This is a genomic window from Micromonospora desertarenae, from assembly GCF_056150265.1.
On sequence record NZ_JAXCFQ010000009.1, the window covers coordinates 57,672 to 115,342 of the forward strand.

General features: G+C 69.3%; 43 protein-coding genes (1 of these 43 only partly in view). 23 read left to right on the plus strand and 20 right to left on the minus strand.

Features of this window, described 5'->3' with window-relative positions; translation table 11 throughout:
• The 10 genes from SM577_RS19455 to SM577_RS19500 all read left to right on the plus strand — a co-directional run.
• On the plus strand, positions 1 to 264 hold the final stretch of the coding sequence (locus SM577_RS19455; RefSeq protein ID WP_474587605.1) for a hypothetical protein. It extends 264 nt beyond the left edge of the window; 264 of the gene's 528 nt are visible here — the last part of the coding sequence; its start codon lies off the left edge, out of view; its stop codon occupies positions 262 to 264.
• The gene (locus SM577_RS19460) at positions 257 to 1,099 is read left to right on the plus strand and encodes a TRM11 family SAM-dependent methyltransferase (protein WP_474587606.1); all 843 of its coding nucleotides are present in this window, start codon (positions 257 to 259) and stop codon (positions 1,097 to 1,099) included. The genes SM577_RS19455 and SM577_RS19460 overlap by 8 nt, the downstream gene beginning before the upstream one ends.
• An 867-nt stretch (positions 1,100 to 1,966) precedes the next feature.
• The gene (locus tag SM577_RS19465) at positions 1,967 to 3,148 is read left to right on the plus strand and encodes a hypothetical protein (protein ID WP_474587607.1); all 1,182 of its coding nucleotides are present in this window, start codon (positions 1,967 to 1,969) and stop codon (positions 3,146 to 3,148) included.
• A gap of 45 nt (positions 3,149 to 3,193) precedes the next feature.
• A complete protein-coding gene (locus tag SM577_RS19470; protein ID WP_474587608.1) occupies positions 3,194 to 4,204 on the plus strand; it encodes a DUF4192 domain-containing protein in 1,011 nt (336 codons plus the stop codon).
• Positions 4,205 to 4,255: 51 nt separating this feature from the next.
• Positions 4,256 to 4,687, plus strand: a complete 432-nt coding sequence (locus SM577_RS19475) for a hypothetical protein (protein ID WP_474587609.1) — start codon at positions 4,256 to 4,258, stop codon at positions 4,685 to 4,687.
• A 102-nt stretch (positions 4,688 to 4,789) separates the two neighbouring features.
• Positions 4,790 to 5,068, plus strand: coding sequence for a hypothetical protein (locus SM577_RS19480; RefSeq protein ID WP_474587610.1), 279 nt, complete (start codon positions 4,790 to 4,792; stop codon positions 5,066 to 5,068).
• A gap of 400 nt (positions 5,069 to 5,468) precedes the next feature.
• Positions 5,469 to 6,146 (plus strand): GGDEF domain-containing protein, encoded by a 678-nt coding sequence (locus tag SM577_RS19485; protein WP_474587611.1) that lies wholly within the window; start codon positions 5,469 to 5,471, stop codon positions 6,144 to 6,146.
• Positions 6,143 to 7,438: an AcrVA2 family anti-CRISPR protein gene (locus SM577_RS19490; protein ID WP_474587612.1), complete on the plus strand. Its 1,296-nt coding sequence runs from the start codon at positions 6,143 to 6,145 to the stop codon at positions 7,436 to 7,438. Before SM577_RS19485 ends, SM577_RS19490 begins: the two co-directional genes overlap by 4 nt.
• Positions 7,439 to 7,903: 465 nt before the next feature.
• Positions 7,904 to 8,140 (plus strand): hypothetical protein, encoded by a 237-nt coding sequence (locus SM577_RS19495; protein ID WP_474587613.1) that lies wholly within the window; start codon positions 7,904 to 7,906, stop codon positions 8,138 to 8,140.
• A gap of 194 nt (positions 8,141 to 8,334) precedes the next feature.
• Positions 8,335 to 8,628 carry a hypothetical protein gene (locus SM577_RS19500; RefSeq protein ID WP_474587614.1) on the plus strand — a complete coding sequence of 98 codons (294 nt, stop codon included), beginning with the start codon at positions 8,335 to 8,337 and terminating at the stop codon, positions 8,626 to 8,628.
• Positions 8,629 to 8,657: 29 nt separating this feature from the next.
• Here the strand turns inward: SM577_RS19500 and SM577_RS19505 are convergent, their stop codons facing one another.
• Positions 8,658 to 9,164 (minus strand): restriction endonuclease, encoded by a 507-nt coding sequence (locus SM577_RS19505; protein ID WP_474587615.1) that lies wholly within the window; start codon positions 9,162 to 9,164, stop codon positions 8,658 to 8,660.
• Positions 9,165 to 9,200: 36 nt separating this feature from the next.
• Positions 9,201 to 10,061 carry a restriction endonuclease gene (locus SM577_RS19510; protein ID WP_474587616.1) on the minus strand — a complete coding sequence of 287 codons (861 nt, stop codon included), beginning with the start codon at positions 10,059 to 10,061 and terminating at the stop codon, positions 9,201 to 9,203.
• 456 nt (positions 10,062 to 10,517) lie between these two features.
• Between SM577_RS19510 and SM577_RS19515 the strand changes: the two genes are divergently transcribed.
• The 4 genes from SM577_RS19515 (at position 10,518) to SM577_RS19530 (ending at position 14,113) form a co-directional block, all read left to right on the plus strand.
• On the plus strand, positions 10,518 to 11,498 hold the full coding sequence (locus SM577_RS19515) for a DUF4928 family protein (RefSeq protein ID WP_474587617.1): 981 nt from the start codon (positions 10,518 to 10,520) through the stop codon (positions 11,496 to 11,498).
• Positions 11,499 to 11,646: 148 nt separating this feature from the next.
• Positions 11,647 to 12,825 carry a DNA cytosine methyltransferase gene (locus SM577_RS19520; protein ID WP_474587618.1) on the plus strand — a complete coding sequence of 393 codons (1,179 nt, stop codon included), beginning with the start codon at positions 11,647 to 11,649 and terminating at the stop codon, positions 12,823 to 12,825.
• A 58-nt stretch (positions 12,826 to 12,883) separates the two neighbouring features.
• Entirely contained in the window at positions 12,884 to 13,597 is a 714-nt protein-coding gene (locus tag SM577_RS19525) for a GIY-YIG nuclease family protein (protein ID WP_474587619.1), read from the plus strand.
• A gap of 75 nt (positions 13,598 to 13,672) precedes the next feature.
• A complete protein-coding gene (locus tag SM577_RS19530; RefSeq protein WP_474587620.1) occupies positions 13,673 to 14,113 on the plus strand; it encodes a very short patch repair endonuclease in 441 nt (146 codons plus the stop codon).
• A 268-nt stretch (positions 14,114 to 14,381) separates the two neighbouring features.
• On the opposite strand, the gene SM577_RS19535 is transcribed toward SM577_RS19530, so the two are convergent.
• The 5 genes from SM577_RS19535 to SM577_RS19555 all read right to left on the minus strand — a co-directional run bounded on the left by SM577_RS19535 (position 14,382) and on the right by SM577_RS19555 (position 21,604).
• Positions 14,382 to 15,350, minus strand: a complete 969-nt coding sequence (locus tag SM577_RS19535) for a hypothetical protein (protein WP_474587621.1) — start codon at positions 15,348 to 15,350, stop codon at positions 14,382 to 14,384.
• A 706-nt stretch (positions 15,351 to 16,056) separates the two neighbouring features.
• Positions 16,057 to 17,706: a UvrD-helicase domain-containing protein gene (locus SM577_RS19540; RefSeq protein ID WP_474587622.1), complete on the minus strand. Its 1,650-nt coding sequence runs from the start codon at positions 17,704 to 17,706 to the stop codon at positions 16,057 to 16,059.
• Positions 17,703 to 19,655 carry an ATP-dependent nuclease gene (locus SM577_RS19545; RefSeq protein ID WP_474587623.1) on the minus strand — a complete coding sequence of 651 codons (1,953 nt, stop codon included), beginning with the start codon at positions 19,653 to 19,655 and terminating at the stop codon, positions 17,703 to 17,705. Before SM577_RS19545 ends, SM577_RS19540 begins: the two co-directional genes overlap by 4 nt.
• Before the next feature lie 1,278 nt (positions 19,656 to 20,933).
• Complete coding sequence (locus SM577_RS19550; protein ID WP_474587624.1) at positions 20,934 to 21,203, minus strand: helix-turn-helix domain-containing protein; 270 nt, start codon at positions 21,201 to 21,203, stop codon at positions 20,934 to 20,936.
• Positions 21,204 to 21,364: 161 nt separating this feature from the next.
• Positions 21,365 to 21,604 carry a hypothetical protein gene (locus SM577_RS19555; RefSeq protein ID WP_474587625.1) on the minus strand — a complete coding sequence of 80 codons (240 nt, stop codon included), beginning with the start codon at positions 21,602 to 21,604 and terminating at the stop codon, positions 21,365 to 21,367.
• A 27-nt stretch (positions 21,605 to 21,631) separates the two neighbouring features.
• On the opposite strand from SM577_RS19555, the gene SM577_RS19560 reads away from it, so the two are divergent.
• Positions 21,632 to 22,228: a hypothetical protein gene (locus tag SM577_RS19560; RefSeq protein WP_474587626.1), complete on the plus strand. Its 597-nt coding sequence runs from the start codon at positions 21,632 to 21,634 to the stop codon at positions 22,226 to 22,228.
• A 1,535-nt stretch (positions 22,229 to 23,763) separates the two neighbouring features.
• Here SM577_RS19560 and SM577_RS19565 read toward each other — a convergent pair.
• The 5 genes from SM577_RS19565 to SM577_RS19585 form a co-directional block, all read right to left on the minus strand.
• A complete protein-coding gene (locus tag SM577_RS19565; protein WP_474587627.1) occupies positions 23,764 to 24,603 on the minus strand; it encodes a hypothetical protein in 840 nt (279 codons plus the stop codon).
• The gene (locus tag SM577_RS19570) at positions 24,579 to 26,414 is read right to left on the minus strand and encodes a hypothetical protein (protein WP_474587628.1); all 1,836 of its coding nucleotides are present in this window, start codon (positions 26,412 to 26,414) and stop codon (positions 24,579 to 24,581) included. Before SM577_RS19570 ends, SM577_RS19565 begins: the two co-directional genes overlap by 25 nt.
• A gap of 57 nt (positions 26,415 to 26,471) precedes the next feature.
• Positions 26,472 to 29,888 (minus strand): hypothetical protein, encoded by a 3,417-nt coding sequence (locus SM577_RS19575; RefSeq protein WP_474587629.1) that lies wholly within the window; start codon positions 29,886 to 29,888, stop codon positions 26,472 to 26,474.
• A 286-nt stretch (positions 29,889 to 30,174) separates the two neighbouring features.
• On the minus strand, positions 30,175 to 32,346 hold the full coding sequence (locus SM577_RS19580; RefSeq protein ID WP_474587630.1) for an MBL fold metallo-hydrolase: 2,172 nt from the start codon (positions 32,344 to 32,346) through the stop codon (positions 30,175 to 30,177).
• Entirely contained in the window at positions 32,343 to 38,759 is a 6,417-nt protein-coding gene (locus SM577_RS19585) for a hypothetical protein (RefSeq protein WP_474587631.1), read from the minus strand. The genes SM577_RS19580 and SM577_RS19585 overlap by 4 nt, the downstream gene beginning before the upstream one ends.
• Positions 38,760 to 38,922: 163 nt before the next feature.
• Between SM577_RS19585 and SM577_RS19590 the strand changes: the two genes are divergently transcribed.
• A complete protein-coding gene (locus tag SM577_RS19590) occupies positions 38,923 to 41,286 on the plus strand; it encodes a DISARM anti-phage system protein DrmE domain-containing protein (protein ID WP_474587632.1) in 2,364 nt (787 codons plus the stop codon).
• Positions 41,287 to 41,498: 212 nt separating this feature from the next.
• Complete coding sequence (locus SM577_RS19595; RefSeq protein ID WP_474587738.1) at positions 41,499 to 41,708, plus strand: hypothetical protein; 210 nt, start codon at positions 41,499 to 41,501, stop codon at positions 41,706 to 41,708.
• Between the two features lie 197 nt (positions 41,709 to 41,905).
• Here SM577_RS19595 and SM577_RS19600 read toward each other — a convergent pair whose 3' ends face one another.
• The 6 genes from SM577_RS19600 to SM577_RS19625 all read right to left on the minus strand — a co-directional run bounded on the left by SM577_RS19600 (position 41,906) and on the right by SM577_RS19625 (position 48,703).
• The gene (locus tag SM577_RS19600; protein ID WP_474587633.1) at positions 41,906 to 42,562 is read right to left on the minus strand and encodes a GNAT family N-acetyltransferase; all 657 of its coding nucleotides are present in this window, start codon (positions 42,560 to 42,562) and stop codon (positions 41,906 to 41,908) included.
• Between the two features lie 26 nt (positions 42,563 to 42,588).
• The gene (locus SM577_RS19605) at positions 42,589 to 43,272 is read right to left on the minus strand and encodes a GOLPH3/VPS74 family protein (protein ID WP_474587634.1); all 684 of its coding nucleotides are present in this window, start codon (positions 43,270 to 43,272) and stop codon (positions 42,589 to 42,591) included.
• A complete protein-coding gene (locus SM577_RS19610) occupies positions 43,269 to 44,288 on the minus strand; it encodes an acetamidase/formamidase family protein (RefSeq protein WP_474587739.1) in 1,020 nt (339 codons plus the stop codon). Before SM577_RS19610 ends, SM577_RS19605 begins: the two co-directional genes overlap by 4 nt.
• A gap of 5 nt (positions 44,289 to 44,293) precedes the next feature.
• Positions 44,294 to 45,703: an APC family permease gene (locus SM577_RS19615; protein WP_474587635.1), complete on the minus strand. Its 1,410-nt coding sequence runs from the start codon at positions 45,701 to 45,703 to the stop codon at positions 44,294 to 44,296.
• Between the two features lie 967 nt (positions 45,704 to 46,670).
• Positions 46,671 to 47,555 carry a bifunctional diaminohydroxyphosphoribosylaminopyrimidine deaminase/5-amino-6-(5-phosphoribosylamino)uracil reductase RibD gene (gene ribD, locus SM577_RS19620; RefSeq protein ID WP_474587636.1) on the minus strand — a complete coding sequence of 295 codons (885 nt, stop codon included), beginning with the start codon at positions 47,553 to 47,555 and terminating at the stop codon, positions 46,671 to 46,673.
• On the minus strand, positions 47,555 to 48,703 hold the full coding sequence (locus SM577_RS19625) for a hypothetical protein (RefSeq protein ID WP_474587637.1): 1,149 nt from the start codon (positions 48,701 to 48,703) through the stop codon (positions 47,555 to 47,557). Before SM577_RS19625 ends, ribD begins: the two co-directional genes overlap by 1 nt.
• A 532-nt stretch (positions 48,704 to 49,235) precedes the next feature.
• On the opposite strand from SM577_RS19625, the gene fxlM reads away from it, so the two are divergent.
• The 6 genes from fxlM to SM577_RS19655 all read left to right on the plus strand — a co-directional run bounded on the left by fxlM (position 49,236) and on the right by SM577_RS19655 (position 55,909).
• Positions 49,236 to 50,435, plus strand: coding sequence for a methyltransferase, FxLD system (fxlM, locus tag SM577_RS19630; RefSeq protein WP_474587740.1), 1,200 nt, complete (start codon positions 49,236 to 49,238; stop codon positions 50,433 to 50,435).
• Between the two features lie 12 nt (positions 50,436 to 50,447).
• On the plus strand, positions 50,448 to 50,603 hold the full coding sequence (gene fxlA, locus SM577_RS19635) for an FxLD family lanthipeptide (RefSeq protein WP_474587638.1): 156 nt from the start codon (positions 50,448 to 50,450) through the stop codon (positions 50,601 to 50,603).
• Between the two features lie 68 nt (positions 50,604 to 50,671).
• A complete protein-coding gene (locus SM577_RS19640; protein ID WP_474587639.1) occupies positions 50,672 to 53,419 on the plus strand; it encodes a lantibiotic dehydratase in 2,748 nt (915 codons plus the stop codon).
• The gene (locus SM577_RS19645; RefSeq protein ID WP_474587640.1) at positions 53,416 to 54,486 is read left to right on the plus strand and encodes a lanthionine synthetase C family protein; all 1,071 of its coding nucleotides are present in this window, start codon (positions 53,416 to 53,418) and stop codon (positions 54,484 to 54,486) included. The genes SM577_RS19640 and SM577_RS19645 overlap by 4 nt, the downstream gene beginning before the upstream one ends.
• Before the next feature lie 12 nt (positions 54,487 to 54,498).
• On the plus strand, positions 54,499 to 55,281 hold the full coding sequence (locus tag SM577_RS19650; protein ID WP_474587641.1) for a thiopeptide-type bacteriocin biosynthesis protein: 783 nt from the start codon (positions 54,499 to 54,501) through the stop codon (positions 55,279 to 55,281).
• Positions 55,282 to 55,333: 52 nt separating this feature from the next.
• A complete protein-coding gene (locus tag SM577_RS19655) occupies positions 55,334 to 55,909 on the plus strand; it encodes an NUDIX hydrolase (protein WP_474587642.1) in 576 nt (191 codons plus the stop codon).
• Between the two features lie 169 nt (positions 55,910 to 56,078).
• On the opposite strand, the gene SM577_RS19660 is transcribed toward SM577_RS19655, so the two are convergent.
• Both SM577_RS19660 and SM577_RS19665 read right to left on the minus strand, forming a co-directional pair.
• Positions 56,079 to 57,146 carry an ATP-dependent DNA ligase gene (locus tag SM577_RS19660; RefSeq protein WP_474587643.1) on the minus strand — a complete coding sequence of 356 codons (1,068 nt, stop codon included), beginning with the start codon at positions 57,144 to 57,146 and terminating at the stop codon, positions 56,079 to 56,081.
• Between the two features lie 198 nt (positions 57,147 to 57,344).
• Positions 57,345 to 57,569, minus strand: coding sequence for a hypothetical protein (locus SM577_RS19665; RefSeq protein ID WP_474587644.1), 225 nt, complete (start codon positions 57,567 to 57,569; stop codon positions 57,345 to 57,347).
• Positions 57,570 to 57,671 lie beyond the last annotated feature (102 nt).

A 57,671-nucleotide genomic window follows, 5' to 3' on the forward strand; every position in this document is an offset into this window, starting at 1 on the left:
GCTGCTTCACCCGCCGACTTCTTCGCCCGATGCTGCGCCACCCTCGCGCCGGGCGGCTGCGTGGCAGTGCTGCTGCCGCACGGCGACGTCATCGCACCGGTCGACGTCGTCATCGCCGCGAAACGGGCCAGGCTGGCGTACCTGCAGCACATCGTGGCCGCCGACCGACTGCCTCGGCGTGGCCGGCGGGCGCAGCTGGACATCCACACCGACGTCCTGATCCTGACCCGCAGCGTGACGAAGACCGGCGCAGCCGATGGCTGACTCCCTGCCGGTCACCTCGGTGTGGCTGACCGGCCAGCAGCCCGCCCGGGACCAGCGGCGAGGCCGCTACGTCCCGCAGACCTCCAGTCATCCCGGGAAGATGCTGCCCCACCTGGCCATGCACGCGATCAGCTCGTACACCGCGCCGGGGGATCTGGTGTTCGACCCGATGTGCGGGTCCGGCACCACGCTGGTCGAGGCGATGCACCTTGGCCGGCAGGCGATCGGGATCGACGTCGAGCCCCGGTTCACGCAGCTGGCTGCCGCCAACGTTGCCCTCGCCGCGTCGCAGGGTGCCGCCGGCACGGCGCAGGTGCACACCGGCGATTCTCGGGGGCTGCTCGACATGGTGCCCGCGTCCGCGGTCGGTCGGGTGAGCCTCGTGCTCACCTCCCCGCCGTATGGACGCGGGACTCACGGCCTCGTGCACACGACGAGTACCGGGGTCCGCAAACGTGCCCATCACTATGGGGACCGGGAACGCGGCAACCTCGCCTATGCGGGATGGTCTCGCTTGCTCGAGGGGTTCGCCGTCATCCTGTCCGCCAGCTACCAACTCCTGCGTCCCGGCGGGACCGTGGTGATCACGTGCCGGCCGGTACGCCGCCAGCGGGACGACTTGATCGACCTACCGGGCGAACTGCTGGCCATCGCCCAGTCGGTCGGGTTGGTACCGGTGCAGCGATGCGCGGCGATGCTCGCCGCCGTCCGTGACGGGCAGATCGTGCACCGGGCCAACATGTTCGGACTCCTCGCCGTCCGCCGCGCCAGGGACGAGGGCATCCCCGCGCACCTGGTGGCGCACGAGGACGTGTTGGTCCTGCGCCGTTGTTGACAGATGCGCGGAACGATCAGGAATCCTGACGCCGCCGGGCACGTCCGCAGCCGGGCGGTTGCCGCCGAGCGGTAGCAGCCAGCGCTATGGCCGCCTGGCTCGAGGCATGAGGCGCTCACGACCGCCCTCCGCCACGCCCAATACCTGGATTGCTGCGGTGACGGCCAGACAGTGGGCGGCCCGGCTCGCCGGTCACCACCTGCCCGCCCCACGGCTGGAGGGCGAGTCCGATCCAGAGCACAACGGGACCGGGCACCTCGATCCGGGCGATGAGCTCCGCCGACCCGTGGGCGCCGGTCGTGGGGAGCGGTACCGGCAGCTGCCGCTATCCGCAACGTACTGCGGCCATCGGGTACCGGTGCGATGAGCAGACCTGACAGGAGCGCGGGCATCGCGGGCTGTCAGGTCCTGCCAGGAGGCCGAGCCTGACAGCCCAGCCGCCGGGACTCCCGGCGCGACTAGCCTGAACGCTCACCTTCCCATTTTCATGTGCTTCTGATCTGACGCCTCGCGCGACGGCATCGCGCCCACCATCTCCGGTCGGCAGCCGCCGCCAGCCTCGGATCCGGCACCCACACACCCACGCCCCTCGCGACCAGGGGCGCGGCATCCCCTATCCCGTCAGGCGGCCACCACCCCGGTGGCCGCCTTCGTCATGTCCGAAGGAGGACAGATGCGTCACCTGACACACGGCGACATCCGCGCCGGCCACCGCAACGCCACCCCGCCCGACCTCCTCAGCGGTGTCGCCGTACTCGCCGGCGAGAACAGCGGACCCCGTCCGGCTCACCCCACGGCACCGGCTTCGTGCGCCGAATCCGCCACGGACACCCACCGGGCCACCGCCAGGAATCGGGCAGAGCGGCGATGACCGACGAGAGCCTCGCACACCAGATCCGCACCCTGCACACCGAAACGATCGCCGCCATCGCGCAGCGGCACACCCTGGCCGTCGACGCCCGCTCCGCACTCATCACCGCGCTGCACAACAGGCTGATCTGCAGGCCAGGCTGCGAGGACGCCCTCGCCACCTGGGGTCTGGAACCTCTGCCGCAACGATGGACCATCACCGCCCACGCGCAGCTGTCGCACACGCGGTCGCACACCAACCACGACGAAGCCCGCGAGCAGGCCCGCTTCGGCGTACCAGACGACCTACGCCTGCTGCAGCCAGCGATAGCGGTCTACCCGCGACACCTCATCGACGTGACACCCGCGAACGGAAGCGACCAGCCGGGGCCGCAGCAGTACCGCATCACCACACAGGTCACCCTCCACACCTGGGTCACAGCGACCCGGGAAGCCGACGCCTACGAAGCCGCACGCGCGATCCTCGAGGGCCACCTGCGCGTGCTGGCAGACGCCGGCATCACCGTGACCGGGCTGACCTGGCAGACCGCCCACGGACCCGACGATCTCCCACACGACGACATCGACGCCGACGCGCGAGGCGTGGACGCCGCGGCACAGCTGCCCGAACTCGCAGGCGACCTCACCGCGGCGACGGCCGCACGTGACGCCGCGGTGCAGGCCCTCGCCGACCTGCGGCGCAGCATCCGCGCCCGCGCGATCCGCGCCCTGATCGACGACGAGATCGATGGCATCTATCAGCCCACCGCCGAGCGCGTCGACCGGTTCCTGGTCGACCTCGGGCTCGACGGGCTGCCGCGGGCACATCACGTCACGGTGGTCGCCGACCTGACGCTGCCGGTCGGCGCCGGCACCGCCCGGGAAGCCTGCGACGCGGCACGAGACGTGATGCGGGCGGCCACCACCAGCAGCCCGGACGAGACGCGGCCGTGGACCGCGTACGGCTGGACCATCCCCGAGTACGCCACGTGCGACCAGGACGGGTGGCGGATTCCGTGGCGGCACGAATACGAGATGCAGCTGCGCGGCCACGCCACCTCCGATGACGCGACGGCGGCCGCCGAAGCCCTCGCCCGGGCGGACCTGACCCGGGCGCTGCCCGGCATCGGCCTGGTCACGGTGACCGCCGCCGTCGAGAACGTCGGGATCGACCTCTACCTGCACCCGGACCGCGACTGAACCCTCCGTCACCTGCCCGAACCGAGACCCGCATTGGAGATCATCATGTCGTTTCCCGACAACAAGCTGACCGTGCGATCCCCAGCCGACCTGGTGACCGCGGTGCCGTACCTCCTCGGCTTCCACCCCGCCGACGGCAGCATCGCCGTGATCGCGAGCAGGGACCGCCGGATCGTCTTCGCCGCCCGCAGCGACCTGCCCGCCCCCGACGCCCCCGCAAGCCACCTTTCCGACCTCACCGCCAACCTGGTCCCGGTCGTGCGACGGCAGCAGCCGATCACCAACCTCATCCTCGTCGGATACGGGAACGCCGACCACCTTGACCCGGCACTGCACACCCTCGGCGAGGCGTTCACCGAAAGCGGCATGACCGTCCGGGACCTGCTACGGGTCACCGGCAGCCGAATCGTCAACCTCACCTGCGACAACCCGGCCTGCTGCCCACCGCAGGGAACCCCGTTCGACCCCACCGCCTCACTCGTGGCCGTGCAGGCAACCGCCGCCGGGCTGGTCGCACTACCGGACCGGGCAGCCGTGGCCGCCCGGTTCGCGCCCGTCGACGGTGCCGCCCGCGACCGCATGCGCGACGCCACCCGTGCGGCAGCCGACCGCCTGACAACATTGAACGCCGCCGTCGGCACGGGCATCGACGAAGCCGGCGCGCAAGCGGTCCGCGACGCGCTGCGACAGCACGACGGCGGCAACCGACTCACCGACGACGAGGTGGCCTGGCTCACCCTGCTCCTGACGCGGCCTTCGGTGCGGGACCTCGCCGTCGACCTCACCCAGCCGCACGACGGGCACGTCACGTTCTGGGCCGAGGTCACCCGCCGCGCCGACGAGCCGCTCGTTCCGGCACCAGCCACCCTGCTCGCCGTCACCGCGTGGCGGTGCGGTGACGGCGCTCTGGCCGCCATGGCAGCAGACCGCGCCCTGCAGGTCGACCCCACCTACCAGCCCGCCGACCTGCTGCGGCAGGCGCTGCACGCCGGACTCCCGCCATCGGTGTTCACGCAGGCATTCACCACCGCCCGAACCAACCCCGCAACCGAGTAGCCGAAACCGCTCACCAACAGGAGGAACACCACGATGGATTCCACTCGCAACATGCTGCTCGCCCTCGCCAGGCACGCTGAAGAAGCCCGGCTGCGCTGGAACGCCGAACGCGCCGCCGTGCGGGCTCGCGGCGCAACCCCGGCCCGCACCGAGGCCTACGCCTACCACGTCCAGGCCAACCTGTGCCTGATCACCGCCATCGGCGCGGCAAACCTTTCGAACTTCCGCATCTACGACACCACGCTGTCCCGCGACCCCCTCGCCGCAGCCGCGCAACTGCGTCAAGTCGCTGTCGCCTACGACCACAGCGGCCCGATCGAGGCCGCACACGAGGCAGCGCGCCTGGCCTACAAGACGGCACTCGCCGAACCCGTCACCGCACAGGAACAGCAGTACATCGACCTGCTCGCCGGCCTTCCCACCGCCCGCCGCGACAAGATCGTCGAACTGGCCGAGGAACGCGCCCGCCACCCCAAGGCATGAGGCGCCGACCACCGGCTCTCCGATGCCGCCCGCAAGGCCACCCGATCATGGCGCGACTCTCACCAGACGGGGTTCGGCCGCATACCCCTGCGAAAGGAACCGATGAGCGTCTACACCCTCACACCCAGACCCGGCTTCGAGCGCTACACCATCCAGGTCGGCTGGAACCCACACCGCACCTACTTCGCGACCGTCGTCGACGTCGCCTGGGACCCCGTCACCGATCACGACAACCCACCCGACACCCTTCGCATCGGCCTGGTCGAGACGATTCTCGACCCCACCGAGGTGCTCCTGGCCGTCGAACCCTACGCCGACATCCCGGCTGACCTGGCCACCACACTGCGCGCCGACCAAGCCGCGCACCCCGTGCGCCACTAACACGAACACCCCAGGCCCGCCGTCGCACCGACGCCAAGGGCCGCAGCGCACGCGCAGATAGCACCTTCTGGGTCACCGGCCGTCGTCCGGCGCTCCTCGCAACGCGGCGCTCGCGCTATCCGAGCACACGCAGGACGCCGCGCCCCGATTCCACCGACATCACGGCGCAACGGAGCCCCACGGCTCGCTGCGGCTGGCCACATCGCCTGAGTAAGCCATGCCGTGCCTCCAACGCGGAGACAGCCAGGGCCGTGCCGCGAACCAAGCGGCACAACAAGGAAGAACGGCCCGCCACACGGCGGGCCGTCGTCGCATCCAGGACCCGGGACGCCGCGCCTACGAAACGTCGCGTCCCGGGTTCTCCCTGAGATGGAGGACTCCAGTGTCCCTACCACTGATCATGATCGCCACCGAGTTGGCGGCGTTCACCCTCGGCGGCCTCACCATGTGGCCATTCATCCACCAACTCCGCAACCAACTCGACGACGTCACCTGGCAGCTGCAGCACGACCCGGTCACCGGCATGCTCAACCGCACCGGCCTGCTCGCCGCACACGCCACCCTGACCGGCGCCGACACCGCTGGCCCCATCATCGTCGTCCTGATCGACCTCGACGACTTCAAACCGGTCAACGACACACACGGCCACAACCGGGGCGACGACGTCCTGACCGAGATCGGCGACCGTATCGCTGACGTCGCCGCACTCCACGGCGGATTCGCCGCGCGGCTCTCCGGCGACGAGTTCGCGGCACTGCTGCCCGCCCGTACCGACGATCTGGCCCGCATCGGCGACACCCTCGTCAGCCTGATCTCCGAGCCCGTCGAACTTACCGCGGACGGCAAACCCGTCGCGGTCACCGTCACCGCCAGCGTCGGCCTGGCGCTCGCCGAAACCACCGACCCGTTCGAAGAGGTGGCCCTACGCCGCGCCGACATCGCGATGTATCACGCTAAGCACAACGGCCGGAACCGCCACGCCGTCTACGAGCGGGGCATGGGGATGTCCGCCGCCGGGCGTCGTCGAGGACGCCGCCTCCGCGACCGCCAGCAGTTCACCGACGAGGTGACGGCATGATGGCCGCGCCTGAGGAGATGGCCTGCCAGATCTGTCTCTCCCCACTGAACACCCTCGGTACACCACCCACCTACCTGCACCCGATCCAACTCGCCACAGACGGACACGAACCAGTGCCGGTCCCGGTCAGCCAGCTTGACACCGTCCAGCGAACCTGCGACTTCTGCGGGGATCCATACCCGACGTGGACGCTCGTCGGTGGCGACATCGCCGCCGTCGCGATCGGCGCCGCCGGGGGACTGGTGCAGAACTTCGGCCACGCATGGGCGGCGTGCGCGACGTGCCAGATGCACATCGACGACGGCAGAAACGACAAGGTTGTCGACCGAGCCGTGCAGGCACTCGGCCGAGGCAACCATCCCGAGGCACGAAAGCGCATCCAACAACTGCACAGCGCGTTCCTGAACGCCCGGGTCCCGGGACGAACGCTCATCACGACGACCGCCTGGCCGGTCACCGCCATCACCGCCCGCGACCTGCCAAAGGTGCGCGACCGGCTCACCCGCTTCTACCGCGCTGGCGACGACCTCCCCTTCGCGTGGGCCTCCACCGACCGACGTCGACAGATTGCCGACGGCCTGGACCGATCAGCCTTGTACTGGATCGACGGCGAATTCACCGACCTGGCCGAGTACGCCACCCAGAAGTTTCCTGGCGCCACCATCAGCCGTGACCTCATACCTTCCACAGATGGACTGCTCGTGTGGTCACGGCCGGTAACACGCCGACAGATCACCGCCGCATCCTGGACCACCAACAGCGACGGCTGGCAACTCATCAACTACCGCACAATCGGCGGGGGACTGGACGGCAAACCGCTCCAACGACTACGCGAACAGCTAGGTTGGCTTACCCCCATGAGCTCCGGCCAGATCCACGAACAGCACCCGCTGCCCGGCGACCACCCAGCCGCGCCGCTGGTCGCAACATGGCTCCTGATCGCACAACAAGCCGCCGAAATCACGACAGCAAACCTCGACAAAGGCGTACGCAAGACCTACGCCCGCACTAACCGCCCGGCACCAGAAGTCCGGATCGTGCGCATCCGCGCCAACCGCGGCACCACACCGCCGAGTGCCCGATCGGCGCCTGGCGACTCAGGACGCTCCCAGACCAACCGGTTCTGGGTGTCTGGCCACTGGCGCAACCAACCATACGGGCCGGGCCGAACACTACGCCGTCCCGTCTACATCAGCCCCTTCCTCAGAGGCCCAGAGGAGGCGCCGATCAAACTCAGCACCACAGTGCGCATGCTCAGCAACCACAAGCCGAAGCCTGAGGAGCAGGACTAGCCTGCCGTGACCAGGTCGTGGCAGGGGCTTGGCCCCCCTGCCATGACCGACAGCAGGGGCTTTTTCGGGTCGGTAGCTCCCCAATGATGCTGGGCGACCTCCTTCTTCGCACCGAAGAGGTCACTGGTTCGATCCCAGTATCGCCCACCATAAATATAGGCAGGTAGGAAGCCCGTCACCGGAATCACCGGTAACGGGCTTCTCCGCTGTTGCCCCTTAAATTGGGAGCAGATTGGGAGCACGGCGCTCCCGCCCTTGGTTGGCATGGCATTGCCTGTGGCCCTGGGCGGGCCTTCACGACGTGCTTCGGCTCGGATCCGTCGTTTGGCACTCCACTTGCGACCGGCTTGATCGCATCTTCCGCGGCCCGCAGCAATTGGAGCTCCACTAGCCCGACGTAGCCGCCAGGATGAAGCGACCCGCGCGTGGAATCTGCATGTCGCGCTCTACTACAAAGCAGGCGGCGTGCCCTGGCGCCTTCGCCGCACGTCAACCGAACTGCAAACCTGCTACGTCGGAGTCTCCTTCTACCGGGCGGCCTCCAGGGACGCCCTCGACACCGCTGTCGCGCACATCTTCAACGAACGGGGAGACGACGTCATCGTCCGCGGCGGAACCGCGCACGTCAGCCGCGAAGACAAACAACCACACCTGCTCACGACCGACGCCAAGAACCTGCTGCTCAACGCCCTGGCCGTCTAAAAGCGGGAGCACCGAACTCTTCCCGTCCGAGTGACAATCCACAAGTCGTCACGCTTCAACACTGACGAGGTCGACGGGTTCACCGCAGCTGCCGACGACCGCGACCTGCACGCCCTCGATCTAGTCTGGATCACCAACAGTGAGGACGCCCTGCTCTTCCGCCCTGGCGCCGCACCCCCTTTCGGGGAACGTTCATGACCCTGTCGGTGTCGGAGCACCTGATCTACACCAAGGGCAGCGTCGACTTCTACTCCACCTACCCCGGGCTGTACGTGCCCCGCCCCGTCGGCCTGCGCCCGGCCCGGCTCACCGTCAGCGCCCGCGAGTTGGCCACAGAGGTTCTCGCCTTGAGCAAGATGAACTGGAATCAGTCACAGCTCGACGGCCGTCTCCCCATCACCTTGCGGACCGCTGATCAGGTCAAGCAGATCCTGCGGTTCTGCGACCTGGACGAGGACATCGCGACGAGATACGCACAGTACATGTGACTGATCCAGCCCGGAGACAGGCAGGACCACTACTCGTCGGGTCCCGGAGCCCCGAGTTGCCCAGTTGCGCAGGCCCGAAGGTACCGGCGATGGAATAGTTCAATGAAGTCGGACAGTTTCTCAACGCGGGCAAGATCGTCGGTTGTTATCACAATCATCTTGATCCCGCGGGGGGCCGCGCCCAACCCGAGCGCATGGGCATGGTGCCCTTTTATCAAGTCGCCGGTGACGCCGTTCGCGGCGATGAGGACACCCAAGTCGAGCGATCGACTCGCAAGGATGTTGAAGAAGTAGCCAACCGCCTGGCTGTCGACGGGATCATCCCAGTTCTTGCACTCCACCAGGAAGATTTGGGGAAGCAGGCGCAACCCACCGGCTTCGTGTATGTTGCCGACTGCCAGGTCGATCTGCTCGGTTCCGAACACATTAGTGATGTCGCGGTCGACGATGCAGCCGGGCACCGATTCGAACAGGTAGGTAATCAGATCCTCGTACGCCTTGCCTTTAGCCTGGCTATGTGGCGCTTCGGCCGCCACCCGGAGCAGTCTCTTGATCGATCGCGGATCCACGCCTCACGCCCCGTGGACGACGCGGTTGCGCGCTTCGCGCAGTAGCCGCTCAAGCCCGATTGTTCGCAGCGCCTCGCTTAGATCCTTGAGCGAGTAAACGAGGACGTTGGCAGGGGCCTGGCGTGCAATGGCCGATGCAGGGGACTCGTCAGTGACGAGAAGGCCAAGGTCAGCCCCGGTTTCCTCGATGTGCCGGGAGAGCTGCTGGATAGCCGATGTCGCTGCCGTGCGGTCCCTGATGGACTTCACCTCCACGACGACGGTCGCGGGGGTGCCGCGGTCCTCAACTGCAAACGCCAGATCAACTCCGGGGCGATCACCACCTGCTGTAGTGCCGAGCAACGCCCCGGATCTGCCAAGTAGAGCCGCGACTTCTGACTGAAGTTTGTGGCCAAAGTAGCTCCACGAGTCGAATGTTTCGACGTGCGTCGCCACCGTGGCGTTTGGCCGCGTCGTGCGGTTTCCCGCTCCCGAAGGAAACTGCCGGGCACCGCGTATGAACATCCTGATGTGGAGACGCAACGAGTCCAGGTCATCCAGGCTGGCCCGCACGTGCCGCACTGGCGCGAGCGCCGGCGGCAGCTTGTCGCTCGGATCGACGATTAACAGCAGAGGGATCGCCATCCCGAGGCAGACGCCAATCTCGACCATCAGCGCTGACCATCCTGGGTGCGCGGCGGAGCGTTGGGGGAGAATAGCGATCGCCGCACGGGTCTCCGGCTCGATGCTTCCCGCCAGGTAGGCACCCGCACCTAGAGCGCCGGTCGGGACGAGTTGAACGTCCTCCCGAGCTGCGATGTCCACGACGTGCCGTAGCTCATCGCTGTCGACCTCAGTCAAAGTGGTGATGAGCAGGGCCCGCATGGCCGAAGTGTAGTACCTGGGATTACTCGAGGTCATCGGTCACGCCTTACCACATCGCGGCGGCGGAGATTCGAATTGCGCGGATCATGCGCGACCAACTCGTGGGCATAGGCGGGTACCACCTCCGAGATGTCATCGTGCGCCAAACATGCCTGACGCGCGAGCACCCCCGCCAGCTGGCGCGGGGGCTTTCGGAAGGCCAGCGGTGGCCGCCCGACAACGTCGGCAGCGCGTCAAAACGTCGCCGACTGGGGTGCCATGTTGCTCGATGGCGTCGTAGTGCATCGCTGAGAAGCTGAACCGGTCCGTTGCCGCCGCCGTGCTCGGGGTTGCAGCTGGCAAGTGGGGTGGCACCTGGCAGCGAGTATGGCCGAGAATCCGGGCCCCGGCAATCTCTCGCCCTTCGTAAGATGCTCAAGTTGCTGGCACTTGGGGGGCATCATGGACTCGGCTCAGGTGAGCGCGAAGCCGGTCGTGGAGGGCCTGATCGCTTCGCTCGAGGACTGGCGGGAGACCAAGCGCGGCAAGAAGGGGACCATCAACGCCAACGTATTCTGCGCCGGCCTGTACGTGACGGAATACCTCGGGGCCAAATACCCTCTGCAACGATCCGACTACCTGGCCGACTCGCAGGTCAAGGGGGCCAGCGGGGCAGCCGCGAAGAACATCTTGAGCCGGCACGGCGAGGATCGGGACTTCCTGAAAGAGGGCGGGCGCACGTCCCGCATGACCAAGGAAGTCGCCGTCGAGATCGTCGAACTGCTGGATAAACACCCCCGTTCGGACGACCTCCGCCGGCTGCCTCCCGACGAGCTAGCCGCCGTCGCGCGAACGCTGCAGGCTTGGTTCGTCGACCAAATCAAGGTTGAGTACTTCGGTAAGCAGCGGATCAAGGCGGAGTTCTCGCCGACGACGCCGATGAAGCTGGTCGTCTCCGCGCTACTGAAGTCGGCGCAGGAGCGAGGCGGCAACACCGCGGGCGCGGTGGCGCAGCACCTCGTGGGCGCAAAGCTCGCGCTGCGGTTCCCTAAGCTGGAGATCAGCAACGACAGCTACACAACCGCCGATGTCCAGACCTCTCGCCCCGGCGACTTCCTGGTAGGCGACACGGTGTTTCACGTGACGATGAGCCCGGGCCAACCCCTGTTCGAGGGCCGGTGCATGTCGAACCGCAAAGCTGGATTCCGGTCCCGAGTGCTCGTGCCCGAGAGCAGGCTCGCCGCCGCCACGCAGCTGGCTGACCTGGCGCGACTGGGCGACTACGTGGCTGTGCAGTCTGTGGAGGACTTCGTGGGCACCAACGTCGAAGAGATGGCCGGCTTCCGGGAGGAGGACATTCGGTTTGGCCTGCGGCTGCTGCTGAAGACCTACAACCAGCGTGTCGCAGGGGCGGAAAGCGACCCATCTCTTTTGATCGAGCTGCCCGAGAACCTGTAGCCGTCGCGGGGCGGATCAGCGCGGCCGGCGTCGGCCCTGATCTTCACTGCGCCAAGTGGTCTAGCGCCGACGGGTCGTGGACGATGCGGCGCGACCCGCCGCAGCCCGCTGGCTGGTGGATCAACGTAAGGTTTGTAATGTTAGGCCCGTGACCCAGCTAGCGTTGATCCCTTCCGATGCCAGCACTGCCAAGCCCACCGCTGCGGAGTTCTTCGCTGGCATAGGCCTCGTCCGCCTAGGTCTGGAGGACGCCGGCTTCAAGGTCATCTGGTCGAACGACATCGAACCGGACAAGAAGGAGATGTACGTCCGCCATTTCAACGACCCCGAAGGCGCGCACGACTACAAGCGCGGTGACATCGCAGACGTCAAAGGCCCGCAGATGGCCGACGGGCTGAGCCTGGCCTGGGCCTCGTTCCCCTGCACCGACTTATCGCTGGCCGGGGCGCGACGGGGCCTCGCCGGAAGCGAATCGGGAACATTCTGGCATTTCGTGCGAGTGCTGAGGGAGATGGGCGACCGACGGCCGCCCGTCGTGGCCTTGGAGAACGTAGTGGGCTTGGCGACCAGTCACGGCGGGGAGGACCTGGCCGCTGCAATCCGCGCCCTCAACGATCTCGATTACTCGGTGGATGTCCTCACACTCGACGCCCGTCGGTTCGTGCCGCAGTCACGCCCACGGCTGTTCCTCGTCGGCGCGCTCGAGCCCCCAGCCGACGAGCCCGTGCCCAACAGCGAGCTGCGGCCGGACTGGCTGCAAGGGCCATTCGGCGATCCGAGCTTGCGCACTCACCGCGCCTTGCTGCCGGCACCTCCGCCGCCGATGACCACCGGCTTGACTGGGCTCGCCGACAAGGTGCCGCCCGGGAGCGACCTCTGGTGGGATGAGCAGCGCAAGGCAGCCTTCGTTAGCTCCCTGTCACCCATCCAGACCGAGCGACTGGAGACCCTGCGCAAGGGTCGCGGGATCTCCCGTCGGACCGCGTACCGGCGCACCCGCGGCGGGAAGCCGACCTGGGAGATTCGTCCCGACGACATCTCCGGCTGCTTGCGCACAGCGCGAGGTGGGTCATCGAAGCAGGCCGTCGTCGAGGCTGGGCAGGGCAAGGTTCGGGTGCGGTGGATGACCCCGCGGGAGTACGCCAAGCTGATGGGCGCCGCCGACTACCGCCTCGACGGGCTGCGCACGAATCAGGCCCTGTTCGGCTTCGGCGACGCGGTGTGCGTGCCGGTGGTGGCGTGGCTCGGCCGCGAGTACCTGATGCCGCTCGTGCGCGGCGAGCTGCACTGCTCTGAGTCGCCGCGTCTGGCGGTGGTGGGTGCCTAGCATTCCTCGGCCGGCCCGCAACTCGCTGCCGGCCCCGGCGGTCCGGGACTTCCGGGGAATGCTGGACGCGGCGCTCAACGCACGGGACGAGCATGGCCGGCAGTGGGCAGACGCCCGCTGGGGCTGCTACGCGTTCTACGACTACGACGGTGAGCCCATCTACGTCGGCCAGACCAACGAGCGGTTGCGCGTGCGGGTACGACGGCACCTGACCAACCAGCGCACTGACGCGGTGGCCATGCGCATTCTCGACGTCTTCGAGGTCGCTGAGGTGGAACTGTGGCCGCTGTGGGAGTTCGAAGAGGTTGCGGGTAAACGACACCCGGACTACGCGGCAGCTCAGCAGAAGCTCAACGCGGTCGAGTACACCGCGTACCTGAAAGCGATCCGGGAGAGCCGCTTCAAGGCCATCCTCAACGAGAAGATCCCGCCAGTCTCACCGACCGTCGACCTGCCCGCCTCCGGCCGGTTCCCGCTCATCAGCGACGCCACCCGCCGTGAGAGGGGGCATCCGGATATCCGTATCGCCCGCCGCGCCGAGACGATCTCCCGGCTCGCTGCGGTCGCCCATGAGCGAGGTGAGGTCTCCGACGGTCTGCGACGGGTGCTGGTCATCCAAGGCGTCCGGCTGGCCTACATCGCCGCCGTCCGGCTTGCCTACGCCGAAGGACGACCTACGCCCGACCCCTCTGCCATCGACGTCACCGGTCTCGTCGGCAGCGTGTTGTTCGAGCACGACGACACCCCCGACCTCTTCGACACGGACGGGTAGCGGACCGAGACGACGGCCCTTGGGCGCGGCGAGCACCGGACGGCATTCAAGACCGTCCTGACTAGGGTGAACGACATGCCAGAACAGTCGTGGGCCTCCAGCCCGGCGACTCGGCGCGCCATGCAGGGCAACCGCAGCCGCGACACCGCCCCAGAATTGGCGCTGCGCCGCGCGCTGCACGCCAAAGGCCTTCGCTACCGCGTCTGCGCCCAACCGCTTCCGAACCTGCGCCGCAAGATCGACATCGTCTTCCGCTCAGCCCGCGTCGCCGTCGAGGTCTACGGCTGCTTCTGGCACGGCTGTCCCCAGCATCACCGACAGCCGACGGCAAACAACAAATACTGGCGCGAGAAGCTCACCAGAAACATGGACCGCGACCGACGGACCCGCCAGGCCCTCGAGGATGCCGGTTGGCTGCTGATCGTCGTGTGGGAGCACGAGGACCTAGATGCGGCGGCGCGCCGGATCGCCGAGTCGGTGCGGGCCCGCCGAGGATTCACTGCGCCTGAAGCATGAGCATCAATGGCAGGCCTTCCAGCGCTCTTTCCGGCTGCGACCGGCCGCCGTCAAGCCGCGTGCACCTTCATTCGCGGCCCTTCGCGCGCCGGTCCCGCGGCTGGCCGTGAAGGGGGCGGTGCCGGTACGGCCTGATCTCGTACAGACGCAACCCGGTCTGTCTGTGATCGTGCGTCGCAATGGCGGCCGGGTCGTTAGCGCCACAGCGCATCCAGGTGTCCGTCACGTGATCGTGAGACCTCGCGGTCGGTAGAGCGTGAAGCCTTGGTTAGTGCTCGTGATGGACCAGCTCTAGCAGCCGGTCGCGGTAGGCCTCCCACGCCGGCAGGGTCCCGGCGATGAGGATTCCCAGGGCGGTGAGGACGAGCTGTCGCATCCGAGGCCGAGGCCGGGGGCTGAGGATCACCGTGCTGGCTTGCGGCCACATGGGGTCGGCCTGCAGTGTACGCACCATCTTGCTGTCGAAGCGGTTGAGGCGCCCGAGGTCGCTTCGCGATCCTGCGATGTCCAGCACTCCCACCATCACGACGATGCTTTGGTACGTGCCGATCATGTAAACGACCTGGGTGGCGCGACGCAGCATGTCGATGCTCGCGTTCGTGGCGACCCGGCGCAGGTTCCTGAGCGAGATGGCCTCCGCCACAAGGCCGAAGGGGTCTTCGCCACGCAGCTCCGCGTCGCGCTGGATCCGTCGCATCTCCTCGCGCTGTCCCTCGTCCAGATCGCCGATAAGGCCGAACATCTCGATGAGGTCGTCGGCCGGTGCCTCGTCGCCGCGGCTAACGGCATGCATGGCACCGGCAGCGGCTGCTCGCTGACTTTCCCGCGGTGGACGCGGACGGGGCTCCTGCCCGTCAATGGCGGCGACGAGATCCTGCCAACCCACCGGCTGTGCTTCGCGCGCCGCGCGGCCCGCAATGACATCGCGCGCTTGCCACCCCTCGTCGGTGTCGCCGAAGTCCGCACCGGTGAGCCGCGCTAGATCATCCAGCACAGCCTTGAACGCTGCACGCACCTCACGCTCGTCAACTGCCCGGCCGATTCCGAGTCGTTCGATCGCATGGGTACCCGCCCGGCGCGATCCACGTCGGGATGCTCCCGCCAGCACGACCGCCATCTGGACCGTCTGCTCGTCCGGCTCCTCGGACACCACCCCGCGCCCGCGGCCCAGGCCATGCCGGACCGGCCGTGGCAGGTCGCCGCTAGCACGCCACCGTTCGATTTGATACGCGGACACGCGCACACCGCGCAGTGCCAACGCCTCGATCAGAGCTGCGGTAGCGCCACCAACTGGTCCACGAGGCACCAGCCCACGTTACAACCCCGCGAACTTGGCTACGGCTGGGAATTTCCGGCGAGGCGTAATCGATACGACAGGCCCGCCACAAGCAGGCGCAGGGCATCGACGGACCGCACCGTGAAGGAGATCAAAGTGTCGGGCGGGGAAGTAGCGGCAGTGTGCACGGTGGGAGTCATGGTCGGCTTGTGCTGCCTGGTAGCGATCTGCCTTCGCGGCACATCGCCTCGTGAACGCCCCAGCATTTTGCGAGCGCTTGCCGAGGTGCTACGCAGCGTGTGGCCGTGGGGCCCAGCCGTCACAGCAGGCGGACCGGGCGAAGGCGCACGGGGCCTCGACCGCGAGTAGTTTTTCGGCCAATCAGGCAGTCTACTCAGGCTCGACGGGGTCTCGGCGAGCCTGCCCGCCGCCCCCGGGTGGCTGAGCACTCCACGGCGGACCCGGGCCGCCCAGCTTCCTGCTCGCGGCACTGCCCGGCAGCGTCGGCGCGCAGGAGCCGATCACCGTGGATAACTTTGGCGGGTGCGGATATCGCCCTGATCGTGGCTGGATCTGCTAGCGCACCCCTCATGGTCTGCCAAGCAGTCCCCTGGCAGCCGGTTTGGGTTGGGTCCAGCGGGCGGAGCGCCTCGGTTGCAGCGCTGGGTTACGTCGTTTCTGCGTACGTCAGGAACTCTGCATGAGGTTTCCGCACGGCATCCCAACGCGCGGCTGGCGTGCCGGATGGAGCCGGGCGGGTTGCGGCCACGGTGAGGCACAAGTGCTTTCTTGCTCTAGAAATGGCGACAAAGTATGCGGAGCGTTCCTGCTGAGCGTCTCCCCAGAACATTTCGCGTTCGACCCCGAGCACGATGACGTGGTCGAACTCCAAGCCCTTAGCCTTGTGGATGGTCATGAGCTTGACGGCGTTGCTGCCAGCGAATTCGCGCAACGTCTGGGTCACGTCGGAGGTCTGCTGGAAGATCTGCGCCATCCGGGTGAATACTTCGTTGATGACGTTGCGAAGCCGGGTGCCTTGTTGATACTGGGGCGAGAGGCTGACCAGCACGTCGTCGCCGAGATGGCGGAGAAACGGGTCCACCAGGCCGCGGAGTGAGCGGTGCGATTTACTTCGGTGGGCGACTCGTGCCTCGTCGATGAACTTTCGGAGTGCTGAGTAGGCGCGCTGTGAGTGCTCCTCGTCCTCGCCGCGCCACCCAGTTGCCACGTCCATCAGCCGGGCGTAGGCATCAGGTTGGCCGTCCTCGGTTACGACAGTGAGATAGTCGACAATCAGTGCGGCGGCGGGCTCGGCGGCGAGGTCCTGGAGGTCGTTCTCCTCCCGAAACGCAACCTGGCGGGCGCGCAGTTCGGACCTTAAGGCCTCGGTGTAGGGCCCCACTTGTTTCGAGACCAGCACCGCAATTTGCTCTGCTGGCACGTTGTCGACCGTGATCCAGGTGTGGATCCTCTCGGCCAGGTCTCGGGCCTCCTCGGTGCTGTCGTGGTAGCGCAGGACTTCGACCACCCCGTCGTCGCCTAAAATCTCAGTGTCGTCGACGGCGTCATCAGGTTCCATTACCCTGATCATCGCGTTCTGCATGCGTCGCAGCCGCGGCCGGGAGCGGAAGTTCAGGTACAGAATCAGATGCTGGGCTTCAAAGTCCTCGGCGAACCGAGCCAGAACTCCCTCCAGCGCGCCGGCCCAACCCATGATTCGTTGCTTGACGTCGCCAACCGCGACCAAAATGACGTCGGTGTCGCGAAACGCGGCTCGCACCAGGGCATACTGGTTGGAGGTGCAATCCTGAAATTCGTCGAGGAAGACGAAGCCGTAGGTGCGTCTCAGCGCGGACCGAGCGACGGGACTGTTCTCCAGGATGGTCGTCGCGAGCGGTGCCATGGATCGGAAGTCAATCTGCTGGGGCGGGATGTAGTCGGCACCGATTGTGTAGTCCGGGTCGAGCGCATGGATCCCTGTGAGCACCGGGCGGAACGTGTCAATGAGACGCTTGGCAAATGCGTGGAAGGTGTAGCTGTCGAGGCGTGCGGCCAGTTGCGGAGGGCAGCGGCGCCGGACACGGTCCGCGAGATTCTTGGCCGCGTCCACTTTGAACGATATCGCCAGGATGCGTCGGGGGTAGCGGCAGCGGCCGGTGCGAAGGAGGAAGTCTGCTCGCTGCGCCAGCAGCTCCGTCTTACCAGCCCCGGGTCCTGCGGTGACGACGAGATTGCCACCGATACTAGTCGCGGCAATGAGGGCATTTGGCTCAAGTGACATGTCCGCTGCCGGCTGCCATTGCTCGGGAGGAATCACTCGGGAAGCTCCTTCAACATGGAGCCGACCAGTTCCACCAAACGACTGATCGGCGTGGGCATCGACGCCCGTAGGTCAGAGTCCTCCAGTTTTGACATCGCGGAGAGGTGTGCAACCGGTTTACTGCCGCTTCCCTTGAAACGTTCACCGTAGGCGTGGAACAGCTGCTTCTCATCATCCTTGTAGGCGGCGGCAGACCCCTTCTCTCCCAATACCGCCGCGACAAGTTTCTCCTCAGGCTGCCTTTTCTCGTCTTGGTTAACGCTGTACGCGTCCGGAAGGCACTGCAACATGGCGAAATCCAAATCCATCGGGTCAGAGAAGAACACCCCGTGCTTTTCCAGTCGTTCGATCCACTCGCGACCGGACTTGCCCCGCACGTCGGAAGGGCTTTTATGAAGGTCATTGATGTCCTCCTCGACAAAGTCAAGGGTGCTGGGCTCCCTGAACGTCAACAGCTGGTTTGCTGCGTACTTGATGCGCCCCCAACCACCCTGATAGCGGCCGAGGTCGAGATCCAGCAGCGTGACATGCGGGATGCCTAGTTGGTTGAGCAGCCGCCAGAAGTGGTTGACGTGACGGCCGCCCAGCGGGGCCACAGAGATCGACATCGCGTCGGCTTCCAGACCCGTAGCGCGTAGGCACCGAGGGATCACGATCTCTTCGCTGTCGCCCTCGCCTAGCACGACCAGCCGGGCGAAGTACAGCTCCGGGTAGGCGTGCAGCGCCTCTCGGATGAACTTGTACTCCTCTGTGGAGGACGGAGGCACAGTAACGGTCGCGACGGAGGTATTCCGCTGGGCGTCTAGGCGGAGATAGCGCACCTGCTGCGGCTCCACGCGGCGCATCAACGAGGCCGAATGCGTCGCGACCACGACCTGGGCGTCCTGACCGCGAGCCATCTCCGTCAACGCGGTGATTACCCGTCCAAGATAGTGAGGGGACAGGCTGTTCTCCGGCTCCTCCATGGCAAGCATGGTGAACACGGGTGGCCGCAGCACGTCGATGTCAAAGGCCTCCGTCGCACCATCCAGACATGATCGCCCGATGCTATGCGCAGTCATGACCAACGCGACATAAAGCAAGGACTGCTGCCCGTCGCTGAGCAGGGAGAAGTCGACTAGCTGCTGCCCAGGGCCCGGAGCGAACTGCAGCGTGACGTATCGCAGGATCCCCTCGATCTCGCTGTGGGTGAATGACAGGCCTGGGTTGTTCAGGAATGACCCGGTGTGGAGGGAACGCCACTGTGCGGCGAGGTCTTCAACCACCCGCGCGATTGCGGCGTTGGCGGCTAAAGCGTCGCTGATAGTCTTCCCCAAATCGTTGACGGTGGCGCGCTCCGCTCGCCAGTCCGAAGCGCGCAACAGCCGCCCGAGTAGGGAGTTGGCCGCGTAGGAGACATGGTCGGCTGGGTCGCGCCGCGCCGGAAGGTAGTGAACTTGGATCGTGCCGCGGTCGTACCGATTAACCGCGGCTGTGCGTATGGGCTCGTCGTTGCCGTCAACCTCGAGCACGTAGACGAGATCTTCAGTAATGTCGCCATTCTGGTCGAGATGCGCGTTCAGTCGAAACCGTACCCTTGGATGCCGGCTCCGATCATTCATACGCATGTGTGCGAAGTGCGGCGGAACGGTCGTGGATGCTACGGATGGAGACGCATCGTTATCGCCAAGTTCTGGGAAGTCGAAATCGGCTTCCAGCCATAGGCTCCGTTCAGTGGCGGTTTCGGGCCCCTCGCCCACTGAGACGTGGAAGTCGCTACGACTGAAGCGGCGTAGATCAGTCTCTGTGCCGAACAGGCGAGCCAACGCGTGCAGGAATGCGGTCTTGCCTGCACCGTTCGGTCCGAGCAGAAACGTCGAATCCTCCAGGGTCAGCTCGACCGGAATTGGACCTACGCACCGGAAGCCGCTCACTCTCAACCGCCTGAGTCGCACATCCCCCACCATGCATCAATGAAGGGGTCTCAGCAAGGCTCGATCGCCAACTGGGAATAATACGGGCGTAGCGTCTATAGCGGACAGTGCTGGATGTCGACGTGGAGCCATCGATAGACAGGTTTTGCGACGGAATCAGTCTTCGAGAGGGCTCCACCTGGTCACCTATTCTGCCAGGCTCGACGTGCCCAGGGACTCGTGCAGCACGTGGCGCGGCTGCTCCGCGCCGAGCGCCGTGCGGTGGGGGCATCCGATCAGAGACCCGGGACGTGCTTCTACCAGGCGCTACTGGTGTTGGTGTGGTTCGCAAGGTCGAGGTCAAACCACTCTCGGGCCGGGTTCGGGGTGTCGCGCGCGACCGCCTACCGGTACATGGCCGAGGCCATGCGAGTCCTGGCGGCGCAGACACCGACCCTGCACGAGGCGTTGACGCGGGTCGCGGCCGACGGCTGGTCGCACGTGATCCTGGACGGGCCAGCTGCTCGACACCGACCGCCGCCGAGACCGCCATCAGCGTCAAGGGCGACACAATCGACGCCTGGTACTCCGGAAGACTTCGGCGCGAACATCGAGGCTGGGATGCGCCCCGACGGACTACCGATCTGGACCTCGGATGCGACGCCCGGAAACCTACACGACCTGGCCTGTGCGCAGCGGCCAGCGCCGACACCTTCCGGAGCTGGGCGGTCGAGTCGGGGCGGAGTTGGCAGGCGGATGTAGTTGAAGAGCATGACCTGAGCCGGACGCCGGTGTACCAATAATCAACACTATGCGCGACGGCACAGCCCTGAATGGTGCCCTTCCACCCTGGCCCTGCGGCGCGCCGGCAGCCCTCTTCATTCTCTGCACTGACGTCGTCGCTTCAGCAGGTCAAAGCTCCGGGCGGCGAAGTTTGTTGCGTCTCTTACGGCCTCCTGGTTCGTCGTAGCGCCCGTCCGCATCAACTCACTGATGTTTTGGGCAGTCTCGTAGCTTGCGTCGGGCTGCAGAAGGCCCTGATCTTCGAACAGTCGAGCGCCACGGGCCATGTCCGCACCGAAGCAACCTGCGCCGACCCGACGAGGATGCCCACGTAGGCTATCCGCAGTTCGTCTCTTCCGTCTTGGTGGCCTGCCGCGACACCCCGCGTTCGTGCAGGGTCCGCCGGATCGTCTCCACGCTGATGGCGCTCACGTAGCCGGCCTCGATCACGTAGTCGCGCAGCTTGGCCAGTGACCAGCAGGAGAACGGCCGGCCGAGGAGACGGGGTCACACCGGGCGACGACACAAATCCAGTCACGGGTCTGCCCATCAATCCGTCTCGGCGCGCCCCCGCTCCATTATTGGGTCCAACGCGGTAAACCCCCGCTCGTTGAACGCGTGGATCACGTTTCGCACGTAGTCCTCGGTCACCTTCAACAGGTGGGCGATGTCCGGGGCCGGCTGACCCTGGGCGGACATCAGCACCACGATTGCCCGGCGCAGCTTCACTGGGTCTTTCGCGGTCCGGGTGATCCGCTGCAACCGCTGACCCTCGCCCATCGACACCTGCCGGACGAACACCTCCGGCCGTCTGCCCACCGGCCACCACCTCCCATGAACGTCGGGAGACAGCCTGCCCGATCCGTCCACAGAACCGACGGATTACACGATCAACGTTCAAAGACGAGGGACTGGCGACCGGCCGTTTGGCCCTGGAGATCAGCGCCCTGCTCAGGACCGTGTGGCACCGCCTTCGGCCGCTACAAGCTGTCTGCCGCGTACGCGCCCATCGCCTCCATCGCGACGACGCCGAGATCCATCGCGGCGGCGGTGACGGCTTCGTCGGGTAGCGGCACCGCCCGGCTGATCGCCGTCGTGAGTCGCTGGACCGGGAGACCGAGCGCCACCTTCGACCGTTCGTAGAAGGCCTCCACCAGGCGGCTGGCCATCACCGCGCCGTGCGCCAGGCCCGAGCTCTGTCGGCTGTCTGTCGCCCGCATTGAGTGCTGTCGGTAACATCTTCGAACGTGAGTAAATCCGCCAGTGTACTGGGACAGCTCTATGGAGTGACCAGCCAGGTAATGAACGTGATCCTGAAGGAACTGGGCTACCTGGAGGGTGCTCCGGGCGCCTACGGGGTGACCGAAAAGGGGGCGAAATACGCGTTCGAGAAAGACTATCACCGCGGTCCCGGCGGCTATAGCTGGTACAACCGGGACTGGACGACCATAACTTGGGACGACGCGATCGTCGACGAACTGCACGTCACCGACGACCTCAAGCGCAAGGCCCAGGAGGCGGTCTCCGCGGCGAGGGCGGCGAAGCGAGTGGCCAAGACGGTTGCCAACGATATCGGCGTCGATGCGGATACCGTCATCGACAATGCCGCGAATACGACATCCAGCGGGAAAAAGGCTGGTGTCGCAGCCGCTGGCCTTGCCGTTCTGGCGGGTTCGGCCTATGGAATCTACAAGGCGGCTCCCCATGCCAAGAAGCTGCTGGACGAAAGGGTCGTACCCGGGCTGAACAACATCAAGGACAAGGTGCTGCGGAAAGCGGACAAAGAACTCTGCAGCGAGCCGGGCGCCGTGGACGGGTTGTCAGGCGGCGTCGAGGCGGATTAGGTCAGCGAGCCGCTCCGGTAGGCCGGCGAGAAGTAAACATGGTCCATCCCCCTGCCGGCAGAGTGCGTGCCGGGCTCGCTCAACAGCCGGGCGCACCGCTACCGCCGGGAGTTGACCCGAGACCCAGGCCTCTATCCGGCCCGGCTCACTTGAGTGCGTAGCGGCTCCACGTGCCGCCTGCGTTGGTGACCTGGCGGGCGGTCCTGTTCTGGTGGTAGCCGAGCGCGTCGGCTACCACCGGCGTCGGGGCGAATTGGCAGGGGTGCGTATCCGCCCGACGTGAGTTCCCGCGGGCGGGCCAGCCGCCGTAGGGACGCGTCACGCATCGTAGCTGTTGTCCCCGAGACCACCGTCGACGGACTAATGGTGCATCCCGTCGTCGATCGCCCAGCGTAGGAACTCGTATGTTTCTTGGCCACGCTCGGTGGTGTCGTCGTTGGCGGTGGCATCTGCGGGGTCTCACGGATGCGCAGGGCATCGAGGCCGAGCCGGCGCCATCGTAGGTCCAGCTCCTCGATGATGTAGCAGCCGGCACCGCTCTTGGAGCTCAACTGGTCTTTAGCAAGCAGGTGGTGTAGGCGTGCAACGCCGAGTACGACCCACGGGATGGACGGCTCGTGGTTTCCGAACGCCTCGACGCCGACTTCTTCGATCTCCGAGACGCGTAATGGGCCTCGGCAAGGGCGGTGTGATGGGGCTGGTGTGCCCACAGGCCGACGAAGTCCACGTCGCTGCCGGCAAAGAACTCTCCCCAGCAAAGTGACCCGCGCAAGAACAGGCTAGTGAGCGCATCCGGCTGCCGGGCATCGATCTCGGCGAGGAAGGCATAGGCGACATCCACTGCCGAACGATTGCTGCTGCCGCTACCAGTAGCGCCCCACGCGAGCCCGCCGGCGACATCAACCTGGCGCTCAAAGCTAACGATGGTGCCACCTGAAGCCGGACGGGTGCCAGCCCGGTGCCACTCACGCCGGACGGTGCCACTTCAGGCCGGATGGGACACGTGCGACGGCGAATGCTTCATCCGGTGAAGCTCGCTGTGGTTGACTGGCAGCCTCGCGTATTCAACTGGTGTGAGTTCTCTAGGTACTTGCGCTCAGTGATCAGCCTCTGTCGGCGGTATCAATGACGCTGCCGGTGTAGACCTGCAGCGTCCCGGTCGCCGAGCCCGGGTCGGCGCAACACCACCGGTCGGCGCAGTATGCCGGTCAGCGGTCTGTCAGCAGCTCGACGGCGCAGGCCTCTTCCCCCTCAGCCCTGCGCGAGTCATTGCATGATCCAGTGTTCTGGGCGCGGTACGCCTTCACGGAAAGGACGGTCTCGGAGCCGATCGGCTCGGCGACACCGAAGACCTGCTCGACGGGGACGAGCGAGAGGAGGAAGATGCGGCGTTCGATGTGGAGTTCAATGTTGGCGGTGGCTACAGCATAGTGCTGACTGTCGATAGTGAGGTCGACTCCTGCAGCCTGGGAAACCGTTGTCCCACGGCCACACGCCGTCGTGCCCCCTGCAGGGCGCATCCTGGTGGCGGGGAGTCACGCTTGCGGCAGCCGTCGCCGGGCGAGCTCGTCACACACCGCGTCCAGCCACCGCTCGAGCGGCATCAGCCGCGGGCCGTGCAGCAGCACCCCTGCTTCCGCGTGCCCGGCCGACCCGGCCAGGGTCGGGTTCGCCGACCCGAGATAGGCCGCGTGCCCGTACGCGATGACGACCTTGAAATGGATGCCGAGGCCGGACTCCTCCCACGACCGGACTGTGAGTGTCCCGCCCGCTGCGGCCGCCGCGTCCCGCAGCACGGTCACCGCGGCGACGTTCGCGCTCGAGCGTCCCGGTGCCGCCACCGACAGCGCCCGGGTTACGACGACCACCTGCCCGCCGCCGGCCAGCACCCGCTGCACGTGTGGAGCGAGCAGCCCGACGAACTCCCCGTGCAGGAACGGCGCCCCAATCAGCAGCCGTCGGTCCGCACGCCCGGCGACCTCCAGCACCGCCCGGGTCGTCTCGACCGGGCGGGCGGCGTCGCCATGCACCGCGACCAGCTCGTGCAGCGCCAGACGCAGGAATCCCGGCACGGTCAGCACCAGCTCCCAGCGGTCGGTGTCCGCCGCGTGCGCCTCGGCGAGAACAGCAGCCTGTGCCAGCCGCACCGCGGCGTCCGCCGTGACCGCCCCGGCCGGGTCGAGCACGCCGGCGTGCTGCAGCACCACCCGGGCCAGGCCGGAGTCGGCGACCGCGGCCTGCAGCTGCGCGACCAGCGTGCAGCCCGCCGCGCCCGCCGCAGCGGAGGCGGCCAGGCGGTGCGCGGCCCCCACCGGGTCGCCCGCCTGTGTAAGCAGCCCAGTCAGCGGGGTCAGAGCGTCCAGAACGCGCGCCACGTGATCTCCTCCGGGCTGGGCACCGCGCCGCCGGCCGGTGGGAGCGACCCGAACAGCAGATTCCGGTCCAGGACCGTGTTGAAACGGGCGCACGCCACCTCCGACACGTAAAGGCACGCCGCGCACGCCCCGCCGAACGCGCCTCGGCACGGCGGGTCGAACACGCACCGGGACTCCGCGGCCAACTCGGTCAGCGCGTCCGGCAGGTCGAACCGGAACACGTGCTCCAACCCACCGAGAATGAACTCGCTGCGAGTGTTGGCGTAGATGAGGAACGCGCCGTTGCTCGGGAACAGGAACTCGGCGAGGGAGTCGACGTTCAGCCCGCACCGGGCCGCGAGCGCCTTCATCGCGCGGTGCGCAAACGAGTGCGTCAGGCCGAGCACGGCGTGGGTGATCCGGTTCTCCGGCCCGGCGAACAGGTCGACGACCGGGTCGCACACGGTGAACAGCCAGCGTTGCGCGGCGGCCGCATCGGTGATGCCGGGGTCGTCGACGACGCCGGAGTCGACCAGCCAGGTCACGATCCGCAGCGGGTCGATCCGGAACAGCAGCCCTTCGGTTTCGGTCCGCACCCCGTACATGGGGAATTTCCCGTTGCGGGTGCCGGGAAAGAACCTGAACCGGGTGGTGACGGTGTCGCCGCGTCGGTTCACCGTGCTCGCCCGTGGCGAGACCCGGGTGTACCCGGCGACGAGGTACGCGATCGGCAGCTGCCGCAGCAGCGTCACGTCCGCCAGCCGGTACCGGTCGAACAGCGGCCGGTACGTGCCGTACGCCGCGGCGAGCGGCCCGCCGGCGGCTTCGCCGAGCAGGTCCTCGACGCTCATCGCGTTTGCCGACCGGGCCAGCGACAGCTGCAGGCATTCCTCGCCGAGCAGGTCCAGCCGTTCCGGCTCCAGCCCGAGCGCGTCGACGTCGTCGCGCCACGCCGGCCCGCTGCCGGCCTTGGCCTGCGCGTCGGCCAGGCCGGCGTCGTACAGCGGATTCCCCGGCTTCCACCCCAGGGTCGCGGCGAGCGCCTCGAACTGGGCGACCGCGTCGTCGGACCCGCCGGCCGCGGTCCGCAGCCCGTCTATGCCTGGCGGCAGAATGGCGAGTGCCTGGGCGAGCGCGGCGGCGTGGGTGTGCTCGTGCGCGAGCGCGGCGTACGTGTCCCGCGTCGGCGGGTTGATCACCGTGATCTGCTGCGGGTAGTACGCGGAGGTCTGCGGAACCCGGGTGACGGTGACCTTGCCGCCCCGGCATTCGCACCAGCGGGGGACCGGCCGGTCGGAGCGGGTGCCGCACCGGGAGCAGGACCAGTACCAGCGGCCGATGTTGAACGACTTAGTGTTGAACAGCCGCATCGCGGCCCGGCAGCTGTTCGCGCAATGCGGCGGCCGCAGCTCGCCGAGGTGCCCGCACTCGTGGATCTCGACGAACGTGAACTGCTCCATCGGCCCGTGCGTGGCGCAGTCCGGGACCCGCTCGCCGGCGCGGACGGTCCGGAACACGCCGCAGTCGCTGCACAGGTACGTGTTCGGGAACCGGGCGGCGCGCAGGTCGTCGGCGCGGACCAGCTCATACTTGCGCCGGTCGATGATGTCGAGCTCCGGGCCGCTGTTCGGGATGTTCGACGCGGCCTCGGCGAACGGGCGGATCAGGCGGCGCAGCTGCGCCTCTACCCACGCCTCCGGGATGCCGAGCGGGCTGGTCTGCCGCGGCGGTTCCCCGACGACGGCGGCCTTCGTGCCGAAGTTGTACGGCTGCCCGGGCATGTACCGCCACAGCGCCTGGATGTTGGTCCGGTTGAGCGTCTCGATCGCCATCGGGGGCGTCTCCTTGAAGCAGGGCCGGGCAGAACGGGGAGGGCGGGCCGGCGCTGGTTACAGGTCGGCATAGATGGTGATGGGTTCCTCGACGTCGCGCAGCGACCGCGGCACCGGCGGGGTGAGCAGGTCCGGAAGCCGTTTGCCGGGCTCGGCCTGCATCGGCAGCCCGGCAAGCCGGTCGTCGACCCACGCCGCAACCGCGTTCCGGTGCAGCTGGTGGTACACGCTGCTCGGGTGGATCCCGAACCCGCGGGAGAGGTTGCCGATGAGCAGGGCGCGGTCGACGAACCCGGCCGTGACTGCGGCCGCGAAGGCGGTCGAGTCGGCGAGGGTCTTGCGGCGGGGGGCGCCGGTGAGCCAGTCGCGGTCGTGAACCTGCAGCAGCCACGCCATCAGCCCGCCGGACAGGACCCGGCGCAGCACCGGCAGTGACTCCCGGTTGACCGGGACCTTGTGCACCAGCCGGTCGAGGAACCGGATCCAGTCGGCGTAGTACCGGAACACCGACAGGTCCCGGTCTCGGGTCGGATTGATCACATTGACGACCAGGCCGGGCCAGCGGCGCCCGACCCGGGCGGACGCTTGGATGATCTCCGCGGCGGAGGTGGGGGTGCCCATCACCGTCATGACGCCGAGCCGGCCGACGTCGAAGCCGTGCCCGATCGCCTTGGTCGCGGCGATTATCGTGACCCGGTCGTCGGCGGCGGCCGGCGGGTTCGTCAGCCGGGCGACGGCGCGCCGGATCGCGGCCGGTTCGGCGTCGCCGTTGATGACGGCCAGGTTCGGCTGGCTGCCCAGCAGCGCCCGGACCTCCGGGTCGCGGGTGAAGCTGGTCAGGTCCTCGTTGCGCAGGCAGTACGCGATGAACACCTCGTACAGGTCGCGGCCGGCGGCGCGGGCCTCGTCGACCAGCAGAGGGTCGGTCGCGTCGAGGCCGGCTTCGGCGAGCACGGTGGCCGGGTCGGTGAGCAGTTCGGCGAGCCAGGCGGCGTGGGTGAGCGCGACCTCGCGGGTCGCGGTGACCATCGTGATCGACCGGGGCCGGACTCCGAGGTAGCGGCGCTGCGGCTCGTCGGCGGCTGTGGTGGACCAGAACGTCTCCCCGACGTCGGGCCCGTTGACCGGGAACCGGCGCGCGTCGCGGCGGTATAGGTGCTGCACCTGGTTCTTGTAGCCCTCGATGGTTGCGGTCGCGCCGACGATCTGCATAGGCGGGTTGCCGAGGTCCTCGCTGATGGCCTGCAGCAGCGTCTCGTACATGCCGTCGAGCGCGCCAAGGGATTCATCGAGCAGGTGTAGCTCGTCGGCGATCTCGAGCCGGACGTGCCCGAACCCGGCTGGGATCGGCTGCCGGCTCTGCTTGCATCCGAACACTGCGCACCACGTCGGGTTGCCGGTGTAGCCGTGCCGCGGGCAGCGGGAGTGCGCGCGACCGAGCAGTACCTGGAACTCGCGGGACTGGCCGAGCTGGGCGAGCTTGTCGACGGTGCCGACCAGCACCGCCGGTGCGTGCCGGTATATCTCGTCGTCGATGCCCCACACCGGCAGCACGCCGGTCATCCGGCAGGCGGCGTTGCGGCAGCGGTGCTGCATTGTCCAGGACAGCTCGTCGAAGGCGACCTCGAGCGGCTGCCGGCACAGCGGGCAGTCGGCGAGGATCCGGCACGTCTCGGCGGTTGTGGCGGAGTGCGGGTCCTGGCCGCGGTAGTACGGGTTGGTCGGGTCCGGCGCTTGCAGCCGGTTCGGGGTGTTGGTGCCGCCGACGAAGTACCCGATGCCGAACGGGTCACCGGCGGCGATGTGCGGGTGGTCGCGGCGTAGCAGCTCGGCGTGCAGCACCATCGCGGTGAACCGTTCGGTTTGCTGCAGCGCGAGCAGCCGCAGCGGGAACCGGGCCCACACCTGCGCGCCGGCGGTGACGCCGGTGAGCCGCCCGTAGAACAGGGTGGTGAGCATCAGGCCCAGGTACGCCTCGGACTTCCCGCCGCCGGTGGCGAACCAGACGATCTCGACGTCCGGGTGCCCGGTCGGGTCGACCATGCCGGGAAGGCAGCCAACCAGCCACGCGATCTGGAACGGGAACCACGCGTCGTAACTGCCGTTCGCGGCAGCCGCGACGGCCCGGTTCGCGAGCACGAACGCGTCCCGGACCTGCGGGTCGGTCCGCAGCAGCTTCAGCCCGGCGGCGACCCAGGCGACCTCGTCACGAGCGGCCTGGGCGTCGGCGTCGGCGTCGGCGCGGGCTGTGGTGTCCCACCCGCGGGCCGCGGCGCGGACGTCGAGCGCGGCCGTGCTCCATTCGCCCTCGGCCCAGGCGCGGTGCGCGTCGACGAGCGCGCTCACCGCTGCAACCGGGTCGGCGATCAGGGCCGTGAACGACGTGTCGAGGGTGGACAGGGTCCCGTCCGGGAGCGTGACTCGCCGGCGCGGGTGGACCCGAGTGGTGGCCTGCTCGGCGGCGTACAGAGTCGCCAGCCGGGTGCGGCCGCCGGTGCGGGTGACGTCGACGGGGCAGGCGTGCCCGAGCGCGGGGACGGTCCGGTCGTACCTGTAGGACTGCTGCACCTGTTCGAGCTGATATGGCACGAGCGGCGCGTCCGTGTCGCAGGTCAGCTGCACCTCGTACAGATGCGTGTTCAGGTAGCTCGCCTGGTAGGCGTGCGTGCCGTCGACGGTCTGCTGGTCCGGGGCCGGGGTGAGGTTGACGACCGCGGCGAGGATCTCGACGTACCCGTCGCCGGGGGTGATGTCGAGCTCGATGGCGGCGCGGAACTCCGGCGGCGGCACGTCGTCGGCGTCGAGGAGGTTCGCCGCGCAGTATCCGGCCCACGTGGTCGCATCCAGCATGTCGTCCGGGCGCGGCAGGCTGCCGCCGGGTGCGGGGGAAAGGCGTCGCGGCCGGTGCAGTTCCGAGCCGGCTGGCGGCCGGACCGCGGACCGCAGCGCGGCGGCGAGCTCGTCCTCTCCGGCCCGTACCGTGCCGGTGGTGCCGGCGGCAAGGGGCATGGTGACGGTGACGGGGTCGATCGCGACCTTCGTCCACACTGCAGCCAGCGGACGCCCGCGGCCGGCCGTCGGGGCCCCGGCCGACCCCGCCGCCGGGGCAGCGGCGCCGGCGGCCGGGTCGGAGGCGGCGGTTACCGCCGCCTTCTGCTCCTCCAGGGTCGGGTGCAGCGCGACGTACGCGGCCGCGGACACCGTGAACTCGAGCGTGACCGGCAGCGCCGGCACCCGGAACGTGAAGCCCTGCGCGGGCGGGACGAGCCGCTCCCCGTACGTGTAGCCGTTGGCGGCCTCGGCAATGAGCTTCGGAGTGCTGGCGAGCATGCCGAGCCACAGCCGCTGCTGCGCGGGCGGGTCGGGCAGCCGGGTCCCGGTCGGGATGAGCGTGCCGGTGGCGATGTCGATGACGCGGCGGGCGAGGCTGCCGAGCAGCGCGTCGTACCGCTGCGCCGCCGTCGCAGCAGGCACCGCGGCGGGTCCGGCAGCCGGAACCGGGGCGGGTACGGCGCCCGAGATCGGAGCGGGTGAGACCGTCAAGCTGGGCTCCTGCAGGTGGCGGCGCGCGGCGCCGGGCCGCGTCCGCCCACCCAGGGGCTCGCGCGGCGGTCATTGGTTGGGACGGGGACGGCCAGTGTGCAGTTGTCGGCCTGCGGCGCCGAGTGCGGCCGGGGCGGCCAGCGGCTGGCGCGGGGGCTAACCCGGACGGTACCCGCCACCACCCACATTGCGGAAGATCACCGCCGGACGGCGGGGTTCAGCGCTGCCAGTGCCGGGTCGGCGCGACAGCGTAGCCGCGCCGGGTGAGGTTGTCGGCAAAGTCCCGCTGCTTGCGTTCCACGCCGTGCACCAGCATTACCTCGCGCGGCGCGACCTCGTTGATGATCGCGGATAGGCCGCGTCGGTCGGCGTGCGCGGACAGCCCGAACTGCTCCACCCGCGCGTTCACCGCGACGTCGTCGGCGTCGAGGCGGAACGTGCGCGGCCCGCCGCGGCCCCCCGGGGTGCCGTTGCCGCCGTTGGACAGGTCGAGCAGTTCCGCGCCGGGGGAGTCCTCGTCCTGGTAGCCGGCGACCAGCAGCGCCGAGTTCGGGTCCGGCAGGATCTCCCGGGCCCACCGGACCGCGGGTCCTGCGGCGAGCATCCCGGACGTCGTCACGACCACTCCCTTGCGGAAGCTCTTGAGCAGGTAGGGCCGGTTGGTGTCGCGGACTTCCTGCACGCCGTCGCCGTAGATCCGTAGCGGCCGGTCGGTCCCGGCGGTCTCCTGCTCGTAGATCCAGGACACGTGCCGGGCCAGCCCGTCGATGAGGACCGGGACGTCCGGCAGCCGGTCGCGCAGGGTGAGCGCAACCTCCTGGGCCCGGCCGAGCGCGAACGCCGGGACGAGCACCCGTCCGCCGGCGGAGACGGTCTCGGCGACCATGTTGATGAACTTCTCCACCTCCAGGTCCCGGTTGGTGCCGCGCTGGCCGCAGTACGTCGACTCGATGACGAGCAGGTCCGAGCCGCGAGCCACGTCCGGCACGATCAGGCCGGGAACGGACAGCTGCGCGAGCGTGGACACGTCCCCGGTCACGGTGACCCGGCGGTCGCCGGCGGTGACGACGACGCCGGCCGCGCCGAGGATGTGCCCGGCCGGGAACAGCTCGATGGTGACGCCGTCGGCCACCTCGACGGTCCGGGCGAGCGCGATCGGCTCGAGGCGCCGCTGCGCGGCGAGGGCCTGCGTCCGCGTGTACGGCGGCTCGGCGGGCGGCTCGCCTGCCTCGACGTAGTCGCTGCGGGTCCGGTCGAACACCTTCACCGAGTCCTGCCACATCGTCGGCAGCAGCGCCGCGGTCTCCGCGGTGCAGAACACCGGCACGTTCGCGAACTGAGCCGTCAGCGCCGGCACGTACCCGGCGTGGTCGTTGTGCGCGTGCGTGATCACGATCGCGTCTAGGCGGCCGCCGCGGCGGACGACGTCGATGTGCGGCGGGCCGGCGTCGTCAATGCGCCGCTTGGGCCGCATCCCGGCGTCGACGAGGATCCGCACGTCGCCGGCGGAGACCAGCATGGCCGACCCGCCGATCTCGGTGCCGGCACCGAGCGGGGTCAACGCGATCTCCCGCGGCGTCGCCACCGCGGGCACCGGCGCGATCGGCGGGGTGAGCAGGGTGGCCAGCACGGCCCGGAACGCGGCTGGCGCCACACCGGCGGCGGCGAGCGCTGCGGCGAGCCGCGTGTCGGACGGGACCGCGGTGGCGTCGTTGGCGAGCTCACGTGTGCGCGGGTCGTCGGTGTCGCCGGTGCCGGACGGGGCGGCGGCCGCGGCGAGGACCGCAGCGGCGGCGAGCAGGTCGGTGGACCGGGCTGCGGCTGCTTCCCGCTCCAGGTTCAGCTCGGCCCGCAGCGCCTCGATGACGGTGCCGGCCTCCTCCAGGTCGCCCTGGGTGGCGGCTAGCTGCCGGGCCAAGTCGCGGGCCTCGGCCTGCGCGGTGTTGCGCTGGGCGCGGGCGACGTCGCGGGCCTCCTGCAGGTCGGCGATCTTGCGGGCGGTCCGCGCGTGCCGGCGCCGGTCCACCGGCGCCGCTCCGTCGGCGGGGCTGGCCTGCACGGGAGCAGGGGTGGCGCTGCCGACCCAGCTGCGGGCGAGGCGGCGCACTCCGGCAGAGTCGGTGAGCGTGTTTGCGGCCGACTCGGCCACGGCCGTGTCCCCGCTGAGTAGGGCCCGGACAGTCGGCTGCTGCAGCGTCGGCTCGTCGGCGTACCGGGCGGTGAGCTCCTCGCGCAACGGCCGGCGGCGGGCGATCAGCTGCAGCATGGCGCGCCGGTTGGCCTGCGCGAGCCGGTGCGGGTCGGTCCCGGCTAGCGCCGGCGCCTGGACGGCGTGCCGGGCCGCGTCGAGGACGAGCTGTTGGACGAGCTGCGGCAGGGTGCGGCTCACTCGGCGCTCCGGGTCGCTGTGGCCAGGATCGGCTCTATCCGGTACTCGCCCTTGCCGTCGCCGAGCAGCACGCCGAGCGCGCGCAGAACCTGCACGACGTCCCCGGTGCCAGTGTATCCGTTCGCGGCCAGCCTGGCGGCGGTGAGCTGTTCGCTGCCGGACTCGCCGGTCGCGGCGTGCAGCTCGAGGAACTCGGCGAACGTCTCCAGGTCGACGGCCTCGCCGGCCATCTGCCTCACCAGGAACTCCCACGCCTGCTGCAGCGACCCGTCTGCGGTCACGCCGGCGGCGACGACCAGGTCCCGGGCGTGGCTGCCCAGCCAGGTCCGCACGTCGTCGAGCGGGTCGCTGACCGTGCCGCTGTCCCGGCCGGCCAGGTGTTGCGCGAGCCGGTCCAGGAGCTTCGGCCAGCCGCCGGTCGTGGCCAGCAGCTCGGCCCGCGACGCGGCGTCTTGGAACGGCAGCGACTCCTGCGCGAACCACAGACGCAGATCGGTGTCGTCGTAGCGGCGCAGCTCGGTTAGGCCAGAGGACGTATCCGACTCCCGCGCCACGACCGGCCACGCGGCGGCCTGCGGGGGGCCGCTGACCAGCACAATCCCGAGGGTGCCGCCGATGTGCGCCGCAATCAGCTCCCGGGCCTGCCGCCACACCTCGAGCGCCGCGTCGGCGGTCGCGTCCTTCAGATCGACCAGGACGACGGCGTGGTGCCCAGCACTCTGGAGCGGCAAGCTGCGGCACTTGTTCTTCAGCCCGCCCGGCGTAGCCCGGGACAGGACCGCCTTCCGGTTGCCGGACGCAGCGTTCTCGTTCTCCTTCTCCAGCACCGCCAGGCACCGGTCCACGTCGAGCGCGGCCGAGCCGACCAGCATCCGGACCTGGCGGCGGGCGGCGAGCAGGTCGGCGATCTGCTGCGCGGTCAGCGGTGCCCGGGTCGGCCCGGCGCCGTACACCGGCCGCATCAGCGACCCGTCGAACGACTCCGGCGCCTCGAACGACTCAGCCCGCTCGAGGACCTCGTCGATCTCGTCGCGGTTGCCGAGCAGGTCGAGCACGTTCGGGGTCCGAAGCCGGTAGCCGCGCTCGGTTACCGACAGCACCCCGAGGTCGACGCACTCGTCGAGCAGGGCGCGGAACTCACTAGCGCGGATGTCCTCGGCGGCGAAGCCGGCTGGCCACCACTGCTCGCACTCGGCGCGTAGCTCGCCGGGGGACATCGCGGCGTCGACGCCGACTGCGTGTGCGTTCTGCGCGACGCTGTACGCGATCACCTTGTAATGCGGGTCGAGGTCGAGGGTCCAGTCGAACCGCTTGCGGAACTGGCGCCGCAGCGTCGGGTCGGCCCACACCTGCTCGACGTCGTCGGCGACGATGATCTGCGGCGGCGCGTCGCCGAGGACGGGCGCGCCCTGCAGGTTGCGCAGCAGCCGCGCGGCGAATAGCTGGATCAAAGCCGGCTGGTTGTTTGCCAGCGCCAGCACCCGGGCGGCCTGGTCGGTGTCGGCGAACCGGAACCCTAGTGCGTGCAGCGGCCGGGTGAGAAGGTCGTACGCTGCCTGGGGCGCGAGCGGCCCGACGCAGACCGGCTCGCCGAAGTGCGCGAGTGGGTGGTTGGCGAGCCGTTCAAACCGGGCGGTCTGGTGGAGGCCGGCGAAGACGACCTTGACCGCGCGGTGGGTGAGTTCCATCAGCGACTTGAACTGCACGACCTGGGGGAACATTCCGCTGACGGCGTTCGCGTCGGCGTCGAGGAACGAGTCGGACTCGTCCAGCAGGAGCAGCAGCTGCCGGCCCGGGCGGGCAGTCACCCAGTCGGCGACGTGCCCGGTGAGCGCGGCCGCAACGTCGCCGGCCGGGACGGTCTCGGGCACGATGCCCTTGTCCGCCAGCCGCGGCCACAGCGTCGTCCAGACCGCTTCAGCCGGGGCGGACTTGCCGATGTGGAAGATCGACTCGTAGATCGCGTGCCGGGTGGTGCCGTCGTCGAACTCGCGCTCGGCGGCGCGCAGTAGCGCGGATTTGCCCAGCTGCCGGCCGCCGTACACGACGCACGGACCCATCATGTCGACGACCTTGTCGCGTTCCTCGGCCCGGCCGTAGAACATCTCCTGCGGCACGTTGACGCCGGGCACGTCCGGGGTGAACGGGGACGAGAACGTGAACGGCAGCGTGACCGACATCGTCACGTCCCGACCGGGGGCCGGCTGGCAGGCGACGTAGGCGATCACCGCGTCGTCGATGACCGCGGTCGGCGGCAGCTTGCGGCCGCTGCGGAACTGGCGGGCCAGTTCGCGGCGGGCGGCGGCGTCCAGGGTGCCGAAGTACAGCAGGACGATCGACCGGTCGGTCGGTTCGCTGCGCAGCATCTCCACCAGCTCGGCCGGCGTCGGGGTCTTCCACACCGCGAGCAGTCGCAGCGTGTCCCCGGACGGGCTCATCGCCGTCCCGAAAGCCGGGATGAGCGCCTTGCCGGCGGTCGCGCGGACGCCGTGCAGGTCCAGCCACGAGCCCCGCCCGCCGCCCTGCCCGCGCTTGACCGGCGGGTTGGTCGACTTGTCAAAGATGAACCCGACCTGCTCGAGGACGGCCTTGACGCTGCCGATGCGGGCGTCGAACGAGCGGCTGACCGCGAGCCGGTTCCAGTGCTCGACCCGTTCGGCGACGGTCTTGCCACGGGTCACTTCGGCCAGGTTTAGGCCGGCGTCAGTGAGCAGCGCGGCCAGTGCCGGGTCGCTTGGGACCCGCCCGGCCGGCAGCGCCAGCTGCAGGTCGCGCAGCAGCGGGTGCGTGCCGTTGCTCAGCGCCGGGCGGGCGGCGAATACGTCGCAGAACGCGGGGAAGAATCGGCGCAGGTGGTCGACGTCGTCCCGCGGGCCGGGTAGTTGTCGGCCGGAGGCGAGCGTCTCGACGTACTCGGCGGCGGTGGTGAGGTCCCCGTCGTCGAGGCGACGCTGGATCCGGTCGGCGTCCTCGGGGTCCATGCCGGTCGTGTCGAGCGCGGCGCGGGCGGCGACGATGGTGCGCGCGACGGCGGCGGCCCGGTCGGCCTCGATGGCGGCGAGGTCGGCGAACATGACGTCGTAGTCGCGGCGGGTGCCGCGCGGCCCGGCCTGGTGGGCGCGGACCCGGGTGGACAGGTCGGTCCACTCCTGAACCGTGACGCGGCCGAAGAGCCGGTCGGAGTCAATCTGGGTGACCAGGGCCGTGATCGCGGTATCGAGTGCGGTCGTGGACGCGGCGACGGCCTGGTCCCGGGCGGTGGCGAGCTCGGCGGCCAGCGGCGGGTCGAGGGTGCGCACGTGCTCGATGAGCAGTTGCGTGCCGACGTGGTCGTGGCGGGCGGCCCGCTGCTCGTACGCGGCCCGCCACCCGGCCGCGCCGGTCAGAGCGGTCCGGTCGGCCGTGACGACGTCGTCCGTGGTGATCGGGCGGGTGGGCTCTCCGGCGCTGGTGAGCGGCAGGTCGGCGGCGCCGGAGAGCGGCCCGCCGAGGAGCCGGTCGGCCGCAACTTCCGGCCCGGCGGGGACGGCGGCGGTGCCAGCGAGCAGGTCGAGGGCGTCGGTCAGCAGCCGCAGCCCGGCCTCGTGAACGGCGTCGCGCGCCTTGACGCCGGTGTCGCCGCGGCGGCCGAGCTCGGCGATGGCCTGGTTGCGGACGGCGACGACCCGGGTACGCAGGTCGGTAATCGGGTCGCTCATCCACAACTCGGCGTCGGGGCCGGTGAGGTTCTCAACGGCAGTGATCCAGTTCGACAGCAGCTCGGTGACCTCCCCGGTCCAGGCGAGCAGCTTCTCCCGGGCGCGGGACTCGATCCGCTTGCTGCGCTTGCCGGAGCTGCGGGGCGTGTCGCGGTCGATGGTCGCTTCCAGGGTGGCGCGTGAGCGGAGTTCGGCGACCCGGTCGCGGACGAGCGCGACCGCGTCGGGGGCCGTCTGCCCGGCGGCGACGATGCTCAACGGTCGGCCGAGGTAGCCGTCGGGGGCCCTCCACGTCTGCCACAGGTCGGTTGCAGGGGCGTAGCGGATGGTGCGGGACGTGGCGAGCAGTTCCTCGGCGCTGGTGGTCAAGGTCTGCAGGACCTGGTCTGCTTCGGCGGCTTCGGCGACGGCGTCGACGCTGCGCGGAGTGAGGTAGACGCCGCTGTAGATCGCGGTGAGCAACGCTTCGTGGAGCTCTTCGACCGCCTTGCCGTAGCGAGGGATGCTGGTCGCGATGTCGCGGAGGGGACCGGCGGCACCGGCCGACGGGGACAGCAGCCCGGCGCGGACGGCGGCGCCGTAGATCAGCATCTGAGTGGCGGGCATGTCGCGGACGGAGTCGGCGTCGAGGTCGGTGACGGCGGCGGCGAAGGCGGCCGCGTTTGAGCCGGTGGAGGTCTTGATCGCGGCGGCGTGCGCGGCGAGCCGGTTCGCGGTGCGGAGCGAGGCCGGGGCGCCTTCGGCGGTGGTTAGCCAGTACGCGAGCGCGTACTGGTCGTGGTTGAGCAGGTCGGCGTAGATCGTGCACGCGTCGCTGTTGTCCGGTGCATCGGCGGCCAACGGCTCAGCGGTCGACAGCTCGGGCTCGGTGATCTCCTCTGGCCGGGCGTGGCGGGGCTGGGGGGTGGTGGGCGGCGGCGGGACGGTGAGGTTGAGCCCGGCGAGGATGTCCTCGAGGTCCGGCTCCGAATGGGTGCTGGCCTCGGCGCCCTCCTCCGTGGCCGTTCCCTGCGGGCTCGGCTCGTCCGTGCTGGCGAGGTTGGCGGCCGGGGAAGGGGTCTCGGCGTGCTCGGCCGAGCTGGTGGCCTGCTCGTCGGTGGCGGAGGCAGCCAGTTGGGTAGCGCGTTGCTCGTCCGTCACGCTAGCGGTGCCCGCTACGTCTGCGGCGGCGGGAGGCGTTTCTGCAGCGGGCTCAGCCGGGCCGGACACGTCCGCGGCCTCGGTTCCAGCGGGTTCCCCGCTGGCGCGTTCGGCGACGGCCGGGGTGTAGGTGAGGGTGCCGGCGGTGGTGGCGAACATGAGCAGCGGGATCGCGGCCGGCACCGCCGAGCTGACGAGCCTGCCGAGCCCGACGGCGCGCGCCGGATCACGGCCGCCCAGCTCAACGATCTCCAGCAGCGCATCGAGGCCCGCGACGGTCTCCGCCGCAGTCGTGTCGTCGACGCTGCCGGCCAGCTCCGCCACCTGCGCGACGGCCGCGGCGACGTACTCCGGCGCGCGCAGCGTCGCGAGCTGCCGGACCCGGTCCAGCCGGGCGGTCGCCTGGTCCGCTTCCTGCGCGGCGGCCAACGCATCCTCGACCGCATGCCGGGCGTCTGCGAGCGTCTCTGGCCGCGCATTTCCCGTCAGCCGCGCGACCGCCTCGAACACCGAGGTGAGTTGGCGGGTGTAGGTCGTGACCGCGACGACGTAGGCTTCCGCCGGGAGTCGTCCGGCAGCCGCAGTGGCGGCGAGGGCGGGAGCCACCTCGTCCTCCACGTGGCTGCGGAGCTGCTCGAGGTCGTCGAGCTCGCGCTGCAACGACGGCATGTCTCGCTCGGTCGGCTCGGCCGCGACGCCGCTTTCGACAGCCGGCGCGCCAACCGCTGCCGGAGGGGAGCCGCCGGGCGCATCGGTCGCGGCTGGGGGTGCCGCTGCGGGCTCCTCGAGGCCGGCGGGCTCGTCGACGTCGTCGAACTCGTCGCTGTGCAGCACAGCGTCGGCGTCGATGATGACCTCGACCAGATCCTCGAACCGCATCGGTTTCTCCGGCATGTCCGGCGTCCGGGCCCGCACGCTGTCCCATACGTCGGCCAGCACCTGCCGCTGCGCATCCGACCACTCCTCGGGCGGGTCGGCGACCAGCCAGGCCAGCGCCGCGACGTCGGCCGAGTGCCCCATGCACACCATCGACGCCCAGGCCGCAACCCGCGCTGTCCGCGTGGTGCCGAATTCCTCGGCGTCGAGCAGGGACCGGTAGATCGGCTCGTCACCCAGGCCGTTCATGCCGTCGATGTCGCCAGCCAGCAGGGCGGCCAGCTCGGCGAGTTCTAGCTTGGAGGCGGCGTGAGTGGACAGGACTCCATAGTGCAGGCAGTCGTGCAGGATCAACGCACTCCGCTTCTCGTCCGAGCGGACCAGCGTCGTGCGCACCGCGCGGGCGAGCGCCGCGATCGGAGAGTTGGGGCGCATCTTGGTCTGCCGCCGCACCCACGAGGCCTCGCCGCCGCTCAGCCGCGGCAGCTCGCTCATCAAGTCGGCCTGGGTGAGGTGCCCGGCCGCGGCGCGGCAGATCTTGGCGCGGCGCAGCGTCTCGCTCTCCTGCTCAGTGAGAGCGGAGCCAGCGGTGTGCGATTTCCCGTCCTGGCCGCTGCTCTCGGCACCCTCGACGGCGGCAGCCGCCATGCCCGGGGTGTCGCCGGTGTCGTGGTCCGCGCTGTGTTCGCTGCTGCGCACTGCCCGCGTCCTCCCCTGGTGGCTTGCCGCCGCCCGCGGAGCTGCCGTCGTGGCAGCCTGCGGCGATGTTCGGGTCACTGTACGACCAAAGTACGACCGACAAGAAAGATGATCTCGAGATGGCTGATCGGCCCCAATCGGGGCAGGTCTATCGTTCTGGCTCATGGCAGCTGCCGAGACCCGCGGGTTGAGCGACTGCGTCCTGTCCGGACTCCTCATGCGCGGAAGGGGTGGCAGCCGGCCGCTGCCGTTCGCACCGACCGTCCTGGATGCCGAACTGCTGCGAGCGGCGGATGGCGCGATGACCGCCCGCATTCCGCTGGCAGTCGTGGTGCCGGCATCCGTCACCGCGGCGCCGGTGGTGCTGGCCGCGTCCGCGGCCGTCGCGGCCGCGCTACACCGTGGCAGGCTGAACCCGCAGATCGGAGTCGCGTCTGTTCGGCTGGCCGACCGGGACCTGTACGACGAGCTGGCGTTCCGGATGCAGCGTCTGGTCGACTTCGTGCCGCGCGCAGTGGTGACCGCGGCAGGGCAGCCGCAAGTGATCGGCCGGTCGAAGCTCGACGCGGGCGGCCGGGTGTACCTGACCGGGCGGGTGGCGCGGCTGCTCCCGCTGCTCGAACGGCTCGAGGGCGTCATCGTCGCGGCCGGCGCCGCCACGGCCGACGAGCTCGCCGCGGTGCTACAGCAGACCGGGCGTCGGATCCCGGCTGTCTACCTGACCGGCGATCCGTACGACGCCGGCCTGGACGTCGTCCGCAGCGCCGGAGGCGTGGTGTGGGCGTGGGACGCCGCCTGCCTGCCGGCGCTCGCCGGCCCGGCCGCGACGCCCCGCACGGCCGACGCCGGGGCGGTGTTCGCCGCGGCGCAGCAGCTGCAGGCCACCGGCGCCGCCGTGGTCGACATCGTCGTGCCGCAGCCGGGCACGGTGCTGGACCCGGCCCTCGACACGTTGTGGGAGGCGGCAAGCCAGCTAGCAGGTACCGCGACTGCTGACCCCGTCGGGCTGCGATGGGCGTGGCAGGCGTTCCACGTGGTCGCGTCCGTCCCGGTTCGCCCGGACGTGTACGACCGGTTCCCCGGCGCGAACCCGTACCGGATGCGGCTTGGAACGCTGGTCGAGATCGCCCGCGGCTACGCCGAGCACGCGGCTGGCTCGAGCCGGGACGCGTGGCTGCGGTTCGCGGACGCGCTCACCGACGCACTCCGCGCAGCGACTGAGCAGCCACGGACCGGCCAGCTCATCGACTGGGTCACGGCCCGGGTCGAGGCAGGGGAGCGGGCGATCCTGCTGGTGCGCGGCGCGTCTGCAGCCGCCACGGTGACGGCCGCGCTCACGGAGTCGCCACGGACCCCGCTCGGATGGGAGCAGACGGTCGCGGTGCGGACGGTGACCGCCGCCGCGCGTGGCATGGTGGAGCCGGACGTGTTGCTGGTCGTCGTCGGGACGCTGCCGCGCAGCCGGTCCGGGCTGCTGGCGTTGCCGCCCGCGCCGGCCGTGCTGCAGTTGACGTGCGGGCCGCTGGAAGGACGCCGTGCGGTGCGGCAGGCGGTCGCGGCCCGGGCGCGGACGGCGCACCTGCGGACGGAGGCCGTCACCGTGTCGGCCGCGGCGCTAGGCGTGACTCCGGGCTGCGGGCCGGTCGAGACCGACCCGGCTGCCGCGGTCCGGGTCGTTGACGGAGGCGTCCTGCGGCCCGTCGACGCGAACGAGTTGTCCAGCGCGGAAAACACCGCGTGGGACCCGTTCGCCGTCGACGTGACCGGGGTGCTGCGTGCGGTGATGGCCGCCGCCGAGGAAGATCCGGACACCCTGCCCGTCTGCGAGCAAACCAGCGCCGACAGCGACGTGCCGGCGATCGCGGTGCACCTGGACGACCCGAACGGTCCCCGGGTGCTGTGGCTGCCGGCGAACGAGCTCGTGACCCGCCGCCGCGGCCCAACCCTGTCCCGGGTCGCAGCGAAGGCGCTGCAGAGCGGCGACGTGCTGCTGCTCGTCGACAGGGCCGCCCGCACCTACCTGCGGGTGGCGTTGACGGAGAAGCTGTCCGAGCGAACCGAGTACGCGGCACTGCGCATGCTGGTCGACTTCTGGCACGCCCGCGCTGCGGCGGCCCGCGACCGCGGCCTGACGCAACAGCAGATCCTGGACCGGATGACCGGCACGACGGTCACGACCGCCGGCGCGGTCGGGCACTGGATGCGCGGCACTGTCGACGGCCCCGCCGACAGCGCCGACGTGGCCCGCTTCGCCCGCGCCGTCAACGACGACGCGCTGCTGGCTGAGGCCGAACGGGTCGCGTGGGCGCTGCGGACCCTGCACATCGTGCACCGCAAGCTCGGCGCGTGGCTGGCTGGGCAGGTGGAGACGGCCGCCAGCCGGGCGAAGGACAACGTGGTCGATGCCGACCTTGGCGTGCACGTCGCCGACCTGCTCGATGCGATTACCGAGCACCCGGTGGCGGACGTCGACCCGGCCGAACAACTGGTCCCAGCGCACCTCGTCGGCGTGCTTGCTTCTGCTTGATCAATCGGCGGATTTGCAGGTTGACACCCGCCGATGCGAATCGCTAAACCTCGATCCGTGGACCGGCTCGACACGTCGCCTGACCCAGCCGACGTGAGTCCGTGGAGAGCCGGATGCAGCGAGAGCTGCACGTCCGGTTCGGGAGGGCGGGCCGAAGAAACGGACCGGACGAAAGCCCGGCACCGCGCTTCGGCCCGACCCACTGGGGGCGGTTGGCGCGTCGCGATGTGTGGTTGACGCGTGAGGTTCGGTGGCACGTGGTCGCGCGGGCTGGTGACTCGGAGACGGGCCAGGTCCTGCGGTGGGCATTTGACAGCGAGGTGGAAGCTCGGGCGATGGTTCGGCGACTTCTTGCGAGCGGCGGTGGTCAGTGGCGTGAGCAGACCAGTGATGCGGCCACAGCCCTTCCGCCTCAGGATTAACTTCCGCGGATGACCCTGCCCTACAGGACATGGGGATGCCGGCGCTCGGGGGAGCGGAGGTGGGGTTTGCCGCTGGCGCGGACCTGGTGGCGACTGCGACCAGCCGGCGGACCAGCTGTGATCGGATCGTCGCAGCGGCGACATGCGACAGGCTTCCTGTTCAGGTGGCAGGGCTGCGGGGTGTCGGACTGGCTCCGTCAGATGGCGATGTCCTGTTGGCGGGACGTCGTCGTGGGGCGGGTCGTGTTGAGGGGCCACGCGTCGTTGCCGGGGTCCGGGTCGCGGCGCATCGGGTGGATGGTTGGTCCGTCCGGGAGGGTGATCGTCGGGCGTGTGGTGTAGCCGTGGCGGGCATACAGGTCTTGGGCTGCGGTGGTGGTATCGGCCCAGGAGGGTAGATCGACGCGGTCGATGCGGCTGCGGTGGTGGGCGAGCATCGCGGTCCCCCGCCCGGTTCGCTGCGCCTCGGGCTGAACGGCGAGGAATGCCAGGTGGTAGTGGGGTTCGGTCGGTCGCCGCAGGGACAGCGTCTGGTCGAGGATGTCGAAGCGGCCGGCGTGTGGACCGGCGGCGTCCGCCAGTCGGATCCCGTAGTTGGCGGGTGGGGGTATGGGCCGGTAGCGGTGAAAGCCGACGGTGGCGGCGGTGAGGTCGTCGGTGAGGTAGATGTCGCCGAAGAACATGGCGTGCTCCACCCAGATGGCGAGGACGTCGGCGAGGATGCGGCGCCGTTGTGCCGGGTCGGGTACGAGCCAGGCGGCGAGCGGGCTGGGCTGTAGGGCGTCGGCGATGAGGGCGGCGACGGGGTCCTTGTCGGCCCAGCGGGCAGCGCGGATGCGGGGGACGGTGTCCATGGGGGAGTGCTCCTGTGAGGGTGGGGTCAGCGGTAGGCGGCGGTGGCGAGGTCGCCGAGGGCGGCGTCGACGGTGGCGGTGATGTCGCGTACCGGGCGGTGGTGCTGGTCGGCGATGGTCTGCAGGTGCGCGGTGAGGGCGGTGGTGTCGTCGTCGAGGTAGAGGTACGGGGTGAGCCCGAGGACGGCGACGAGGCCGGCGAGGGCGGCGGTGTGGTTGTCGGGTTGCTCGCGTCTGGCGGCGAGGTAGCGCAGTCGGGCTCGGGCGACGATGGCCCATTTCGTGTCGGTGGCGAGGTAGGTGTCGGCGCGGACGAGGCCGCCGAGGCGTCGGCGGGTGGTGTGGCGCAGGATTCCGGCGGCGACGAGGCCGGCGCGGGTGCGTTCGTATAGGTCGTGGGCGAAGCCGCGGAGCCACACCTTCAGTGGCGGTGCCGTGTGGGCGTAGCGGATGGAGGCGAGTGCGGTGTCGGCGATCAGGTCGCCGACCGGACGGTCGATGTGCAGGCGGAGCCGCTGGTCGCCGGTGGGGTGGGCTGGGTCGATGTGGTCGAGGTCGACTCGTCCGGCGAGGAACAGGTCGATCAGGACGGCGCCGGCCAGGCCGAGTGAGAGGGCGTCGCGGTGCAGGTGGGGGTGGCCGGTGTCGTCGTCGTGGCCGAGCAGGAACAGCTCATCCCGCAGGGGTAGGCGGGGAACCGACGCCGTCACGCTCCGCCCCCGACTGCTGCCGCGGCCACGAGTCGCCGCAGCCTGTCGTGCGCCCCGCCGTACGGTTCGGATGCAGACGGGAGCAGGGTCTTGGTGACGGCGGCCAGGATCGTGTAGTTGGGGTCGCACACGTTGCCGATCGGCGCCCGTCCGGCCTGCGACACGAGTTGGTAGGCATCCAACGTGTCCAGGCCGGTGAGGGCGGTGGTCCAGGCGACCAGGTCGTGGTGGGCGATGCGGTAGGCGTCTTCGAGAGGGCGGGCCGCGCCGACGGAGATGATCTCGTTGTCGGTTTCCAGCCGCGGCCACGGCGTGGCCACGCCTTTGATCACGTCGACGATGAGGGTGGTGGTGGTCGCGATTTCGACGGCGACGCCGCTGGCTTCTCCCTCGCCTTGGCGGGCGTGTCCGTCGCCGAGGGCGAGCATCGCCCCGTGCATGGCCACACCCAGGTAGAGGGTGGTGCCGGCCCGTAGTTCGGGGGTGTCGAGGTTCCCGCCGTGGGTGTCGGGGACGATGGCGGAGCGGGCTTCGAATCCGCCCGGGGCGACGCCGATCGTGCCGATCATCGGGTCCAGCGGCAGGTCAACGGTGTGGTCGCTGGCGGTGGCCTGGTACCGCACGACGCCTGCGGGTCGGTCGATCTCGTACACCCACACCCGCTCCTCTAGCGGTGGTTGAAGGGTGGGGGTGTGTGCGGTGGAGGTGAGGGCGCCGAAGTGCGGGAAGGTCGCAGACACACCCCAGTCCCGGGCCGGCGTGATGGAGACGACGTGGATGGCGAGGGTGTCACCAGGCTCGGCGTCCTCGACGAAGAACGGCCCCGACACCGGATTGAGGTAGGGCATGCGGCACACCCGGGACGGCAGGTCTGCCGGCCCGCGGATGAGGCCGCCGAAGCAGTCCTCCGTGACCACCTCCAGCAGGTCACCGGAGCGCAGGTGCGCGACGGGCATGCGGCCGCCGAAGGTGTAGGCGAACTCGTCCCGCACCGGCCGGTACACGATCCTGTCCATGCCGCTCACACCCGCTCCACGTCACGCCGCGACTGCCGCAGCACAGGCGCCAGACCCGATAGCGCCGGCCGGCGGCCGGTCGCGTAGAGGCCGGCGAGGACCAGCACCCCGAGGGCCAGCCAGGCCAGGCCGAGGCGTTGCGCGGCGATGTTGGCGTTGACCACGACGTAGGCCAGGATCGCGAACCCGACCCCGGGTATCACCAGATGCGCCCACAGGTTCCGGCTGCGGCCGCGGATCAGATGGTGGACCACCACTGAGATGTGCAGGACGAGGAAGGCGACCATCGCCCCGAAGTTGATCAGCGACGACAGCAGTGTGATCCCGTCCGCCCGCGTGGCCATGTACAGGCCGAGTGCGAGGGACACCGCGCCGGTGAGCAGCGTCGCGTTGATCGGCACGCTCCGCCGCAGCGACACCTTCGACAGGAAGCGGGGGAGTTGCCGGTCCCGGGCCATCGCATACAGCAGCCGGGACGTGGCGACCTGCGCGACCATCGAGTTCGGCAACCCCCACGCCACCGCCGTCGCCACCGCGCACACCGTCGCCAACCAGCTCCCACCGGCCACCGCCGCCGCGTCGTAGAACGCCGTCCCGCCCGGATCGCCGGCGGCCTGCAGTCCCGCCGGGTCGGGGACGAGCATGGCGGCCAGCCACGTCTGCGCGATGAACAGCACCCCCGCCAAGACCAGGACGGCGGCCATCGCCCGGCCGATCTGCCGCGACCCGTCCCGGGTCTCCTCGGCCAGCATGCTGATGCCATCGAAGCCGAGGAACGACAGCACCGCGATCGACACCGCCCCCGCAACCAGAGACCAGGTGAACGTGTCCGGGTTGTAGAACGCATCCCAGCTGAACCGGCCCTTGCCCACCGCCAGCGCCCAACCCGCGACCGCGAGGAAGATCGCCAAGACGATCAGCTCACCGACCAGCATGACCCGGGTGACGACCGCGGTCATCCGGATACCAACCGAGTTGACGACCGTGTTCACGACGACGAACCCGAGCAGCCACACCCACACCGGCACCGCCGGCACGCTCGCGTGCATCGCCACCGACGCCACCAGATACAAGAGCCCCGGCACGAGCACGTAATCGAGCAGGATCACCCAACCCGCCAGGAAACCCACCGGCGGGCTGATACCGCGCCCGGCGTAGTTGTAGACGCTGCCCGACATCGGGAACGCCTTCACCATCTGCGCGTAAGAAAAGGCCGTGAACACCAGCGCCACCACACCGATCGCGTACGCCAGGGCTACCATCCCGCCAGAGCCGGCGTAGACACTGCCGAAGATCGCCATCGGCGCGATCGGCACCATGTACACGAGGCCATAGGCCAGCAGGTCCCGCAATCGCAGCTGCCGGTTCAACTCCTGCCGATAGCCGTAGCGGGACAGCTCATCCTGCTCATACATCTCGCGTGCCTTCTTCAGTGTTGAGGGGAAAGTTAGTTGTGAGTCCACTTCCGGTCCGGATGCCTCACTGCCGTGTGCGAGGCCGCCGCTCCCTAGGGGACCGCGGCGGAACCTGCACCCGGTTCATGAGCCGGACCACTCCCGCAGGAACTCCGCCGAAGCAGCGGTTTCCTGGAGTGCGTACTGCACTGCGGGACAACGCCGCCGCCACCGCAGTTGGTTTTTCACCGTCTCCACACCGTCGTAAGGACTGGTGCAACCCAGGCTGCGTGCAGTGGCTAACGCCAATTCACGATCGCGTACGGCTCGTAGAGGTGGGAATGCCGACTTGCGGTCCGACCTCATGCTCCTTCTGCGGTCCGAAACCGTCTGACCTGGTGCTAAGGCAGCTGGGGGCAGCAGGAGGGAGATCGCCGATGCGGATAGCGGTGTCGCCACAACTCGGGCGGGGAGGCTACCGGCGACCGGCCCGAGTCCGGGTGTTCGGACGCGGCTGGCGCGATCAGGAAATCCGCCGGCTGCGCGCCAGCCCTCGCTTGGGGCGAGGAACAACTGCCTCGGGTCCTCGGCTTCTCCCGTCAGCAGTTCAGTGCGCTAGACACGGGCATCGGCCTAGCCATCGACCTGGTGGACGGGATTTGTCACTACCTGCAAGTCGGACGTTAAAAGGCGCGAGGCGATCATCACCGCCGCCGGCGGCTGGAGGGTGGGAGCCGGAGGCCGAGGAGTTGGGCCACCGGCAGGTCCGCTACGCCGACTCGGAAAGCGCGCCACTGGCCGCCACCATCACCCGAGGTGCTGGATCATCTAGCGTGCCGCGCTGCGCTTCCTCGATCTACCGCTACCGTAATGCCAACGCGGCTGTGGCCGTCGCAGTGGACACCCTTACCAGTGATCCGTAATCGCCACTTCCGGCGGTATCGAGGCTTTGATTCCCGCTGGCGTCAAGCGAGTCGCGGACATTCTGCTAAGGTTGCATAGGTCGTTGAAGGCGGACCACTGACGCCTCGGGTCTAGTGGACACGTGGATTAGCGCGAAATCAGCTGCCGTTACTTCTTTGGTCACCGCCGCGAGCGCACTTCGTGGATCGGCGTTCTCGACTGCGACGATGATCTCATCGACGAAGTCGAAGTTGCCGTGAAGAAGCTCGATATGACTGCCTCCAGCAACCAGGACGCTTCGGGTGCCTCCCGCATAGCTGGTGGAGAGCCATTCCCGCAGGTCCCCGTTGGCGGCGTGGTCCCGCAGCGTGAAGTGCTCAGGGGCATGGCCGCCGGGGACACCTTCCTGGGTGCCGTTGTCCGCGAGCACAAGATCCGTCCTGTGCCGCAGGTCGGCCACGAGTTGCTCATCGAGTTTTTCTTTGCTTGCCCCGCCGAGGGTGTAGGCCCACGTTAGGTACGGCCTGCGCCGCCGCGTCGCCGTGAGCCAGGGTCTGAGGACGGTGAGCGTTTCGTCGGGCAGCACGTCGGTTTCGACGTCAATACCGGCGGCGGAGAGTACCGCGGCGCCTCCGTCGCCTCGGGACGTGGGGTCGATAACGCTGATGACGACTCGGGCTATGCCGGCGTCGATGAGTTCTTGGCGGCAGGCCGGGGTGACGCCGATGTGATTGCAGGGTTCGAGCGTGACGACGGCGGTGCCGCCTCGGGCTGCGGCGCCAGCTGCGCTCAGAGCGTTCACCTCGGCGTGTGCTTCCCCTTTTCGCCGGTGGTAGCCGACACCGACAGCTACACCGTGGCGATCGAGGATGACGCAGCCGACGGGCGGGTTGGGGCTCGTGGTGCCCAGGCCGAACGCTGACACAGTAATTGCCTGTCGCATCGCGGTCAGTTCGTCGTCGGATGCCATCAGTTGGCCTCCTTGAGATCGTCGAGGAAGGCGCGGACGTCCGGGAGTTGCTGGTATCCGCTCATCACAGCGCCGAGCCGCGTGAGTTGGTGCAGGATATGTCGTGACCCGGCCCGGCGCGCGATCGGCAGTGCTTGGTGCGCCGTCGCCGCAGCCACGTCGGGTTGGCTCGCCGCCGCGTGAGCGGCGGCCTTGTTCAGCAGGGCAGAGGCGAAGTCCTGGCGATGCCGCGACGGGATCTTGGGGAGAGCCTCGTCCAGCACGGTGATTGCCTCCTCTGGTCGCTGCGCCAGCCGAAGGCATGCCCCGCGGTGTACCTCGATGTAGCCGCTGGTGCAGTAGGAAGCGTGCTCGCCCTCTGGCTTTCCTGGGTGGCGGTCCGCTGCCCAGCGATGCGCGTCGTCCAGCAGGCGCAGCGCCGCGTGGTGCTCGCCCGTGGCGGCGAGAGCGTGGGCATGCTGGACGCGCAACGCGGCCCGCATCGGTCCGGGCAGCTTCTGGTCGTAGAGCAACGCCGCTTCGGCCTGCTCGACGGCCTGGGCGGGGTATCCGCTCGTCAACCACTGCTGGCTGCTGCGGTAGGTGGCCCAGGCGGTCATGGTCGAGTCACCAATCTGAGCCGCCCAAACGAGTGCCTGTCGTGTCCAGTCGTGGCCCACGGAGTGGGCGTTGAGGGACTGGTTTAGCCAGGCCGCGGATTCGGCGTACTGGGCGGCGAGGCGGACGAGGGAGGGGCGGAGCGCTTCGGGCACCTCCCGCAGAAGGCCGTCAATCGCCGTGAGTTGCCTGGCGACGCCCATCAGGGCGTACTCGGGGCCGAACATCTTGTCGTTTTGTACCAGGAGATGCCACTGTTCGCGCAGCATGTGGATGGTCTCGTCCCAGCTTCCTGGCCGGGGCGCGGCCGCTTCATCGGCGGCGTACTTTCCATCCGTACGTCGAGGGCTGTAGAGGTCGAGATCCGAATCGGTGACGGCACCGAGTACGTGGCGCAGTGCCGCCCGGCGTGCTTCGCTGGGCCACCGATGCTCGCCGCGCTCCAGCTTGCCAACCCACCGGAAGTCGACGTAGTGGGCAGTGACGTCACGGCCTCCGTAGATTCGGTCGAGCGCAGCGTTGACCGCATCGGCCAGCTCGCTGCGGGACATGCGCTGACCAGGGCGCACAGGTGACGGCAAGCGCCGCCTCGCTCCACTGAGCACAGTGTTCGGCCTAATCATCGCGTCCGGATGGCGAGGCACCGCTCTCTCCCCTCGGCCCACATGCCGGCCATGCCGACTATGCCACCGGCTGTCTAGATCATCCACCTCCCATGCGTTCACGTCAGGAAGCGACACGGGGTGGCAGCAAGGTCGGACCGCAGGTCGGTATTCCTCACCGCTCACGATGAGTGATCGTGTGAGACGTTATCGGTAAGGCCCCACGCGGCAGCCAGCCGCTCTGCAGCTCTTCTGACGGCATTACGGGAGCACAACGCGGCGATCCGCCCGCAGTGGCGATCTGGTTTCGCCAACGCTGGATCCTCCCCGAACTGGGACGGGGTGCGTTGGCCGGAGCTGTGTTCGGCCGTCGGCGGATACCGGAGAGAGCGGTCGTCCGACTGAAGCGGCCGTGAGGGATAGGGAGAGGGACGCATACATGAGTTCCATCACGATGAGCAGCGAGGGCCTGCGTGATGCGATGGTCGACCAAATGGTCGCCGATCATGGGGCCAAAGGGCTGGTGATGCGGCCCGAGGTGGAGGCGGCGCTGCGCGCCGTCCCACGCCACCTGTTCACGCCGGATGCCGCGTTGACGGAGGCGTACCGGGCCGACCAGGCCGTGGTGACCAAGCGGATCGGCGACGAGGCCGTCAGCTCGGTGTCGGCACCGTGGCTCATAGCGGAGATGCTCGGTCAGGCAGCCGACGCCATCGACGGCGGGTTGCCCGGCCGCCAGGTCCTCGAGATCGGCTCCGGCGGATACAACGCCGCGCTGCTGCGCGAGCTGGTCGGCCCGTCGGGCTCAGTCACGACCGTAGACATCGATCGCGAGGTGACCGACCGGGCCACCGCATGCCTCGCAGCGGCGGGTTACGACGACGTGGCTGTGGTGTGCGCGGACGCTGAGCAACCGGTAAATCCGGGCTGCACATACGACTTGATCATCGTCACGGTCGGCGCCTGGGACGTTCCCCCGGCTTGGACCGCTCAGCTCGCCGGGAACGGAACGCTGGTCGTACCGCTGCGGACGTTCGGGATGACCCGTTCGTGGGCGATGCGTCGGACGGGGGAGCGGCTGGTCAGCCACAGCCAGCGGTTGTGTGGGTTCGTGTCGATGCAGGGCGCTGGGGCACATCAGGTGCGGTACGTCGACATCGCTGACGGGGTCCACCTGCGACTGGACGAGGACCAGCAGGTCAACCACCACGCCGTGGCCGAGCTGTTAACGCAGCCGCAGACACAGGCATGGGCCGGGGTGAGCCTGCCCCCTCGCACCGTCCTGGCTGATCTCGACCTGTGGCTGGCGACCCGCATCACCGATGCAGGGCAGCAGTTCGTTGTTCTCACGGCTCAGCAGGAGGCCGTCGATGCGGACGTCGTCGCCCCGGCGTGGCGCTTTGGCACGCCGGCCGCCCTTGACAACGGCGCGTTCTGCTACCGCTCGACGCTGCGCTGGACGGACGACGACATGTTCGACCTGGGCGCCTGTGCGCATGGGCCCGGCGCAGCGGTAGCGGCCGGTCGGATGGTTGGACACATGCGCGGGTGGCTGGATGCGGGCAGCCCCTCGCCGGTGCTGCACGTCCTGCCCGCTGGTACTCCCGACGGCGACCTGCCGGCCGGGACGGTGCTGGACAAGCGGCACAGCCGTCTCGTCCTCACCTTCGCCCCCGCATAGAAGGGAACGCACGTGAACGACACCGACGCCTCGGAGTTCGCCCTGGATGTCACCCTGGTCGACGCCGGCCCCACCGCGGGCGGCTACGCCACCGCCACCGACGACGGGTGCGGCTCCGGCAACACCGGCTCCAACGCCTGCACGACCAGGTGCGACGACGGCAACTGACCCATCCGTTCCTCTCACGATCGGGCCCGGCGTCGAACGCGCCGGGCCCGTCGATTCGGTGGTGCATCATGGTTCCCGCAGCTGGTGCGGCGCTGATACGGATCGCCGCCTACCCCAAGGGCCTCGTTCTGCCTGCCTGGCCCGACGTGGCCCACGGTCATCCGGATCAGTGGCGCGAGTGGCTGGACAAGACGTGGACGCTGCCCGGGTTCGCGGCAGCCGTTACCGGCGCGGCGCCGCACCTGGCCGACCAGATCCAACGCGCCCTCAGCGGTGAGCCGGTGCCTCAGCAGCGGCTGCGGCGCCTGGTGCAGTCAGCGCTCCGGTACCTGCTGCGCTGGACCACCCGTGCGACCCCGTTCGGCACGTTCGCCGGCGTGGCCCCGGTCCAGTTCGGCGCTCGCGCGACGGTCCGCCTGGGCGAGGAACATCACGCGGTCTCCCGCCCCGATGGCCAGTTCATCGCCGAGCACACCGCGTGGGCCGAACAGGATCTGGACACTCTGCGTGCCGTCGCGGTGGTGACGAACTCGTTGGGATACCGGCGCGGCGACAGGTGGGTGCTGCCATGTGCTCATGCCAGCGCCGATCGGCGGTGGGATGTCGAGGTCCGCCTGACCGGCCCGATCCGGGCGGCGATCCAGGTGGCGCGGTCCCCGGTCAGGTTCGCCGACCTCGCCGCGATGATCGCCGGACCCGCCAGCATGGCCGACGCTGAGCGGCTGCTGGCCGACCTGGTCCACACAGGGGTGCTGCTGTCGGCCCTACGCCCACCCATGACCGCCACCGACCCGGCCGCACACGTCGCCCGCCACTACGCCATCCCGGAGCCGGGCAACCGAGTCGCCGTCGATCTACGCGCCGACATCACGGTGACCCTGCCCCCGCCGGTGCTGCACGAGGCGGAGCGGGCCGCGTCGACGCTCGTGGCGGTAGCGCCACCTCACGCCGCCGGATGGACCGAGTACCACCATGCGTTCATCGAGCGGTGGGGTCCAGGAGCGGCTGTTCCCATCCGTGATGTGCTGAACGTGCTGGGGTTTCCGGCTGGCTACCGGGGATCTGCTCGCCACGCCCCAGCGCTGTTCACCGCCCGCGACCGGCTGCTCGGACAGCTCGCGCAGCAGGCCGCACTCGACGGCTGCGCCGAGGTGGTGCTCGACAACTCGCTGATCGACCGGCTGCGCGGGGATGACGACCGCCCACCGATCCCGCACACCGAACTGCGGTTCACCCTCGCCGCCGACACCCCGCACGATCTGGACCGCGGCACGTTCACCCTGACGGTGCTCAGCGGGTCCCGCCACGCCGGGGTCGCCGCAGCCCGGTTCCTGCATCTGCTCACCCCCGCCGAACTCGCCGGATTCCAGCAGGTCTACCGGCATCTGCCGACCGCCCTGCCCGGCGCGGCCCCGCTGCAGCTTTCCGGACCCCCGCTGGACGCCCGCCTCACCGCAGTGGCCCGGACGCCCGAACTGCTGCCCGTCCTTCCTCTCGGCGACTTCCACCCGGCACCGTCGTACACGGTCGAGGACCTGGCGGTGGCCGGTGACGGACGCCGGTTGTGGCTGGTATCGCCGGCAACGGGTCAGCCCGTCGAAGCGCTGCTGTTCAACAGTGTGCTGCTGCCCACGCTGCAGCAGCCGCTGATGCGGTTCCTGGCCGAGATCTGGACCGCATGGACGGCACCGTGCAGCCGGTTCGACTGGGGAAACGCCGGCGGCCTGCCGTTCCTACCCCGCCTGCGGCGTGGACGCACCATCGTGCACCCCGCCCGCTGGATCATCGACCACACCGCCCTTCCCGCTTCTGGCGCCGCATGGCCGCAGTGGCGCGTGGCCTGGCAGCGACATCGCCACCAGCGGCACATCCCGCAGCAGGTCCTGGTCGGCGACGACGACATCCGCCTATGCCTTGACCTGGACGACCCTGCCCACGTGGCGGTCCTGCGCGACCACCTCGACCGGCATCCCCGCACCGTGATCACCGAGGCTCCAGGGCCAGCGGGCTGGATCGACGACCGCCCCACCGAACTCCTGCTCACCCTCACCCACCCTGCACCAGCCGACCAACCAGCGCGACCAGCCCGAACCGCCACCACTGTTCAGCACTGGCCTGGGCGGTCACGGTGGCTGGAAGCACACCTACACGGCCGGCTCGACGACATCCTGACCGACCTCGCCGCCCGCCCCGCCGACCACCTACCAGCCGGCTGGTGGTTCCTGCGGTATCCCCACCCCGAGCCGCACCTGCGGCTACGCATCCCACTTTCGGACACCGACCGCTTCGCCGACACCGCCTGCCATCTCGCCGACTGGGTGCAGCACCTGCACGATGACGCCGTCATACACGACTACAGCCTGCACCCGTACCGCCCCGAAACCCGCCACGGCGCCGCAGCGGCCCTCGCCGCCGCCGAGCAGGTGTTCGCCGCCGACTCCTGTGCCACCCTGCACAGACTCACCGGCGACCGACAAGCCGCCACCGCCGCCGGGATGATCGCCATCGCCGACGGCTTCACCGGCGACGGGCCGCGCTGGCTCGCCACCCACCTCCCGCATAGGACCGGTCCCCGCCTCGATCCCGCCCAGCTCGAACACGCCCGGCGCCCGGTGCATGACGAGCGACTCGCGGCAGCGCTGGCCGCCTACCGCTCCTTGGTCGTCGATGACGGACTCGACCCCGACGAGGTGCTGGGCGGCCTACTGCACCTGCACCACGCTCGCATGATCGGTGTCGACCTCACCTCCGAGCGGCACTGCCTGCGACTGGCCCGAACCATCGCCCGCACCACCCTCTCCAGGCGTAAGCCGTGACCGCGGGACAGTCCCTCGCCGACGGCGCGGCCGGCATCGCCCTGCTGCACCTGGAAACCGGCAACCGGCCCGCAGCGTACGAGGCACTGCGCCACGCCACCGCCGGCGGCGTGAGCATCGCCGACGGGGCCAGCCTCTTCTACGGCGCCCCCGCACTCGCATTCGTCGTCGCCACCACCGACCACCCAGGGCTCGCCCAGGCACGAGCGGCCACCGCCGACGGCACCGCCACGGTAACCCGCCGACGGCTCGACGCCGCTCACCGCCGCATCGACCGACACCAGCAGCCGCACTACGCCGAGTACGACCTCATCCGCGGGCTGACCGGGCTCGGCGTCGTTCTGCGCCGGCTCGGCAATCACGACCTGCTCCGCCAAGTCCTGGACTACCTCGTCCGGCTCACCGAACCGCGAGGCGCGCTGCCCGGCTGGTGGTGCTGGAACGGGCCCGAACGCCGCCAGCCACCGCCCGTCGGCGGTCACGCGAACTTCGGCATAGCCCACGGCATCACCGGCCCACTGGCACTGCTCGCCCTCAGCCACCGCGACGGCATCACCGTCGCCGGACACACCACGGCGATCAACCGCATCAGCCGATGGCTGGACACCTGGCAGCAGCACAGCTACGGCACGATCTGGTGGCCGCAAACCATCACCCTCACCGACCTACGCCGCGGAACACCTGCCCAGCAAACCCCGCTCCGGCCGTCCTGGTGCTACGGCACCCCCGGCATCGCCCGCGCCCAGCAACTCGCCGCACACGCCCTGCGCTACGCCACCCGCCAGCACGTCGCGGAGACCGCGCTCATCAGCTGCCTCACCGACCCCGAACAGATCCGGCGGCTCACCGACCGAGGCCTGTGCCATGGCACCGCCGGACTGCTGGCCACCGCCCGCCGCGTCGCTTCCGACGCCCTCACCCCAATACCCCTGGCAGCCGCAGAAGATCTCCACCGGCAGGCGACCCCCGCCGCCGACGAGCCCGAAGGGCTTCTCGACGGCAAGGCAGGAGCCGACCTCGTCACCGCCGCCGCCACCGCATGGGACGCCTGTCTCCTCCTCTCCTGAGAAAGAGCTGCCGTGGACCACACCCCCTGGCAACAGGCCAACATCACCTACCCCGGCCAGACCGCCCGAGAGCGCGAACAACACGGAATCGCCCACCTCAGCCGAGTGCTTCCCAAAGCCGAGACCGACGGCCTGATCACCTCTTGGTGGTTCATCCGCAAAGGCGCCTGGCGCATCCGCTACCAACCCACAAACAGCCCAGACAGCGAAGACCACGCCCGCCCGCTACTCACCGAAGGGGTCAACTGGACCAGCGACATTTACGAACCCGAAACTCACGCGTTCGGCGGCCACGACGCCATGACCACCGCGCACACGCTGTTCCACCACGACAGCCGCCACCTCCTCACCTACCTCCACCAGCTCCCCAGCACCCGGCGCGAACATTCCCTGATCTTGTGCACCGCCCTGATGCGCGCAGCAGGGCTGGACCTCAACGAGCAAGGCGACGTCTGGGCACAGGTCGTCGAGCACCGCGCAGCACATCTCAACCAAGCACCCGCAACCGATGTCCGCACGTGGCAGAGCTTCACCGGAGACGTGCGGCGGCTGCTGCTCGGTGCGCCTCGCATCACCTCCACCTGGCACACCGCATTCGAGAACGCCGGCGCAGCCCTCCATCGTCAACGCGAAAGAGGCGGGCTCACCCGTGGCTTACGAGCAGTGATCGCCTTGCATGTGATCTTCCACTGGAACAGGCTCGGCCTACCCGCCATTACCCAAGCCACCCTCGCCCAAGCGGCCCAGCACGCCATCTTCGGCCTGCCCCATCCACACCTGCCGGACCAAGGCTAGACGCACCAGGAGGGATTGACCGATGCTAGGCGCGGCTGGCAGCCTCCTCCGAGTGCAGGTGCACGACGAGATCCGGGCGCTGGTCGAGGCGCTGACGCCAGCAGACGAGCTGGAGGCACAGCACCAGGCAGAGTGCCTGGCCTGGCTGGCCGAGACCCACGACATCTTCCGCAGAAAGAAGCCACGTACTCCATCGCCGCACCTGGTGGCGTACTTCCTGCTGCACGACGAGACGGACGGCAGCGTGCTGCTGGTCGACCATCGCAAAGCCGGAATGTGGCTGCCCAGCGGCGGCCACGTTGAACCCGGAGAGCACCCAGCCGAGACGGTACGTCGGGAGGTGATGGAGGAACTGGGTGTGCCGGCAGTGTTCCATCCGCGCTTCGGCGAGCATCCAACCTTCCTCACCGTCACGCGGACGGTTGGTCCGCGAGAGGAGCAGCACGTCGATGTCAGTCTTTGGTTCCTGCTGAGCGGCAGCCGCCATCAGACATTGGTCCCCGACTCCGGCGAGTTCCGCAGCGTTCGGTGGTGGACGCCGGAGGAGGTGGCGGACGCCGACCCGGCAACCGTCGAACCGCACCTGGGCCGGATGTTGGGCAAGCTGGGATCCTTCGCGCGACGGTAAGCGCCATCGCAGGGAGACCAGCCTGATCTCCTCATCCCTCGATCGCTGTGCCCGTTGCGTGCCCGTTAGCGCGGATCCGACTCACCGATGCCCCAGGGGAGGCACCATGTCCGCCCACGGCCAGTTCACCTGGCGCTCGAACTGACCCGGCCTGCGCCTGGCCCTGGGCTCACCTCTCGCCGAAGTACCCCTCCTCCTCGCCGAGCAGCAACGGCACGTCGTAGATCGACATGTCCGGCCGGGTCCTGATGTACCGGACCCGGTGTCGCCACCGCTGGTGTTCGAAGGCTACGTCAGCGTCGATCTCGACCACCGTGGTGGGGTCCACCTGTACATATGGCAGTGGTTCGGGCCGGTCCAGTTGCCCGGACCAGGACGGCGGCAGTGGCTGCGGCCAGGGATGCGCCGTTGCGCCGCGGCGCGGCATCGCGCGGACCGGGGACAGCGCGGCCGCGAGCTCTGGCCGCTGTGTGGGGTTCAGCGGGTGGGTGCGGCCGGTGTATCGCAGCGTTCCTCGCCGGTCGAACCGGCCGAGCAGCACGGTGTCCGGGTCGCGGAGGCTGCCGGTCACGCCACCGACGATCGCCTCGGTGGTGATCCGGGTCCGGTACTTCCACCAGCCGCGCCGGCCAGGCTCGTACCGGCCGGTCGACCGTTTGCTGACAACGCCTTCGATGCCGGTGGCGACGGTCCAGTGCGTCAGCCAGTCCGCGACCTGCCGCATGTCCGCGGTCTGCGGGGTGAGGGTGAGCTGCGCTGGCGCGCCGGAGAGCAGTTGTTCTAGCCGGCCGCGCCGCTGCGACAGCGGGCGGTTCAGGTTCACCTGTCCACCGGGGTCGGCGAGCAGGTCGAACAGCACGTAGTGGGCGGGGCACTCGCGGGCCAGGTGCAGCAGGTCGCGGCCGGCGGTGACGCGCCGCTGCAGCTGCGCGAAGTTCGTTCGGCCGCCCTGCAGCACGATCAACTCGCCGTCGACCACCGTCCCCGGTGCTATGACCGCGCGAACGGCCCGGGTGATGTCAGGAAAGTAGGTGGTCAGGTTGCGGCCGGCCCGGGATTGGAGATACACCCCGTCGGCGTCCCGGAAGGCGATCGCACGCCACCCGTCCCACTTCGGCTCGTGAACCAGCTCTGGGCCCTCGGGTACTTCGTCGACCGGCGCGGCGAGCATCGGCGCGACCGGCCGGCGCAGCACCGGTTCGGCGCCCGCCTCCGCCCGGCGGTGGGCCGGGCTCACCGCGGGATGTGAACGCTGATCATGTCCGCCCCCTGCAGATCATCGTGGGGGAGCGACGACCACTCTCGGGTGAAGATCCGCGACAACGAATGCCTACGGCCGCAGGCGGATGCCAGCGGCGGGGGCGCCAAGGCCACCATTGGGGCAGTCGGGGACCGCTTGGACACGTGCCAGGCGCCTCTTCGTGCGGATCATGACCTACGGCAGCTGGCCGGCATAGCGGAAGGTGGGAGGCTCGCCGTCGCTGCCCTGCCGGACGTACCGGTAGTGGATGACCGGGCCCGCCTGGTCGATGGCGCCGACGTATGCGCCTGTCTGCGGTAGGTCGACAGCGTGGGGCAGGGACCCGTCGGCGCCGGTTTCCACGGGCATGATGCGGCCGTCGATCGGACCACCAACGAACCACGCCTCGACTGCGGGCATCAGCCGTCCCCCTTCTGTTTCATCCTTTGCGGGCTACCGCGGGCCACAGCCTCCGCGGCAGGCCATTTCGGCCCCTCGGCGACCCAGAAAGGGCGGTCGGAG

Coding starts and splice junctions, on each gene's coding strand:
- SM577_RS19460 (WP_474587606.1), top strand. CDS start 257: ATGGCTGACTCCCTGCCGGTCACCTCGGTGTGGCTGACCGGCCAGCAG.
- SM577_RS19465 (WP_474587607.1), top strand. CDS start 1,967: ATGACCGACGAGAGCCTCGCACACCAGATCCGCACCCTGCACACCGAA.
- SM577_RS19470 (WP_474587608.1), top strand. CDS start 3,194: ATGTCGTTTCCCGACAACAAGCTGACCGTGCGATCCCCAGCCGACCTG.
- SM577_RS19475 (WP_474587609.1), top strand. CDS start 4,256: ATGCTGCTCGCCCTCGCCAGGCACGCTGAAGAAGCCCGGCTGCGCTGG.
- SM577_RS19480 (WP_474587610.1), top strand. CDS start 4,790: ATGAGCGTCTACACCCTCACACCCAGACCCGGCTTCGAGCGCTACACC.
- SM577_RS19485 (WP_474587611.1), top strand. CDS start 5,469: ATGATCGCCACCGAGTTGGCGGCGTTCACCCTCGGCGGCCTCACCATG.
- SM577_RS19490 (WP_474587612.1), top strand. CDS start 6,143: ATGATGGCCGCGCCTGAGGAGATGGCCTGCCAGATCTGTCTCTCCCCA.
- SM577_RS19500 (WP_474587614.1), top strand. CDS start 8,335: ATGACCCTGTCGGTGTCGGAGCACCTGATCTACACCAAGGGCAGCGTC.
- SM577_RS19510 (WP_474587616.1), bottom strand. CDS start 10,061: ATGCGGGCCCTGCTCATCACCACTTTGACTGAGGTCGACAGCGATGAG.
- SM577_RS19525 (WP_474587619.1), top strand. CDS start 12,884: ATGCTGGACGCGGCGCTCAACGCACGGGACGAGCATGGCCGGCAGTGG.
- SM577_RS19530 (WP_474587620.1), top strand. CDS start 13,673: ATGCCAGAACAGTCGTGGGCCTCCAGCCCGGCGACTCGGCGCGCCATG.
- SM577_RS19545 (WP_474587623.1), bottom strand. CDS start 19,655: ATGGTGGGGGATGTGCGACTCAGGCGGTTGAGAGTGAGCGGCTTCCGG.
- SM577_RS19555 (WP_474587625.1), bottom strand. CDS start 21,604: ATGCGGGCGACAGACAGCCGACAGAGCTCGGGCCTGGCGCACGGCGCG.
- SM577_RS19570 (WP_474587628.1), bottom strand. CDS start 26,414: ATGGCGATCGAGACGCTCAACCGGACCAACATCCAGGCGCTGTGGCGG.
- SM577_RS19590 (WP_474587632.1), top strand. CDS start 38,923: ATGGCAGCTGCCGAGACCCGCGGGTTGAGCGACTGCGTCCTGTCCGGA.
- SM577_RS19600 (WP_474587633.1), bottom strand. CDS start 42,562: ATGGACACCGTCCCCCGCATCCGCGCTGCCCGCTGGGCCGACAAGGAC.
- SM577_RS19610 (WP_474587739.1), bottom strand. CDS start 44,288: ATGGACAGGATCGTGTACCGGCCGGTGCGGGACGAGTTCGCCTACACC.
- SM577_RS19615 (WP_474587635.1), bottom strand. CDS start 45,703: ATGTATGAGCAGGATGAGCTGTCCCGCTACGGCTATCGGCAGGAGTTG.
- ribD (WP_474587636.1), bottom strand. CDS start 47,555: ATGGCATCCGACGACGAACTGACCGCGATGCGACAGGCAATTACTGTG.
- SM577_RS19625 (WP_474587637.1), bottom strand. CDS start 48,703: ATGTCCCGCAGCGAGCTGGCCGATGCGGTCAACGCTGCGCTCGACCGA.
- fxlM (WP_474587740.1), top strand. CDS start 49,236: ATGGTCGACCAAATGGTCGCCGATCATGGGGCCAAAGGGCTGGTGATG.
- SM577_RS19640 (WP_474587639.1), top strand. CDS start 50,672: ATGGTTCCCGCAGCTGGTGCGGCGCTGATACGGATCGCCGCCTACCCC.
- SM577_RS19665 (WP_474587644.1), bottom strand. CDS start 57,569: ATGCCCGCAGTCGAGGCGTGGTTCGTTGGTGGTCCGATCGACGGCCGC.